Genomic DNA, 57,671 nt, shown 5'->3' with positions numbered 1-57,671 from the left:
GCGGCTGCCTTCGCGCCTGAACCGGTGATCATCCGGCTTTCGGACTTCAAGTCCAACGAGTACGCCAACCTCCTGGGTGGTCCGGCGTTCGAACCGGAGGAAGAGAACCCCATGATTGGGTACCGTGGCGCCTCCCGGTACCTCTCGGCATCCTTCCGGCAGGCCTTTGAACTCGAATGTGAAGCACTGAAGTATGTTCGCAACGAGATGGGACTGAGCAACATCAAGCTTATGGTCCCCTTCGTGCGGACCCTGGACGAGGCCCGCGGCGTCATCGATTTGCTTGCAGAGAACGGGCTGCGCCGGGGCGAGGACGGGCTGGAGATCGTGATGATGTGCGAGCTCCCAGCCAATGCGCTCCTCGCGGATGAGTTCCTCGAGTACTTCGACGGGTTCTCGATCGGCTCCAACGACCTGACCCAGCTGACGCTGGGCCTGGACCGTGACTCCGCCTTGGTTGCTGAAGGCTTTGATGAACGCAACCCGGCCGTTACCAAGCTACTGGAGATGGCGATCGCCGCTTGCCGCGCCAAGGGCCGATACGTCGGCATCTGTGGCCAAGGCCCGAGTGATCACCCGGACTTTGCCGAATGGCTGCTGGCACAGGGCATCAGCTCGATCTCACTGAACCCCGACGCGGTGACCGAGACGTGGCTGCGACTGGCCCGTACCACCAGCGCCGCCGTCTAAATGGCAGAACACCACATCGTGGGGGCGGGCGCTTCGCCCGCCCCCACGGTCTTCTTCCTCTCCGACAGCACCGGGATTACCGCCGAAACCCTTGGCAATACCCTGCTCACACAGTTCCCCGGCCAGCGATTGGAACGGCGCACCATCCCGTTCATCACCACTGTGGAACAAGCCCGCGACGTCGTCGCGCTTATCGACCACGTCGCGGCTGCCGGTCCTCAACCGATCATCTTCTCCACGACCGTCGGACAGGATATCCGTGCTGTCCTGTCCCAAAGCCGCGGGCAGTTCTTCGACCTATTCGGTGCGCACATCGGCCAACTCGAGCAAGCCCTGGGCACGGCCGCCAATGGCAAGCCCGGTCAGGCGCACGGTGTGGGCGATGCGGTGCGCTACCAATCGCGCATGGCCGCCGTCGAATACGCCATCGAGCACGACGACGGCCAATCGCTCCGCGCGCTCGAACGCGCCGAACTGATCCTGATCGCCCCATCCCGCTGCGGGAAAACTCCCACAACTATGTACTTGGCACTGCAGCACGGCATCCTCGCCGCCAACTTCCCCCTGGTCGAAGAAGACTTCGACACGATGACCCTGCCCAAACCTCTGCTTCCCTTCGCGAGCAAATGCTTCGGTCTCACGTCCCAGCCCGTCCGGCTCAGCCAGATCCGCCAGGAACGGCGCCCCGGCAGCAACTACGCATCACTGAACCAATGCAGCTTCGAACTGCGCAACGCTGAAGACATGTACAGGGCAAACAACATCCCCTACGTGAACTCCGCATCCATGTCAGTGGAAGAAATATCCGCCACCGTCCTGCAACGGATGGAGTTGCACCACTAGACGCCCTGAGCGGTCTGATGCCCCCGCCGGTCTATTTCGTGTTCAGGGCCGCGTCGATCAGCACTTCTGCGGCTTGCCGCGCCTGAGTGGCAGCGTTCGGGGTACCTGCGATGGCTGCGGTTGTTTGCGCCCCCTCGGCAAGGATTGCCAGTTGCGGCGCGAGATATCCAGGCGCTCCAGCCCCGGCAGCGAGGGAGGCGACGTATTCCTGGAACGATTCCTTGTGCTTGCGCGCATACTCAGCCACCTCGGGACTGATCGCGCCGAGCTCGGCGAAACTGTTGATGAACCCACACCCCCGGAACGTGGACTGACAGAACCACTGCCCGAGGTAGTCGAAGATGGCGAGCAGTTGCTCACGCGGCGTCGGAGCGCGGCGGACTGTAGCATCCAGGCCTTCGGTCCATGATTGATGGCGTCGCTCGAGGACGGCCATGACGATGCTCCCCTTCGACGGAAACTCCTGGTAGAGCTTCTTGAGGGAAACACCGGCAGCCGTGCGCAGTTCATCCATTCCCACCGCTTGGATTCCCTTCGCGTTGTAGAGCTCATCGGCTGTGGCGACGATCCGGTTCCGGGCATCGGAGATATCCATGCGTACATTCTACTTGCACCGAGAACGATCGTTCTATACGATGTAACAACAACGAGAGAACGACCGTTCTCCTCTTCGAGAAAAGGATCAATCCATGGGCTTCATCAAGGTCGGCACAGAGAACAGCACTGACATCGAGCTCTACTACGAGGACCACGGCGCAGGCCAGCCGGTTGTCTTGATTCACGGATATCCCCTCGATGGAGGATCCTGGGAAAAGCAGACAGCGGCCCTGCTGAAAGCCGGGTACCGGGTCATCACTTACGACCGCCGCGGTTTCGGCAAGTCCAGCAAACCCACCACCGGTTACGACTACGACACCTTCGCCGCTGACCTCAACGCCGTCCTGGAAACCTTGGATCTGCAGGACGCCGTCCTGGTCGGTTTCTCCATGGGCACTGGCGAAGTCGGGCGCTACATCGGTACCTACGGCGAAGCCCGCCTCGCCAAGGCAGTCTTCCTCGCCTCCCTTGAACCCTTCCTCCTCCAAGCCGACGACAACCCTACGGGAGTGCCATCCTCGGTCTTCGACGGTATCCGCTACGCCGCCATGGAGGACCGCTACGCCTGGTTCACCAACTTCTACAACGACTTCTTCAACACCGACAACTTCCTCGGAAACCGCCTCAGCGAGGAAGCCCTGCGCAACGCGTGGAACGTCGCCGCCGGCTCCTCTTGGTACGCATCTTTTGCCGTGGTGGATTCATGGCTCACGGACTTCCGCGCGGACATCGACAGGGTCACCGTTCCCTCCCTGATCGTTCACGGCACCGACGACCGCATCCTGCCGATCGACTCCACGGGCCGCGAGTTCATCAAGCGTCTCCCTTCCGCGGAGTACGTTGAGATCGAGGACGCCCCGCACGGCATGCTCTGGACGCACGGCACCGAAATCAACGAGGTCCTGCTGCGCTTCCTGGCCAAGTAGCCCGCCAAAGCGACTAGAAAGCACGACGGCGGCAGGTCACCCAAGGTTCCACGGAACCGCGGGGACCTGCCGCCGCTCATCAGGGTGGGGTTCATCGCCGGCAGGCTGGATGCGTTGGGCATTAATCGGTTCGGCCACGAACACGCGGAAGCATTGCCAGCGCGGCGGGGCATCCAGCCCGCCTGCCACCTAAGATCCGGTCAGACGAGCCAGCGCCACCATCGCGACTGCTCCGGTGCCGGCGTCGGTTCCGTCTCCGGCTCCTCGCCCAAGGCCAGCGCGGCCTCTGCGATGTCGTCCGCGGTGAGCGTCATGACGGCCTCACGATCGAGCGCGTCGAGACTTTGTTCCTCGTCGCGCGACAGCCGCAGCGCCTGGCGGTTGAGCGCCTGCTCGAACAGTGTGCGGGCGAAGCGTGCGTTGCCGGAGTCCTCGCCCGCGTGGAGCCCAGTGAGGATACGACGCAGCATCTGATCCGCGCCCGGCTCCAGCGTGTACTCGTGCTGGGCCAGCATCTGGTGGAAGATCGTCTGGAGTGCATCGACAGAGTAATCCGGGAAAGTGATCTCCCGGGCGAATCGGGAGCGCAGTCCGGGGTTGGAGAGCAAGAAGGATTCCATCAGCCGCGGGTACCCCGCCACAATCACGACCAAGCGGTGGCGATGGTCCTCCATCCGCTTGAGCAGGACCTCGATCGCCTCCGGGCCGAAGTCCATCCGGCCGTCCTCCGGGGCCAGCGCGTAAGCCTCGTCGATGAACAGGACACCGTCCAACGCACGCCGGATCACCCGGTCCGTCTTGATCGCGGTCGCCCCGACGTACTGCCCCACCAGACCCGAACGGTCGACCTCGACCAAGTGTCCTTTCTGCAGCAGACCGACCGCGCGGTACATCTCCGCCAGAAGCCGCGCCACCGTCGTCTTACCCGTACCAGGGTTTCCCAGGAACACCAGATGCTGAGACGTAGCCACCTCGGGCAGGCCATGCGCCTTACGGCGGGCCTGGACCTGCAGTAGCGCGACCAGAGCCCGCACCTGTTCCTTCACGGTCTCCAGTCCAACCAACGAGTCGAGCTCGGCCTGCACCTCGGACAGCGGTCGTGCCGGACCAGGCTTCGCACCGATGAGATCACCCACGAGGTCGTCGACACGCTCCGAACCGGACAGCTTGAGCTGATTGGCCAGATGGCCAATGGTTTCACGCAGTTCATCGAGCGGATTGCGGCTGGCAGCCATACATCCACTGTAGTACCGGATTCAAGGCCGGGTGGCCTCCGCTGTCTTGACGAGCCTCAAGGAGAGGCTCAAGAATGAGGCAACGGCGCGCCGATGCTGGCGCTTGCCGTTCCGTTGACGGTTCCTCGGGGGCCGAGCCGACGAAGTGGGGTAAGACGTGAAGGCCATAATCGTCGGGGCGGGCATCGCCGGCCTCGTCGCAGCCCGTCAACTGGGTTTGGCTGGCTGGGACGTCGAGGTGCTTGAGAAATCCCCCGCACCGCGTCCTGACGGGTACATGATGGATTTCTTCGGTCCCGGGGTTGAGGCATCAGAACGAATCGGTCTCTACCCGCGTTTGGCCGCCGTCGCTTACCACGTGAAAGCGGTGGAGTACGTCAATGCCGATCTGCGCCCGAACGCCAGCCTCGACTATGACCAGTTCGCCAGGATCGCCGGTGAGAAGGTACTGAGCTTGCTGCGCCCTGATATGGAGCGTGCCGTCCTCGCCTCCCTTGAGGACGTCCCGAGGGACCGGATCCGGGTCCATTACGGCGCGCAGCTTTCCGGCGCTTGGGCGGACGACGACGGCGCGAGGGTGGCCGTCGGTTCTTCCGCGGAGGCGCTGCCCACCGCAGATCTCCTCATCGGTGCGGATGGCGTCCACTCCGGGGTGCGCGCGAACGTGTTCGGTCTCGAGGAGAATTATCTGCATTCCTTAGGTATGCGCGCTGCTGCGTTCATAGTGACTGACCCTGGGCTGAACTCCCGCTTCCGAAACCGCTTCGTGCTCACCGACACCTTGGACCGCATGGCAGGGCTCTACAGCCTGCGCACCGACCAAGTGGCTGCCTTCCTCGTCTACCGTGACACCGATGGAGGCACGAGCGAAAGACAGCCCCAGGGTACCCGGGAGCGGCTCCGTAGTGAGTTCGCCGGTCTGGGCGACGCCGTAGACAGGCTGCTGGAACTGTGCCCTGAACACCCTTACGACGACGTCGTGGCGCAGGTCATCATGCCCGCTTGGCACAGGGGAAGGGCCGTTCTGATCGGGGACGCCTGCGGAGCGGTCTCGCTCCTGGCCGGCCAAGGCGGCTCCCTCGCCATCGCTGGCTCGGCGCTTCTCGGGGATCTCGTCGGGCCTGTGGACTCCGCGGCCGGGATTGGTCCAGCGCTGGCTGAATTCGAGCGGCGCTGGCGGCCGGTAGTCGAGGCAGCGCAGGCCGCGGGACGGCGCGCGGCGTCGTCGTTTCTTCCCGCGAACAGACTCCAGCGTGTCCTGCGCCGCTGGATCATACGCGCGACCCACCTTCCCGGCATCGATAGGCTTGTGGCTCGTCAGATCGTGGGCAGGATCGCGAAGTAGGCGGCTACCGCGCCAAGCTCGGCCTCGGCGTCAGCTATGCGTTTGCACCCGACTACGCCCGGCCCCACCACAGGACAGTACAGGCTCGGCAACGTCCCCCACACCACTGCTTCGTCCAGACTGATCAAAGCTGAACTTGCTTTTCACGCAGCCGCCGCGACCCCGAGTTCCCGGTTGACCGCGGGCATGATCTCGGTGGCGAGGAGCTCGATGGACCGGGCCGTCTCCGCGAACGGCAGCCCGCCCAATCCGACCTGGGCCGCGTACCGTGTGGTCCCCAAGGACTCATGGATGGCGAGCAACTTCTCCACTACCTGCGGCGGGCTCCCAACGAGCAGCCCGCCGCCGGGTCCGGACCAGTCGTCGAAGGTGGAACGCGGGAAGTGGTCCACCGCGCGGGGCATGTTCTGCTCGAAGTAGGCGCGGTAGTACGGGTAGAAGGTATCGCGCGCCTGCTGCGACGTCTGGGCTGCGTAGAAATGCCCACCGGCACCCACCGGCAGCGCCGCGGCGTCGTGCCCGGCTTCGGTAGCGGTATTCCGGTAGAGCTCCACAAGGCGGCGGAATCTCTCGGGCCCGGACAACAAAGCGACGAACAGCGGCAGGCCGAGCCGCCCGGCCCGGGCGAAGCTTGCCGGCGTGCCGCCCACGCCCACCCAGACCGGGAGTTTTTCCTGCAACGGACGCGGGGCGATGTCCATGCCGGGGATGGTTTGGGTCAGGGTTCCCTGCCAGCTGAGGTCGGCGTTGTCCCGCAGCTCAAGCAACAGCCGAAGCTTTTCCTCGAACAGGGCGTCGTAGTCCACGGTGTCGTAGCCGAACAATGGGTAGGACTCGATGAACGCGCCCCGCCCGGCGATGATTTCGGCGCGACCGCCGGACAAAAGGTCCAGGGTAGCGAACTGCTCGAAAAGCCGCACTGGATCTTGCGTTGACAGCACGGTCACGGCGGTGCTCAGGCGGAGGTTGGTGGTTTCCCGGGCGATGGCGGCGAGCACGATCTCGGGCGCCGATAAGGCAAAGTCGTGGCGGTGGTGCTCGCCCAGGCCGAGAAAGCTGATGCCCGCCTGGTCCGCCAGCTTTGCCAGCTCGATGATTTCTGCAAGCCGCTGGTGTGGCGACAACGCCCTGCCGGTTGTTTCATTGCGCGATAGCTCACCGAAGGTAAAGATGCCGAAGTCCATAGTGGTTGAACATTCAAGTTTATTGTTCTATTCCGCCGCACCCTTTACCGAAAGGAAAGGCGGGCGCACGACGGCGGGAGCCACCCGCCGTCGTACGCCCGCCTGACACTGGGGTGCTTAGGCCTCCACGAGGTTTCCCTGTGCCGAAGCACCGGCTGGAACTTCGGCCGGAACGCCCGGCTCGTTGCGGCCGTACAGCCAGTCGTTGTACTGAAAGTTGTTGTCGCCGCGGCTCTTGAACAGCATGTTCCGCAGTAGCCGGGCCACCCCGTCCACGTGCCAGGACTCGCCCCAGATCCGGGCGGTGCGCTGGACCCGGGCGGTCCGGGCTGCGCGGGCTCCATTGAACGCGCTAAACGCTGCCTCCCACGCACCGGGGTTGACGCCTTCCTCCGTAAAGACAAGGCCCTGCGTCGCATCCTGCAGAACGGCCGCATCCTCAAGCGCCTGGCAGGCGCCCTGGGCCAGGTACTGCAGCATGGGGTGCGCGGCATCGCCGATGAGGGCCATCCGGCCGGCAACCCAGTCTTCGATCGGGTCCCGGTCATACATGGGCCAGCGGATGCCGGTGGCCAGGTTCTTCAAGGCTTCCTGTACGGCCGGGATGCAGTCGGCGTAGGCGGCTTCGAGCTCGTCCACCCCGCCGTACTGTTCTTCGCCACGTTCGAAGGAAGCGGACTTGAAGACCGCCACGGTATTCAGCAGTTCACCCTTGCGCAGCGGGTACTGCACCAAGTGGCAGTTGGGGCCGAGGTAGACTATGACGTCCTCAAGGTCCGCGGCCGGGGTCTCGGGGGTGATGGGCACGGTGCCGCGGTAGGCGACGTATGCGGAGGAGACCGGACCGTCGTTCGCGACGCCAGCGCGCAAGGTGGACTTCAGGCCGTCGGCGGCCAGGACGGCGTCGGCCTGGTACACAGCGCCCGAAGCGGTGTATGCGCGCGCCTTGTCCCCCTCGGTTTCCACCTTCTGCACCAGGACGTCATTGACCAGCTCCACCCCGGCTTCCTGGCAGGCCTCGAGCAGGATGCGGTGCAGGTCGCTGCGGTGGATCACCACGTAGGGGGCACCGTAGCGCTCCTCGAATTCGCCACCCAGCGTCTGGCGCGTCAGCTCCTCGCCGGTAACGGCGTCGCGGAACACAAGGTGTTTGGGCTGAACGCCGATTTCCAACGCCTTCTCCAACAGGCCCCAGCGCTTGAGGACACGGGAGGCGTTGGGTGCCATCTGCAGGCCGGCGCCCACTTCACCGAAGGCCGGGGCTACCTCCACCAGGGTCACTTGGGCACCATTTTCCTTCAGGGCCAAGGCGCCGGCCAAGCCGGCCATGCCGCCCCCCACTATCAGGACGTCGGTGGTCGCTGCGTCTTTAGACATGTGATTCTCCTACTGCTTTGGATGTTGAATTCTTGGTGATGATGAAGCCGAGCAGGATGGCTGCTACGGCGGCGGCCCCGGCGAATGCCAGGAAGTTCGAGTTGACGCCCAGGCCTGCGGCGAGCAGCAGTCCCCCAATCTGGGGTGCGGCCACGGCGCCGATGCGGCCTACGCCCAGGGCCCAGCCCAGCGCAGTGCCGCGCAAGTGTGCCGGGTAGTGGCTGGCGACTGCGGCAATGATGAGGCACTGGGTTCCGTGCGTACCCACACCGGCAAGCACCAACATGAGGTAGACGACGGCGACCGGCGGCCCGGTAACCAGCACCAGGAGGCCTGCGGCGGCGACGGCGGCTGCCGCGATCGCCGTCGGAACCGGCCCGAAGCGGGTGCCGGCCCAGGCAGTGATCACCGATCCGGCCACGGCGCCGAGGTTCAGGGCAAGGGCAAAAGTCAGGGCGGAGCCGAGGTTGTACCCAGCAAGCTGCATGAGGTTCGGCAGCCAGGTTCCCAGACCGTACCAGGCGAACAGGGTGGCCAGCGTAGCCAAGGCGTACAGCACGCTGAGGCCAAGGAAGGGCGGGCGGAGCAGTGAGCCGAAGCCCCCCGGCTTTTTGCCGGCAGCCTGGTTTCTGTTCGCAGCCTGATCAGGGGCCTTTCCTGCCTCGGAGGGCAGCGTTTCAGGCAGGTAGCGCAGGCCGAGCGGGATAACCACCACCAGGGCGAGGACGCCCACGAGGAACATGACGGGCCAGCCGAACGCGGGGATAAGCGGGATGCCCGCCAGCGCCGCAATCGATCCGCCGATGGGGACACCGGACATCATCAGCGTGGCAATGGTGGACCGCCACTTGGGTGGCACGAGTTCAGCCACCAAGGCGTTGGCCGACGGCACCAGGCCGCCCAGGCCGATGCCGGCCAGTAGCCGGAGCGCTCCGAAGATGAAGGCGTTAGGGGCGAAGGCACACAGGATGGTGAAAACGGAGAACACCACGGCACAGCCGAGGATAGTCCGGCGCCGCCCCCAGGAGTCGGACATCCTGCCAGCAAAGATGGCGCCGATCATCATTCCGACGAACGCCATGGAGCCGATGGTTCCGGCGGTGGCCTTGGTTAGGCCCCAGCCGGTATCGCTGATCAGCGATCCCTGCACTGTGCCGTAGACAATGAGGTCGTAGCCGTCGAAGACCACCAGCAGCCAGCAAACCAGAACAGCCATTATCGAACGCTTGGGGAACGCGGCGGGGCCGGTGCCTGCGCCGAGGGGGGTGCCTGCGCCGGAGGGAGATCCTGCCCGGGCTCCAGCCGGGGCGGGAGTCGAGGCATGTCGCTGCGGCGCTGCAGCGGAAGGGATGTGATTCATCCCACCACTGTGCTGGCCACCGTGCGGCGACACCTATAACATTCTGTCATGCAGAATCTTCCCGCTCGGAAGTTGCCGACGTACCCCATCGAAGCCGTGGACAATGCCCTGCAGCTCCTGCAGCTGCTACGCGACGTCGGCAGGCTTCGGGTCAAGGACGCAGCGGAGGAGTTGAAGGTGGCGCCGTCCACGGCCCACCGCCTACTAGCCATGCTGGTTTACCGCGGATTTGCCGTCCAGGACGAGTCACGCCGCTACGTTCCCGGACCTGCCATGGGTGCCGGGCCCGCGGGCGTGAGCTGGACCGGGCCACTGCGGGAAATCTCGCGGCCGCACATGGAGCTGCTGTCCTCGCGGACCAGTGAGACCGTAAACCTCATGATCCGGGTGGGCACGAAGGTGCGGTTCCTGGACACCGTAGAGGGCACCAACACCTTGCGCGTGGGAGACCGGCAGGGGACAGTAATGCCCGCAAACAAAGCCTCGGGCGGCAAGGCTATGCTCGCCGAACTGGACCCAGGCATGCTCGAACAGCTGTTTCGCAGCCCCAACGCCGAAATCGGCGGGGACAACATCCCGGACGATGAATACCCCGGATTCCTCCGCGAGCTGGACACCATCCGGACCAACGGCTTCGCCGCCAACTTCGAAGGAACCGAGGAAGGCATCAGCGCCTTCGGCATCGCCCTCCACAATGGCCTGGGCAACGTGGTAGGCGCCATTAGCGTGGCCACCCCCGTGGCCCGGTTCCGGCGACTGTTCGACGCCGGCCTGGTGGCAGTGATGATGGAAACCCGGCGGCAGCTCGAGATCGACATCGCCGCCAACCCGCTAAACACCGCAGACAGGCTCTGACCCGGCCGCGGCGTTTTATTCTGCACAACAGAATATGTTGGGCATCACAACCGCGCACTCCTTAGTGTCGAATCCACGCCGTATTCAGTCCGCACGCAAGGAGAAGGCCACCGTGTCCATCAGCGCCGATAACCCCACGCACGAGTCCGTTGCCCAGGGCATGTCCGTCCCGGAACCCACCCCCGAAGAGGCTGCCCAGCTGGAACAGCTCTACCGCGACTTCGACAGCGAGAACCTGATCCCGCTGTGGACGGAGATCGCGGATCTCATGCCGATGGTCCCGTCCCCTAAGGCGGTGCCGCACGTGTGGAGGTGGAACGACCTCTACCCGCTGGCCGCCCGCGCCGGAGATCTGGTACCCGTGGGCCGCGGCGGCGAACGCCGCGCCATTGCACTGGCCAACCCGGGCCTGGGCAACACCCCGTACGCCACACCCACTCTCTGGGCTGCCATCCAGTACCTCGGAGGTCACGAAACGGCCCCCGAGCACCGCCACTCCCAGAACGCGTTCCGGTTCGTCGTGGAGGGCGAGGGCGTGTGGACCGTGGTGAACGGCGATCCCGTGGCCATGCGCCGCGGTGACTTTCTGCTCACCCCGGGCTGGAACTTCCACGGCCACCACAACGACACCGACCAGCCGATGGCCTGGATCGACGGCCTGGACATCCCGTTCGTGCATTACACCGATGCCGGGTTCTTCGAGTTCGGCACCGAACGCGTCACTGACGAGGCAACCCCGGATATCTCCCGTTCCGAGCGGTTGTGGGCGCACCCCGGCCTGCGTCCGCTTTCCGGACTGGAGAACACCACCAACTCCCCCATCGCCGCGTACCGCTGGGAGCACACCGACGCAGCCCTGCGCGAACAACTGCTCCTCGAGGACGAAGGCCACCCGGCAACGGTGTCACAGGGCCACGCCGCCGTCCGCTACACCAACCCCACCACCGGGGGCGACGTGATGCCCACCATCCGTGCCGAGTTCCACCGCTTCCGCGCCGGAGCCTCCACCGAGCCACTCCGCGAAGTTGGGTCCAGCGTCTGGCAGGTCTTCGATGGCACCGGCACGGTGGTACTCGACGGCGAGCGCCGGACTCTCGCCAAGGGTGACCTGTTCGTTGTCCCTTCCTGGGCACAGTGGTCCCTGGAAGCCTCGGTCGATGGTGAGTTTGACCTGTTCCGCTTCTCCGACGCCCCCATCTTCGAACGCCTGAACTTCAACCGAACCTACATCGAAGGACACACCAAGTAATGAGACTCCTTACCCTCCGCACCTCTGTTGAGGACAAGACAGTAACCACGGCTGTCCGCCAGGACGGCGACACCCTCACCGAGATCCCGGGCTTTTCCGACGTCGGCGCCCTCCTGCAGGATCCCGACTGGGAAACCACGGCGAGGGCAGCCAACGGCGCAACGCACGCGCTGGACGGCGCGGACCTCGCCGCCGTCGTGCCCGCCCCAGGGAAGATCATCTGCGTGGGCCACAACTACCGTAACCACATCAAGGAGATGGGCCGCGAAGTTCCCGAGCACCCCACCCTCTTCGCCAAATACGCCGAATCGTTGATCGGGCCCAACGACGACCTTGCCCTGCCGCAGGAATCGGACACTGTGGACTGGGAAGCTGAGCTCGCCGTCGTGATCGGCAAGACGGGCCGCCGTGTCCCCGAATCGGAAGCAGCGGACCACATCGCTGGCTACTCTGTGCTCAACGATGTCTCCATGCGTGATTACCAGTTCCGCACCATCCAGTGGCTGCAGGGCAAGACGTGGGAGAAATCCACCCCGTTCGGCCCCGCACTTGTCACCAAGGACGAATTCACCACCGGCCCGCTGATGACCTCGGCGGTGGACGGCGAAGTCCAGCAGTCCACTCCCACATCGGATTTGGTGTTCACCCCCGAATTCCTGGTGTCTTACATCTCCACGATCATTACGCTGAACCCGGGCGACGTGATCGCGACCGGCACCCCTGGCGGCGTCGGCCACGCACAGGATCCCAAGCGCTACCTGCAGGAAGGCCAGATCCTGGTCACCACCATCGAGGGTCTGGGCCAGCTAACGAACCGCGTGGTCAAGGAAGCCTGATGGTTGCACGGCGCGATCAGACCACCGACCCGGTGCTCCTCGAGGGACTGCTGCAGGCACGGCGTGGGACGGCGTTCTTTGCCCGCAAGCTGAACGAACTGACGGATGCGGAGCTGGACGGCGCCTCGCTGCTGCCGGGCTGGACCCGGCGGCACGTCGTGGCCCACGTCGGCTACAACGCCCGGGCAATCGCACGGCTGGTGGAGTGGGCGGCCACGGGCGTGGAAACGCCGATGTACCCTTCTGTGGAGGTCCGGAACCATGAGATCGACTTCGGCGCCACGCTGAGTCCCATCGCGTTGCGGAACCTGTTCGACCACTCGGCAGTGCACCTCAACGTCGAATGGCGGGACCTGGCCGCCGATTCCTGGCACCACAAGGTCAAGACCGTGCAGGGCCGGGTGGTTCCCGCGGAGGAAACGGTGTGGATGCGCACCCGGGAGGTGTGGGTGCACGCCGTGGACCTGGACAACGGGGCAAGCTTCGCTGACATTCCGGCCCCTGTCCTGGCGCGTCTGCTCAAGGACATCACCGGAGCTTGGAAGACGCGCGGCACCGACAAGGACCTGGTGGTTGAAGTGACGGACCAACCCGCCGCCTTGATGTTCGGCGATACTGCGGCTGTTTCACCGCTGGAGATTAGGGGCTCCCTGGCGGACATCGCCTGTTGGGCCGCCGGCCGCGGAGCAGCCGGCGTTCTTGCCCGCAGTGGAGGCAAATCCGTCAGCCCGGCGCCTCCGGCTCCTGAGTGGATCTGAGGCGGGCAATCTGAATCATTCCTTGCAGGAGCAGCTCGTCCACTGAGCGGCGTTGATGCAGAAGCCCTGGGGTGGGTGGCTTGCAGGTCAGCTTGATGATCGGAGGGCTTGGACGTATGTCTCGACGCGTTCGAGGGTGGTTTCGTCGTGAGGGCCCCATTCAGGGTGCGGCGTGCCGGGCCCAGCATAGGGTTCGTCCCGGTAGTGGCGCTGATATTCCGCCAGTTTTTGTTCGAGTTCGGTCCGAATGAGCGCGTATGCGGGGTCATCAGCCACATTTCGAACTTCGGTGGGATCGTTATGGAGGTCGTAGAGTTCCCACTCTGCTTCGAATACTCGTTGCGAGGCACCGGGCACGTCGAGCCCGTCATTGTAGTAGTGGATGAGCTTGTAGTCCGCTGTGCGTATGCCGTAGTGTCCGGGGGCTGCGTGGATCGGGTCATCGTGTTCCCAATAACGGTAGTACGCGGCGTCGGGCCAGTCATCGATCTCTTCTCCCCTGAGAAGGGGGCGGAAGCTGCGGCCTTGCGATGTGGGAAGCGCGCCCTCTGCCTTGATGCCAGCAATATCCAAGAAGGTGGCAGCGAAATCGACATTTGTGATGATGGCTTCGCAGCGGCTGCCAGGTGCAATTTCGGCCGGCCATTTCATCAACAACGGCATTTGCAGCGACTGGTCGAACATGAGGCGTTTGTCGAACCAGCCGTGGTCGCCGAGGAAGAACCCTTGGTCCGATGTGTACACGACGAGTGTGTTCTCAGAGAGGCCGCGTTCGTCGAGGTAGTCCAGGAGCCTACCTACGTTGTCGTCGATGGATTGGATGCACTGCAGGTAATCGCGCATGTAGATTTGGTACTTCCACCGCATCCGCGCTTCCCGGTTTTCCGGTCCGCGCAGTTCTTCGGGAACTTCAGTCTTAAGGTCGTCGGCGCCCATATCGTCGGCAATAGTCATGTGGACATTTCGCACGGCCTGGCTGCGCGTGGCGTAGTCGTCGAAAAACGTTTCCGGTTCAGGGATCTGCCCGTCAGCATAGAGATGCTTGTGCTTCTCGTCGGGAATCCACGGGCGGTGGGGTGCCTTGTGGTGCACCAGCATGCAGAACGGTTCCTCGCCCGTCAGCTTGTTCAACCAGTCTATGGACAAGTCCGTAACGATGTCCGTCGCATAGCCGGGCACGGTGGTGCTCCCGCTGGGGTCGATCATCTCGGGGTCGAGGTAGTCACCCTGCCCGGGAAAGATCTTCCACTCGTCGAACCCCCGCGGCAGAGCCTCGCCTTGCTCTCCAAGGTGCCACTTTCCAAAGAGGGCGGTCTTGTAACCCTGCGCATGAAGGACGTCCACGAAAGTAGGCACGCGGTAGTCCATCTCCGTCCAGATGGACGATACGCCGTTGATGTGGCTGTAAGTTCCAGTGAGGATTGAGGCACGCGAGGGGCTGCAGATTGAGTTTGTGCAGTAGACAGCATCAAAGCGCATGCCGCCTTCGGCGATGCGATCCAGATGCGGAGTCGTGTTCACCTGGCTGCCGTACGCAGAAATCGCGTGGGCGGCGTGGTCATCGGACATGATGAAGATGATGTTGGTATTGGACATCTCTCCCTTTCTAAAGTTCTTGGGTGTTCGGTCCACCCTTTAATGTGCGGGCGGTAATTCGCTTAGTCAGTGTTGCCGGAGCAGATCGGGTTCAGTTGAGCTGAACCTTCTTGGTGATGCCGAGGTCGGTCACCGAGGTGCCGAGGCGCAGGGCGTATTCACCGCTTTCGTAGGTCCACCCCTCGTCCCAGTACGCGAGCAGTCGGGTTGGGACCTCGATAGTCGCGGTCACCGTTTCGCCGGGGCCTGCCCAAACGGGCGCTGAAGCGACAAGCCAACGCACGGGACGTTCGACGGCGGAATCCGGCTTTTCGGCGTAGATCTGGACCACGTTCTTGCCGGCTCGGTTTCCGGTGTTGGTCAGGGTTACGGTCAGTGGCAGGACCATACCCGCTGCTGCTTGTGCCGGGGCGTCGAACGTATCGAGGCTCCAGGTGGTGTAGCCGAGGCCGTATCCAAATTCGTAAGCGGGGGTGGCGCCGGTTTTGAGCCAGGCACGGTAGCCGATGTGAATTCCTTCTGCATAACGGAGCTTGCCGTCGGCGTCGGGGGTTGTGTTCAGGACAGGGACCGGCCCTTGAGTCGCCGGCCAGGTGGTGGGCAGGCGCCCGCCCGGTTCCGTGGTTCCGATGAGGATATCGGTAAGGGCATTGCCGAATTCCTGGCCGCCGAAGTAGCCGATCAGGATCGCGGCAACCTCGTGTCGCCAAGGCATGACGACTGGCGAGCCTGCGTTGACAATCACAATTGTGCGCGGGTTCGCTGCGGCGATGGCATGCACCAGGCGGTCCTGTAGCCCGGGAAGATCCAGAGTTGTGCGGTCGTAGCCTTCAGACTCGACTCGCGAGTTGGTCCCGACCACAACGACGGCGACGTCGGCCTCCCGCGCGGCCCTGGCCGCTTCGATGATGAGCACCTCAGAGTCGGTGTCAGCGGGTTCCGTGCCGAGCGTGACGCTGAGGGCGTTCTCCAACGGACCGGTCCGGCCTGCGGTGTCCAGTTCCACGCGGATATCCATGGGAACACCGGCGCTGACGGGGACCTCAACGGTTGAGGAGGGCGGGGCGAGGAAGGACTCGGCGATATCTTTGCCGTCCATCTCAATGACAGATTCATGAAGCAGCGCGTCGTTGACGTAGAGCCGTGTACGTCCGACAGTGGCTGCGCCGAGACGGATGGTGCCTGTTTCGTCCGGGGTATAGACAGTGTGCAGCCGCACGGTTGAAGAGTCCCGTACCGGTGCGTCGCCACCGAACCACACGAGAGCCGTGGAGCGGCGGTCCTCCGTGAACAGCTCACCACCGGCGCCGTCGAGGAAGGAGACCCGCAGTCCTGGTTCACGGGTGACAGGATTGATCAGCTGGGCCAAGGGTAGCTCGGCGACACCTTCCTGCACGATGGCGCCAAAGCTGTAAGTGACGTTCGCCGTCCCGAAGGCGGCTTGGATCCCCTCCAGCGGGGAGACGATCTTCTCCGGCAGGACAGTCGCGGACCCGCCGCCCTGTGTCCTGGCGAATTTGGCGTTGTGCCCGATTACGGCCACTTTTCCCGTCACGGCGCTGTCCAGCGGCAGCACGCCGTCGTTCTTTACCATGACAGTTCCCGCCGAGGAGGCTTCCCGGATGAACGCCACCAGGTCCTCTCTATCCACCGGTTCTGCCTGCACCGGCTCGAAACCTTCCAGGGCCCCCACTCGCGCAGCGAGCTGGAGGATTCGCAGCACCTTCCGATCGACAGTTGCCTCCGAAACGTCTCCGGCCCTGACCGCAGCCACGAGCGCTTCCCCCCAGGGCCCGTCGGGGCCTGGCATGACCAGATCCTGGGATGCTTTCGCGGAGTCGATGCTACGCACGGCCGTCCAGTCGCTAATGACCACACCGTCAAATCCCCATTCGCTGTTCAACGGGGTCTCCAGCAGGTCGTTCTCGGTAGCAGTCGTGCCATTGATCGAGTTGTACGCGCTCATGACCAACCATGCCCGCGACTCCACGATGGCCTTTTCGAACGCCAAAAGGTACAGCTCCCGCAGCGGCCGCTCATCGACCTGCACATCGACGGTAAATCGGTCAGTTTCAGAGTCATTGGCGACGTAATGCTTCGGCGTGGCGGCGACGCCGTTGCGCTGCAGGCCGTTGACGTATGCGGCAGCCAGTTCTCCCGTGAGCACGGGGTCCTCACTGAAGGCTTCAAAGTGCCGGCCGCCCAGCGGGGAGCGGTGCAGGTTAATGGTCGGGCCAAGGACGACGTCCACTCCTTTCCGGCGGGCCTCGACGGCAGAAGCAGCACCGAGCCGGTCCGCAATGCCGGGATCCCACGACGAGCTGATGGCCGTCGCCGACGGGAAATTCATGGATGGCCGGCGTTCGTCCCACATCTCGCCGCGGACCCCACTTGGGCCATCGGACATCACCATGGAGCGCAGCCCGATTTTTTCCACCGGCATGGTCGTCCAGAAGTCACGGCCTGTCAGTAACTGAACTTTTTCCTCCAGGGACAGCTCCTGGACCAAGGAGTCCAAGCGCCGGTCTACGCTGAGGGTTTTCATCGTTCCTTCTTTCATTGGTGCTTGGTGCCTGTCCTGAGACCGGCCGTGGTCGCCTCGGCGGTGCTTTCGTCACTGGGCGCAAAGCCAAGACGCCAGGCCTTGAAGCGCAGGGACATGCCTTCGTTGGGGACCACAGGGGCGGTGTAGAGATTCCATATCCGGCCGTCCTCGGCTGGGCTGCCGGTTACCCGGTCCATGAGCCTCCGGGGAACTTCGGCCTGCTTTGGTAATGAGGTCCACCCGATCGACGCACCCGGGGTAGCGCAGTTCGCCGCCACGCCTTCGGCGGTAACTGACAGGGTGGGAGCCGCGGTTACAGGGGCCTGGCCATGAGGACGCCAGCTGTCCAGCAACTGCTGTTCCGGCATCATCCCCAGGTCGTGAATATCGTTCTGCCAGGCTTGGAGCGCGGCCCTCAGACGGTGCAGAGTTTCGGCCTGCCGGGGTTCGTGTGCGAGGTTGCGGGCTTCGTGGGGGTCATGCTTGAGGTCGTAGAGTTCCTCAGCGGGCTTCGAGGCAGCGACGAGGCTCCGCTGAAGGTCGCTGAGGAGGCTGGGGTGTTCGCCGCATGCCAACTGACGTGCTTCTTCGCCCCGTAGGCGACGGAGTTCTGACCACGTAGCAGTGTGGTCGGGATAGTCGATATGGGGCATGGGTGAGCGGTCAGGATGGAAGTTCCTCACGTAACGGTATTGGCTGTCACGGACGGTCCGGGATGTGTCTTCTGATTCGTCCATGCGATCCCGTCCCCCAAATATGTAGTCGTTGGGACGGTCCTTGAAGCTGCCATCCGGTTCTAGGAGGGGCTTGCCGTGCATGTGGGCGGGAACGTCCAGACCTGCTGCTTGGAGCATTGTCGGTGCCAGGTCCATGGTGTGGACGAGGTCCGTTCGGACGGTGCCGGGGTGGATGACTTCCGGCCAGCGCAGAAGCAGGGGCACGCGTAGGCCGGCTTCTGTCGCCCAGCGTTTCGCCCTCGGCATTCCTTTGCCGTGGTCGCTCCAGAAGACCACGATGGTGTTCCCAGTGAGTCCGTCTTCCTCCAGCTGGCCGAGGATGTTCCCAGCCCACTGGTCCATTTCCGTGATCAGGTCCGCGTAGCGTGCCCAGGCCCGCCGGAACACTTCAGTGTCGGGATAGTAAGGCGGGAGTGGTGCCGTCGCCCTCTGGTGCCGCCTCTGCGCTGCAACGTTGGGAGTGGCCTGTTCAAAGGACTCCTCATCAAGGTAGATCTGCGACTCGTGGGTGGTCATGCCATGGAACATGGCGAAAAAGGGGGTGTCCGCTCCTGGGCGCTTTCGCCAGTGTGCTGTCGGGCTGCACTCATCGAAAACTATGGGCGGAACGTCCACTTGGAAGTCCGTGAAGGAGTTGTTCGTGCAGTAGTAGCCGGCACGTCGGAAGATTTCGGGCAGCAGCCTTACCTCCGGGGGCGGAACGGCCTTCGTGCGCATGTGCATGGTACCGATGGCAGCAGGATGGCAGCCGGTCAGAATTGCCGACCGCGCCGGTGCGCACACAGGTGCGGATGCGAACGCCAGATCGAAACGGGCGCCTTCGGCCGCCAAGCGGTCCAAGTTGGGCGTGAGCGCATATTCGGCGCCGGGCCAGATGCCCGAGTAGCAACCAAGATCCGGGTTGATGTCGTGCGTCGAAATCCACACAACATTGGGCAGGCTCATGGGGTGTGGACTCCGGCGTGTTCGTTTGGTTGTCCGATACCAGACTGAAACTCCCCGAGCATCGGATCTCCCGTGCTCCTCATCCAGCGCGAAAGACTGTTCCTTTTCCGGGCAAGTACCGGCGCGAGGTCAGAGCTATCCACCAGATTCGTCAGGCAGTCCGGATCGGTAGAGAGGTCATACAGTTCTTCACGGGCACGGGTGAGGTAGAAGTCAGCGCGCTGCCGGATGGCCTCGTTGGTCGGGGCAGCCTCCACCATCGCCGGCCAGGTCAGACCCCACATGTTCTCCGCGCGGTATTCGGTGTTGCCATCAGCCCATCCGTTCCAGATATAGCCGTACTGCAGGTCCTGAACGCACCGCATCTCAAAGCGCTGCTTTGCCGAGGTCTCGTGGAACACACTGAAGACTTCATTCCGTCCTTGTTCCGTTGCCCCTGTCAGAAGCGGGGTGATCGATACGCCGTCGATGCCGTCCGGTATGGCGACACCAGCGGCATCACAGAAGGTAGGGAAGAGATCGAGCATGCTGATGAAGTCGTCGTCGTTACTGCTGCCCGGAGCGGTCACGCCAGGCCATCGGACGATGAGCGGGGTCAACGTGCTGCGGAGGTAGCAGTTCGCTTTCGCAAACGGGAAGGCCATGCCGTTGTCCGACATAAAGATCACCAGGGTCTCCTCTGCCGCTCCCGTTCTGTCGAGGGCAGCAAGCACTGCTCCGACGACGTCATCGCACCTGCGGGACGAGCTCAGGTACTCTGCATATTCCTGTCGGACACCCGGTAGGTCGGGAAGGAATCCAGGGACTTCAACGTCATCTGCGACGAAGACCTTTGACGGCTCCGGATATTCGTTCCGTTCCGCTTCGCTCCAGAGTTCCCGCTCAGCCATGCTGCCGTGGAAGGGCCGGTGGGGATCGTGGGCATTGGCCATGAGGAACCAGGGGCGGCCTTCATGCGATGCGTTGGCGATGAAGTCTTCGGCCAGGCTGCCGTAGGCTTCCGGGTTTCGCCCTAGCCCTAACTGGCGCATGTCTGCGGCCATGTCCCAGCCGAAGCGCTCCACCGGCTGGATGTGGCCCACTTTGCCTAGGATCCCCACCTTGTAGGCTGCCTGTTTTAGGTGGTCGTTGATGACGCCGATGCCCTCGCGGATGGGTTCGAATCCTTCGGCCCCGTTACGGTGGGGCCACAGCCCGGTCATGAGGGCGGACCGGCTGGGTTGGCAGACTGCCGCTGGGACATGGGCGCGGTTGAAGACCATTCCCCCGGCGGCCAATCGGTCAAGGTTAGGGGTGGCGTCCTTGGGGCCTCCGAAGGAACCCGGCGTGTTGCCATCCATGTCATCAGCTGTGATCAGCAGGATGTTGGTCATTCTTCTTCCTCTCCTTCGTACGAGAGATGGCAGTTAGTCCGTGCCGGAGTGCGGTGGTCGATAGCGCCTGAGACGTTGTTAGGCATTCTGGGCGGCGAGCAATTGTCGGCGCTCCTCCCGGCGGCGTGCCTGGGCTTTCGGGTCTGCCACGGGTGCCGCGAAGAACAGACGTTGTGTGTACGGGTGCTGTGGGCGGCTGGTGACTTGGTCGCCGTCGCCGAATTCGACGATTTCACCCCGGTACATAACTGCTACGCGGTGGCTGATGTGCCGCACCACCTCGAGGTCGTGCGAGACAAAGAGGTATGCCACCTGGGTTTGCTCCTGAATATCCTTGAAGAGCTCCAGGACCCGCGCCTGGGTGGAGAGGTCCAAAGCCGAGACCGGCTCGTCACACACAATCAGCGCGGGTTGCAGGGCCAAGGCACGGGCGATCGCGATCCGCTGGCGCTGCCCTCCCGAGAATTCCCGGGGAAGCCTGTTGCCTGCGTCAGCCGGCAGGCGGACCATGTCGAAGAGGTCCTTGATGCGCTTGGATGATTCAGAACGGGGAACTTTGCGGACGTCGAGCGGCTCGGAGAGGATTTGTTCCACGGTCAAGGACGGATTCAGTGATGTGTAGGGGTCCTGGAAAACCACCTGAATGTCACTCGCCAGTCGACGGCGGTCCGTACGGCTTGCGTGGGCAATGTCCTCGCCGCGAAAGAGCACCTGCCCGTCGGTGACGGGGGCCAGGCCGAGGACTGCCCTGCCAAGCGTTGTTTTGCCCGATCCTGACTCCCCTACCAGGCCAACGCATTCGCCTCGGTGGACGTCGACGGAGACGCTGTGCAGCGCCCGGAAAGGATTGCCGCGGAAGCCATGGCCGGGGTATTCGACGGTGACGTTTTGGACGTCAAGCAGCAACTCACTCATCGGACTGCTCCCTTCGGGGACGGGCTGGCAGAGTTGCCGGCAGTTACGAGCGGGCCTCGGGGTTCGGCCTCGCTGAGGATGGCACCCAGTAGCTCTTGGGTGTAGGGGTGGCGGGGGCTTTCGAAGATCGGCTCTGTGGGCCCGGTTTCAACGATTCGCCCGAGCCGCATGACGGACACCCGGTCACAGAGGTCGGCGACGACGCCAAAGTTGTGCGTGACAAGGACAACGGCCATACGGAACTCTTTCTGCAGGTCCCGAAGGAGGTCCAGGACTTCGGCTTGGACTGTTACATCCAGGGCAGTTGTGGGTTCGTCGGCAATCAGCAAGTCAGGGTTGCAGGAGATGGCTCCGGCGATCAGGACGCGCTGGGCCATACCACCGGAGACTTCGTGCGGATAGGCGGCAAATGTTCGCTCGGGATGGGGAATCCCCACCCTAGCCAACAGGCTCAGGGCTCGTTCCTTTGCTTCCTTGGCGGATATTCCGAGCTGGATTTGCATCGGCTCGACGAGTTGGCTGCCGATTGTGAAGGAGGGGTCCAGGTTGGACATTGGTTCCTGCGGGATGTAGGCGATGCTTCGACCCCGGATCTTTTGCATATCCCTTTCGGATACCTTCGCAAGGTCCCTGCCCTGGAAGTGGATCGAGCCACCCACGATTTTGCCGCCTTCAGGCAGTAACCGGAGGATAGACCAGGCCGTCTGGGTTTTACCTGATCCGGATTCCCCGACCAGCCCGTGGACTTCTCCCCTGCGGACCGTGAGGGAAACATCGTGGACCACCTTCTTCAACCCGCCGTCGGGGCTGGGATAACCAACGGACAAGTTGGTCACTTCCAGGACCACTTCTCCGTCTGGCGCACCCGATTCTTCGTGCCGGATGATTTCCGACGGCGCCTCAGCCTCCGTCGCGGCCGGCGCCTTCGCCTTGCGGCGTTGCTTGCGGGGTGCGTTGGAGCGCTCCAGCTCGTCCCTGAGGCTGTTGGCCAGCAAAGTGAGCGAGATGAGCGTCAATCCGATGGCGAGGGCCGGCCACAGAATGAGCATGGGAGAGGTGTAGAGGTTGGTGAAACCATCGCTGAGCATCGAACCCCAGGTGGGAACGTTGATGTCCCCCAGGCCTAGGAACTCGAGGCCGGACTGGACGGCCAGGGCGATGCCGCCAACGATGGCCGACTGGATAACAATCGGGGCGCGGACGACGGAGAGGATATGGACTGCAATAATGCGTCCGTCGCCGAGGCCCGAGACGCGTGCGGCGTCGACGTAAAGTTCGTTCCGTACAGCTGTAACAGAGGCGTAGACGAGCCTGAAGAACGCCGGAGAGAGCATGACGCCGAAGATCAGCATTGAGAGCCAAAGTGAGGGCCCCACGACGGCGCGGGCCGCCAGGAGGACAATGATGGTCGGCAACGCCATCATCAGGGAGATCACCCATGTCCAGGCAGTGTCGATCCATTTTCCGAAGTAGCCTGCGAGCAAGCCCCCGCTTACACCGATGATCATGGAGGTAAGCAGCGCCACCAGTGCTCCGGCGAGGCTGAACTGTGCACCGAAGATGAGCCTGGACAGCACGTCCCGGCCTGCGCCGTCCGCTCCCAGCAGGTTCTCGCTGTTGGGAGGAGCCAAGACGTTCTGGATCACGGCCGTGTTCGGATCGTGCGGGGCGAGGAAGTGCGCGAACAGTGCCGTGATGACGGCAATCGCTAGGAAACCCATGGAGGCGACGGCCAGAGGGTTGCGCAGGACGCGGCGGAAAAGGGAGACCTTTGACGCGTCGCGGGGGGCGACAACGATCTCGGGGTCGGTGGTGTGTGCAGGAGAAATCATGACAGACGCACTTTCGGGTTGAGCCAACCCTGGGCCAGGTCGACCAGGAGATTGAAAACGATGACGATGACGCCTGTCGCGACGAGCAGGCCCATGACCAGTGGGATGTCACCTTGGGTGGTGGCCTGGACTGCCACTTGTCCCAGTCCGGGGATCGCAAACACCTGTTCGACGATGACCGCACCGCCGAGCAGACCGACGAAGATGACGGCCAAGACCGCGAGGGCCGGACCAGCGGCGTTCCGCAAAACGTGTTTGAGGATGACACGGCGTTCTGGAATTCCATGGCTCCGCAGGGTGCGGACGTAGTCGTTGCGCAGTGCATCGATGACGGCACCGCGGATCTGCTGGGTGACGTTGGCGATGCCGCCCAGTGCCAGCGCGATCACCGGAAGAGTCACGGTCTTCACCCACCCCGTTGGGTCCTCTGTGAAGGGAACGTAACCCGTGGGATCGAACCAACCCAGGGTTAGTGCAAAGAACAACACGAGGCCGACGGCGAAGAGGAATCCAGGGATCGCGTGGCCGAGGATGGCAAGAAGCTGGGCGACTTTATCTATCCAGCCGCGCTTCGTTGCAGCCAGCACGCCTAGAACAACTGAGACGACTGCGACTACAAGAACGGTCCCGATGACCAAGGACAAAGTAACGGAGAGGCGGGAGAAAATGGCGGCCGAGACCGTCTGGCCAGTGAACCATGACGAGCCAAAGTCTCCCGAAAAGGCGTGGGCCACCCAGTCGCCGTACTGGGCCAAGACGGGTCGGTCGAGGCCCAATTCGTGGGACTTTTGAGCAACAGTCTGCGCGTCGGCCGATTCGCCGAGTATTTTCCTGGCGATGTCGCCGCCACCAAGGTAGAGAAGCGTGAAACCGAAGGTGGTGATGGCCGCCAGCAGTACTAAGCCGGTGAGTAGCCTTCTCACTATGAATGCAATCATGACTGGTTTGTCTTTCGGTAAATGGGGTGCCGGGGGCCCGTGGGAACCCCCGGCATAGGTCCTAGGCTTTGGGCGTAATGTTCCAAAGGTTGGGCCAGGCGTTCCCCTGGTTGAGCTCCACCTTCGTCTTTGCGTTAGTGACGAAGAAGTTCGTCGGCGTGTACCAGGGGGCAAACCACGCCTGGTCCACGACGTACTGGTTCAGTTCCTTCAGTGCAGCGTCCCGGTCGGCGCCTTCGGCCGTGCGGATCTTGCCGATGAGGGCATCGACCTTCGGGTCTTGATACTTGAAGGTGTTCCAGGTCGCCGTGGGTGCAAGGAGGTTGCTGATGAGCTGCCATTCGTTGGCGTCCCGTTGCAGGGTGAAGTAGGAGACGCCGTACTTCTTGCTTTGGAGGTCCGGGATGATGTTCTGTCCGACGTCCACGTAGGAGACCTTGATGCCGACATCGCTGAGCTGCTGCTGCAAGAGGGGCCACATCTGCTTGGGGAATCCCGGTGCGGTGGGGATGGTGAGTTCAAAGCCCTTGGGATAGCCAGCCTTCGCAAGCAGATCCTTGGCCTTGGCCGGGTCGAACTTGTACTTATCGTTCAATGACTTGTCGTAGGCCGGCGAGTCTTCCCGGAAGACTTGGCCGGTCACCTCTCCGAAGCCCAGGCCGACCGCCTTCAGGAAAGCGTCCCGATCCACGGCGTAGTTGATTGCCTGGCGCACTTCGACTTTCCCCAGCGCGGGGTTGCTTTGGCCCGCACGATCGAACAGCATCAGGCCAGCGAAGTTCAAGGAACTGCCGTTGTCAGTGAAGCCGGCGGCCTTAACCTGGGGGATGATGCTCACGTCGTTGATGGCCGACGCATCCAACTGCTTGCCGCGCAGGGCGTTCAGCAGTGACGTGGCGTCGTTGTAGACGTTAATGGTCAGTGAGTCATACTTGACGGCGTCCGCGTTCCAGTACTTGGGGTTCTTGTCGAACTTGTACGACGTACCGACCACCGTTGACCCGGTGTTCAGGGTGTATGGTCCGGAACCAACAGGGTTGGTCTGGACGTCGGACTTACTGAAAGCTGCGGGGCTTTCCTGCATGCCCGCGGCCTGTGCCAGATAGATCAAGAAGGCAGGATTGGCCTGCTTGAGCGTGATCTCCAGCGTGTTCTTGTCCTTCGCAGCGGCGTTGACCATGTCAACGACCTTGCTGCGCTGTGGAGAGGTGCCGTCACGGAACCGCAGGAGATTCTGAGCGGCAACCTCGGCCGTGAAGGGAGTTCCGTCGGTGAAGGTGACATCTTCCCGGAGTTTCATCGTCAGGATAGTCTTGTCTGCGTTGTACTCCCATTGTGTGGCCAGGTTCGCCTCAACGTCTTTGCCGTTCGGTGAAGGCTTCAGCAGGCTGTCATAGACGGCCTGGAAGTAGATCGACTGGTTACCCCAGTTAAGGTTCCGCGCCTCGAACGTCTGCGGCGGAATTATGTTGCCGAGGACAAGGCTGGGCGCGGTTTTTGCCGCGCCACCGGTGTTGCCGCCTCCGCCTCCGCCGCAACCGGCCAGCGCAAGGCCGGCCGCAATCACGGCTGCAACAGCGGCCTTTTGAAAACGCATCATTACGTCCTTTCAGCTTTGGAGGCACCCAGCTGTGTCTCGCCGCAGTACCTGCCGCTCATCACTGAGCAGTAAGTCGAGAATGGCAGATTGTGAAGCACAACACAAGACCCAATCTATATAACTTGTGAAATAGTTTCTGGCGAAACGAAGCTCGTAAATCTCTGGCCAAGGCAATTCCACTAGTGATATAACTAAGCCATCGGCCGGCCATGGCCTCAAATGAACGCCCCGGGATATCCCCGGAGACAGGAATGGATCGATGAAGATCATTTATGTGGACGTTGATTCACTTCGCCCGGACCATACCGGCGCTTACGGGTATGCCAGGAACATCACCCCCAACCTGGATGAGATGGCTCGGAACAGCGTCATTTTTGACCGCTACTACTGTTCGGACTCACCCTGTCTTCCCTCACGGACAGCGCTAACGAGCGGTCAGCACGGAATCACGAACGGCGTTGTAGGCCACTTCGGAGACGACGCGCGGTTCCGTCTGGATGCCGGCCACGCCCCACACCCCCACCGCCCGCTGCTGGGGCAGGCGTTGAACATGGCTGGCTACACATGTGCCGCTGTGTCTTCCTTCGCCGAACGGCATAGGGCCTACTACTTCATGGGCAATTTCAGGGAGAACGTCCAGGTCACCGCCGATATGGGCGACGAGCCAGCCGACATGATCACGGACGCCGCGCTGGAGTGGATCGAAAGGCACCAGGACGTCGAGAACTGGTACCTGCACGTCACGTACTGGGACCCCCACACGGACTATCTCCAGGACGAGTCCTGGACGGCCAAGGCTGCGGCGTCAGGTCCCGCTCCTTCATGGCCCGATCAGGACGCCATTGACTCCCACGCTGAGATCTACGGCGCTCGAAGCGCCCTGGACCTGCACTACTCCGGGGGTCCAAGGAAGTCCAAGGTCCCCCACAACATGCCGGACGAAATCCGCACCCGCGCCGACTTTGAACACCTGATCAACGGCTACGACGGAGCCATCCACTTCTGGGATACCGAGTTCGGCAGGCTCCGCCGCGCGATTGAGGACATGGGGCTGGCAAATGACGTCGCCATCGTGGTTTCCTCGGACCACGGGGAATCGTTTGGCGAGCTCGGTCTGTATGCCGAACACGGCCTTGCCTCCGAACCAGTTCACCGGCTTCCGATGATCGTTCATTGGCCAGGTGTGACTGACCAGCCCGGCGTAGCGGGCAGCCGCAACGATGCCCTTCTCTACAACATCGATTACGCACCCACCATCCTGGATTTGCTCGGGTTGCAGCAACCGGAAAAGTGGCAAGGTAAAACTTACGCACCCGCCGTCCGCGGCGAGTCCATCGAGTCACGCCCCTACCTTGTCTGGGGCCATGGGGCCCACACGTATCAGCGTGCCGTCCGTACGCGCGATCACCTGTACATCCGCACATACCACCCGGGCTGTTTCAGGGCCGAACTCGAATCGCTGTTCAACGTGACTGAGGATCCGTACCTGACCAACAACCTCATTGCCAGCGAACCCTTTCTGGCCGCACACATGAGGTCAAATCTCATGGAGTGGCTTGGCCACTACGCCGGAACACCAGGAGCCCTGCCGGATCCTATGCAGGGATCGCTTCAGGTTGGCCCCACCCTCTATAACCAGCCGAAAGATTACGCCCAGCATCTTCGCAATACTGGCCGTGGTCATCTCGCCAAACATCTCGAGGAGCAATTGAACCCGGGCAATGCAGCGACACACGTCTCATGGCATGCACAGGTGCCCATAAGCGAGGATGATCGAGAGGCGATGAGAAAGCGCTTTGCATTGATCACGGCCCAGGAGTAAAAGTGGCAAGAGTAACCGTCGAAAAGGAAGCGGCCCCCAAGGGGATCCGCGTTGAACCCGGAGCCTCACTCGGCAGGCTCGAAGTAATCCTTCTGAGCCTGCTGAGCACCAGCGCGCGCACCGGCTATGACGTCCGTAAATGGCTTGACCGGCATGGCGCCTACGTGGGTTACAGCGCGCAAACGTCACAGATTTACCGCCAGTTGGGCAAGCTCGTCGACAGGGAATGGGCGTTCCCCGTCCCTGACCCACGCAACTCCGGGCCCGACGCCAAGCTCTACCAGCTAACGGACGAGGGCCGCCGGAAGCTCCAGGAATGGATTGATTCACCCTACGAGCCGCCGTTGCGTCCCCTGGACCCCGATTTTCAGGTCAGGCTTCGTTTCGCCGGAACGGACAGCCCGGAAAAGGCCTTGGAACTCGTTCGTACCGAGCTCCAGTTTCGCCGCGAACACCGCCAGGACCACATGTTCACCACGGAGCTGGCAGAACAAGATTTCGGTCCTGACCTTGATGAGGACGAACGTTACTGGCGTGAGGAGTTACTGCGTCTCCAGAGTGAACGAGGCCTGTACATGGTCAACAGCCTGATGGCCTGGCTTGAGGCTACGGAAATCCGGCTGGAGGCCATCATCCGGCAACGGAACCTGAAGAGGGCAAGATGATCCAACTATCAACTACCAACTCAGTCCCGGATCCCGGCCACAGCTGCTGCACAGCCAGTGTCCACTCTGCTGCTCCCCAGGCGGTCCGCGCTGCACCGGTGTCGACCGGATCGGCAAAACCCGCTCACGAGGAAATCCATATCCCCAGTGGAACGTACATGATGGGCGATGGGTTCGGGGAAGGGTATCCAAACGACGGCGAATCACCCGCTCATGAAGTCCACCTCGACACGTTCGTCATGGACGTCACCGCTGTCACCAATGAAAAGTTCGCGGCCTTCGTTGCTGACACAGGTTTTTCTACAGAAGCCGAAACGTTCGGATCGTCAGCAGTGTTCCACCTCCTCGCGACAGCACGGAAGCAGGACGTTCTGGGTGTCGCTGCCGGGGCACCCTGGTGGTTGAACATCCGCGGAGCAGACTGGGCCCATCCCACCGGCCCGGACTCACGTTGGGAAGACGTTGCCGACCATCCGGTGGTCCATGTCTCTCACAACGACGCTCTCGCCTACTGCCAGTGGGCAGGACGCCGCCTGCCAACGGAGGCCGAATGGGAGTACGCCGCTCGAGGCGGACTCCAAGGAAAAAGATACGCGTGGGGCAACGAACTCACCCCGCAGGGGGAACATCAGTGCAATATTTGGCAGGGCACCTTCCCCACAATCAATACCGCTGATGACGGGTACCTCGGTACTGCCCCGGTCAAGTCCTTCCCAGCCAACGGATACGGCCTCTTTGAGGTGGCCGGGAACGTCTGGGAATGGTGCGCAGACTGGTTCCTCCCCAAGTACTACCGCAACTCCCCCGCAGAGAACCCGAAAGGCCCTACCATCGGAGCGGGTCGAGTTATGCGCGGGGGTTCGTACCTCTGCCATGACTCTTACTGCAATAGGTACCGCGTCGCAGCCCGCACATCGAACACCCCCGAGTCCTCAAGCGGCAACTGTGGGTTCCGCACGGTAGCACTCTAGTCTCCAGCTTCTCCTCATCGAGTGTTCACCCCTCGCTGACCGGCCTCCCCCGCCGTGCGATGGCATCAAGAATTTGCTGTTTGGTCAGCGGGCGCTGTTGTTGTGCGACGTCTATTGCGAGTTGCAGGGCATCACGCCGTTGTCCCTTTCGCACATCGGCTTTCAGCGTTGTCCGACCTAGTTGCTGGGCAGCTGCGAGGCGATGATAGCCGTCTGCCAGCAGCAGGTCGCCGTCAATATCGAACACGACCACTGGCATTGCTTCATCGAGATGCTCGGCGTAGTACCGCACCCGTTCAGGATCAAGGTGCGGTCGGGTGCGCTCGATGGATTCCTGGGAGAGTACGGATATCGGGAGATCGACGATTGGCATGAGGTCAGTCTGCCTCACGGCACCGGGGGCGCGCCTCCTGGCTCCACGAAACGATGCGTCCGCTCGATCTCGGCAACCTTCGGATCGGTTTCATCGGCGCCATAATCTGATGGCCGGGTCTTGTCCTGCCCTTCCGGCACCTTCAGCGCGCGCAGCACCAAGGTTAGGACAGCGGCGACGATGAGGTTGAGTGCGAAGGCCGTAATGGCGATATACACGCTGAAATCCGTTCCCGGGATGGGTGCGACGGATCCACCAAAGTGGGCGTGGGTCACCGGGTTGAGGACGTTGTAGGCCGAGACCGTACCGAAGGCTATGCCAACCGCCCATCCGGCAAGCAGCGCCCAGCGGTCAAACCATCGCGTGTATAGCCCGGCGACGACGGCCGGGAACGTCTGGAGGATCCAGATGCCGCCCAGCAGCTGCAAGTTGATCGCGGTGGTCTGGTCCATGGCGACGACGAAGATGAGCGCGCCTACCTTGACCACCAGCGAGACGATCTTGGAGACGCTCGCCTCCGTCTTTGCGTCAACGTCGGGCCGGATGAAGTCCCGGTAGACGTTGCGCGTGAACAGGTTCGCCGCGGCAATGGACATGATGGCCGCCGGCACCAGGGCGCCGATGGCGATGGCCGCGAGGGCAACCCCGGCGAACCATGCAGGGAAGTGGTCCAGGAACAACTGCGGGACCACGAGTTGGGGATTAACCGATCCGTCGAGGTCCGTCGGCTTGGTGCCGGCTTTGATGGCCACATAACCGAGCAGCGCGAGGAACCCGAGCATGAGCGAATAAAGCGGCAGTATGGCTGCGTTGCGTCGGATCGTGTTGCGGCCCTTCGAGGCGAGCACGCCAGTCACCGAGTGCGGGTACATGAAGAGCGCCAAGGCCGAGCCGAGCGCCAGGCTCCAATAAGCGGAGTAGTTGGCGCCGCCCGGGATGAACACCCCGGCCGGCTTGCCCGTTGCCTGGTTCACTGTGCCCAGCTTGGTTTCCGCAGCACCGAAGATCGTGTCCCAGCCGCCGAACTTGATGGGAAGGTATATGACCGCCACGATGACGGAAAGGTAGATGAGCAGGTCTTTGACGACGGCGATCATGGCCGGAGCCCGCAAACCGGATGTGTAGGTGTAAGCGGCCAGCACGACGAATGCGAGGATGAGCGGCAGGTCCGTCAAGAGCATGTTCTCCGAGCTGCCGAGGCCGAGCACTGTGAGGACGGCCTTGATGCCCACAAGTTGAAGGGCGATGTACGGCATCGTCGCGACGATGCCGGTAACGGCGACGGCGAGTGACAACCACCGGCTCCCGTACCGACCGCCAACGAAGTCCGCGGATGTGACGTACCCGTGTCTGTGGGAAACGGACCACAGCCGGCTCATGATGATGAAGATGATCGGGTAAAGGACGATCGTGTACGGCACGGCGAAGAAGCCCGTCACCGCGCCCGTGGCCCACATCGCTGCAGGCACGGCCACGAAGGTGTAGGCGGTATAGAGGTCGCCGCCCAGCAGGAACCACGTGATCCACGTCCCGAAGCCGCGACCGCCCAGCCCCCATTCATCGAGGCTGTGGAGCCCATCGTCCGCCTTGCGCCACCGAGCGGCCAGGAAGCCCATGACGGCGACAACCACGAACAGCACGATGACGACGATGAGGGCGATCCAATTGATCTCGCGTCCGTTCATGGCCGATTCCCTCCGTTTCCGTTACCCGCGCGGGCCGCTGCCCGCCGTCGTCGATCCTCCGTACTGACTAGCCAGTAGGCGATGCCGCTAAGGCCTGCCGAGATGGGCACCCAGAGCAACTGATACCAGTAGAAGAAGGGCATACCGCCTAGGCGGGGCGCATCGACGGAGTACAGCTGCGGCATGAGTGGGAGCACGATTGCGATGGCCAACAGTACGCCAGCCGCCACGTAGGGCAACGGCCTCGCCGGCCCTCTGGTTGGCGTCTCTCGGGTTGGCTGTCCGCCCGGCGGAACAGCGGGTAAGGGGCCCTGATCCGGACCCGCACCTTTTTGATCGGACACCGACGACCTCCTTGTCAACCACACGTGGAGGGCGAACATGTCCTCCTACCTCTTTTGTACCGCTGTCTGTCCGGCTCGGGAAGACTTCATCGGCCTATCAGAAGGCTGCTGCCTTTCTTCCGATCGGCCTCCGCATTGTGCGACACGATTCCTCGTGTTGTGAGACGGCGGCAAGCCGTGGAATGGGATGTTTCGGCTTAGATGAGCGAGCGGAAGATGTTCCAGCCAGTGCCGATCGGTTCAGCTGTCGGAACGAAACCGGAATACTTGAGCAGATCCCCGTCCGGGTTGATGGCGATGGTGTCGTTTCGGGTCACCGTGTGTCCCCAATGCACTGCCTCGCCCAGGTTGTGAGTGTAGCTACCGGCCCCGATGACCTCGGACATCACTTCCCAGCCAGGGCCCCAAGTACCGGCCCCTTCCCAGCCTCCTTGGCCGTCGGAGCGGTATTCGTGCATGTAGCCGGCGTAGTCACGACCAAGGATGTCCACGTCACCGTCCCCGCTTAAGTCGCCGGAGGCAATGATCTTGTCAAAAACCTGCCAGCCGGTGCCCACCACCTGCGATTGTTTCCAGCCGCCGCCGCCATCACCTGGATACAGGTGGAGTTCACCCTCAGCGTCGCGGGCGAGCACGTCGTTGACGGTGTCCCCATCAAAATCACCAGGGCCAACGATCGAGTCGAAAATGTTCCAGCCCGTGCCGACGACAGACCTGCCCAACCAGCCTCCGTGGCCGTCACCCGGATATAGATAGAGGTCTCCCCGGGCGTCGCGGGCAAGGATGTCGTTCTTGCCATCGCCGTCGAAATCACCCGGCGAGAACACGATATTGAAGACATTCCACCCGGTGCCCACGACCCTTGGTTCGTCCCACCGCGCCGTTTCGTAGCTCGGGCAAAGCCCGACGTCGCACGCTCCCAGGCCATAGGTATAAGTCCGTGGATACAGGACCAGTTCCCCATCGTCCGTGCGGCCGATCAGCTCGAAGTTCCCCCGCCCAGTCCAGCCCATGGCCCGGTTGGAGGCCGCAATAGGCGCCGTCTCCTTGCTGTGTAACAGTGTGTTCTCACCGCCCCGGGCCGAATCACCGCACTGTTGTTTTTCCGGAGTCGTGGCGTAGACATTGAAGGAAAGGCGATTCCCGCGGTCCTCCGGCAGAATGGTGAGAGGTTCAACCTGACGTTCGGCGGGAAGCGGGGTGCCGTTGCTCAGCCATTCAATCGTGTAACCATTAGGCGCTGCCTCGGTCTTATCGCAGCCCGCGAATTCCGCCGGAGCACCCATTCGAAGCTCTGAGCCAACGTACGGCATTCCCACCATGGATACGATTCCGTCCATATCAATATGGTGCAGGGGGCGAGCCTCCGCCGCCGTCGCGGGGGCTGTGCCGACACCCACTACGCCGGCTGCGAGCAGGGCCGCGATTGCCCCGCCCCATGTCAACGACCATCCGCACAAAACGGCAGGAAGCCTCTTACGTAGTGACGAGGAGTTCATTGAGGCTCATTCCTGGCTAGGCCGACGCGGTAGCAACTACGGGCCCAAACCCGGCCCCGCGGTTAACCTAGCAATAGACCTCATGTAACGCCTTCGTCCGCCGACCGTGGCGCCAAATTGGGATTGCCCGATCGCGCTTACGGATTGACTACGACCCCGCGTCGATTTCCTTAGCGATTTCCCCGGGATGGCTCAGGAAGCCCATGTGTCCGCCAGGCACCGTCCGGCGGCTGACTCCGGCATGGGAGGCTATCCACTGGGCAGCTTCCACGAAGAACGGCGCTGTCTGCTCGGCACTGAGGATGGTCAGCGGCGTGCTCATTTTGGCCAAGGACTCCGGCTCGGGCCGCCATGCAGCGAACGCTCCAAACTCCGCTTCCAGCAGTACCCTGGCGTTTTTCCGCAGGTCTTCGAGAAATTCCGGCGGCAGGAGAGCGGCGGCATCGTCGGCGGCGAACTGGACGAACGCCTCGGCGCCCCCCGCAAGTCCACCGGCTTCCACACCGGCCGCAATCACCGGCTGCACCGAGGCCATGGCGTCGTCAGGATGGGTCAGAACACCCAGCAACGCCGGTTCGTGCAGCACGACGCCGGTAAAACGGCCAGGCGCCTTCAGCGCAGCGGCCAATGCAATCAGGGCCCCGGTGCTGTTGCCGAAAACGACGCATGGTGGCGTCCCGAGCATTTCCAACAAGGCAATGACGTCTCCCGCGTGCTGGTCCACCGAGGTCTCCGACCAGTCCGGTTGCTGTGAACTGCGTCCGTTGTTCCTGCGGTCATAGCTGATGACAGTGTGGTTTTGCGCCAATACCTGGGCCAGTTCCCCGTATTGCCTGGCGTCGCCTCCAGCGCCGGGGACCAGGAGAACCGGCGTTCCCTTTCCCGCCACGTCAACGTGGAACGTCGCGCCACTGGCCTCCACCAAGGCGGCGCCGTCAATTGTGCCCATTGTCCTGACCTTTCTGAAGGGATGATCTGTCCTTTCATTGGACGCCGGGACGCACCCTGCCGTCCAAGACCGGTATGGACTCGGACGATCGCAAATTCTTATGATGAGCCATGGAGCTCCGCCAACTTCGGCGATTCCTTGTACTGGCCGAGGAACTGCACTTCGGTAAAGCCGCCGCCCGCCTCCACATCGCCCAGCCCGCACTGAGCCAAGAGCTCAAAGCCTTGGAAAAAGGCTTGGGAATCCGGCTCGTTGACCGGACCCACAATCACGTTGCCCTCACCGACGCTGGCCGGCGTCTCCAGGAGGAAGCCGTCCACATTATTGAGGCCCACGACGCCGCAGCGGCAGCAATGGAAGAACTACGCAACCCTCCGCTGGGCACCCTCAAACTGGGCGTGGCTGTGGGCGTCGGCTACCCGCTGCTGGCGGAGCTTCTCAGCGGACTGGGTTCAGGCGAGAATGCACCGGAAGTGGACGTCAAACCTGCGGCAGCAAGAGAAGGGGTCCAGAAGCTTCTTGAGGGCGAGTTCGACGCCGTCTTCATTCACGCCGTGCCAACCCACGACGAACGGCTCGGGGTGCTGACTCTGGACACCGAGCCCATGGGGGTTGCTCTTCCGTCCGGCAGCCCGCTTTCACAACTGGCAGCAATCAGCCCCAGCGATCTGAATGGCCAGGCCCTGATCTGGTTACAACGCGATGGCGACCCGGACGTTCGTGAACGCGTACTGGGCCAACTAATGGACGGCGGAATGATTCCCGGGCCACACCGCTGGTCCCCCAGCATTGCCACGACGATGAGCTTGGTGGCAGCCGGCCTTGGCGTGTCATTCAAAACGCCGCATCAGGTGGTACCAGGTGATCCACCTGGAGTTGTGTGGCGCCCGTTTGCCGGGGTGTCCCTCCCCATGCCGACGGTACTGGTCTGGCTCCCCAACAACGCCTCGCCACTGACAACCCGACTGGTGGCTCACGCCAAGCAGTACGTCGCCAAGAAATCCTAGGCACCGGTACGTGCTCCCATTGTTCATGCCACCAGCCACACCTGGCCCGACCTCCAGCGCTTCTCGCCAGTCATATCGTTGCGCCTCGCTGCTACCTGGGCGTTCCTTCGTGGTTGGCGGCATCTTCCTCGGGAGTAATGCCGCTCTTCAGAAGTGACATGCAATCACGCCGGGGCTGTGCGTCGAGCCGGCAAGATGATGAAACACGGTAGCGGCAGCGGATTTCTCTCCATAGACGGCAGCGAGTTCCCGTTTCAGTACCTTTCCGCTGGGTCCCAACGGTAGTTCTGTCATGAATTCAATAATTCGGGGGTACTTGTAGGCGGCCAGCCGGGTCTTGGCAAAGGCGGTTAGTTCCTCCGCCGTGAGCGTGCTGCATGGGGTTGGGACAATCGCGGCTGCTACCTCTTGCCCGCGGGTCTCGTGGGGAACGCCGAAAACAGCAACGCTGACCACCTCCGGGTGTTCGTTCAGGACTTCCTCGATTTCACGCGGGTAAACGTTATAGCCGTTCCGGATTATCATGTCCTTCTTGCGGTCGAGGATGCGAAGGTAGCCGTCCGAGTCCTTTGTCCCCAGGTCCCCGGTGCGGAACCAACCGTTGACGACCGCTTCAGCGGTGGCATCGGGGTGGTTGAGATAGCCCTTGAACAGATTGTGTCCACGGATGACCAGTTCTCCGAGCTCGCCATCAGGCAGCAGTTCGATCCTGTCAGTGACCTCGGGGCGTGCAATTTCAATGTCCACGCCCCAGATCGGGGTACCGATGGTGCCGGGTCGCGGCTTGGTGCCCACATGGTTGAAGCTGGCCACCGGCGAAGTTTCGGTAAGTCCGTAGCCCTCGTGGATCTCGGCGCCAAAGACATCACGGAATTTTTCCAGAATCGCCATGGGAAGTGCTGAGCCGCCGGAGATTCCGTAGCGCAACCGCCGGGGACGGACGGGATTGGTCTTGGCAGCCTCGAGCAGGGCTGCGTACATGGTCGGCACCCCGAAGAACACATCGATTCCGTGTTTGTGAATAAATTCCACGGCGGCATCGCCCGTAAATCTGGGGCACATGACAATTGTCGCGCCGGCGCGTAGGCCGGCGTTGAGAACGCAGGTCTGGCCGAAGGTGTGGAACAGTGGCAGACCACCGAACACCGTATCGCCAGCCCGGACATCGAAAGTACCGGTCAATAGCACATTGACCTGTTCCATCAGGGCGAAATGCGTGCCGATGGCTCCTTTGGGTTTTCCTGTAGTCCCCGAAGTGTACAGAATGGTGGCCGTGTCCTCCGGTCTGCGCGGGACATAGCTTTCAAGAGGGACCGCCACAGCGGCTTCAGCCTCCAGCCGCGCGGGAACTCCGGCGCCTTCCGACGCCATGACGCTCACGACGTCGACTTCCGCCCTCCCAGCCCCCGCGGCGCCTTCTCCCAGCAGCGGCGCCGCACAAACCAACAACTTTGCGCCGCTGTCGCGCAGTGCGAACTCAATCTCTGCAGCCTTAAGCAAGGCGTGGACAGGGACCACGATCCCTCCGAGGGCGAGCACTGCGTAGTAGGCGCGGGCGAAATCTGCCACATTGGGAATGAGGACGGCGACCGGGTCGCCCGGTCCGATGCCGCGTTCACGCAGGGCTCCGGCGTAGGCGCGGGTCTGCTCCCATAGCTCCTTATAGGTCGTCTCTTCCCCGCCGACGATGAGGGCCGTTGCTTCAGGCCTGCGGGCTGCGGATTCGGCCAAGATAGCGGCGACGTTAATGGTGCCAAAGGCGTTCTGGGCTGGCGTGTTTGTCATGGTGTCATGTCCTTGCTTATTGATTTCTGTCGGTTCAGGCCCTGAGAATCAGGGCATCGCCCTGCCCACCGCCACCGCACAGGCCTACGACGCCGGTCCCGCCGCCGCGTCGCTGGAGCGCCAACGCCTGGTGCAGGACCAGCCGGGCGCCCGAGGCGCCGACCGGATGCCCGAGGGCGATAGCGCCGCCGTCGATGTTGATGCGGTCCGTGCTGATGCCAAGGTCCCTGGCCGACTGAATCACCACGGATGCGAACGCCTCGTTGATTTCAATCAGGTCCAAGTCTTCGACTGCCAGCCCGTCGTGCTTGAGCGCCAGTTCAATAGCCCGCGAAGGCTGGGAGTGCAGGGCTCCATCCGGACCGGCAGTCTGACCGTGGGCACCGATCTCCGCGATCCACTCCAGTCCTGCCGAAACAGCGGCAGCCTTGCTGGCGATGACCACCGCTGCGGCCCCATCGGAAAGAGGAGAAGAAGAGCCGGCAGTAATTGTTGCCTCGTCCGCGGCTGAAAAGGCGGGCTTGAGCTGGGACAGTACCTCCGCCGTCGTTCCCGGGCGGATGCCCTCATCCGAATCAAGAACAATCGCCGGGCCCTTCCGCTGGGCGATGGTGACGGCAGCAACTTCGTCGGCGAAGATGCCCGCCATGCGTGCCTCTTCCGCGCGCAGATGGGAACGTGCTGCGACCTCATCTTGCTCTTCGCGGGTAATACCGCGGCCAGGGTTGCCTGCATCGGTCGCGGCGCCCATCAGTTCGCCGCTGAACGGATCCTGCAGCCCGTCGTAGTAGAGGGAATCAACCAAAGGCGCATCCCCAATAGCGACTCCCCTGCGCAGGCCTATGGCCAGGTGCGGGGCGTTGGTCATGGATTCCTGGCCTGCGGCCACCACGAAGTCGACTTCGCCGGTCCGGATCATCCGCGCCGCGTCGATCACGGCAGTTAAGCCTGACAAACAGAGCTTGTTGATGGTTACGGTGGGGACGTCCCCGCCGATCCCTGCACCCAGGGCGGCTTGTCGGGCCGGACCCTGACCCGCGCCGGCCTGGACTACCTGGCCAACGATGACTGCACCGATTTGCCCTGCTTGCACGCCGGTCCGCTCTAACGCGGCAGCTATGGCGTGCGAACCCAATTCACTGGCCGAAAGGGAGGAAAGCCCGCCCCGGAAGCGCCCGAATGGGGTACGGGCGCCTCCGAGAATGACGGGGACATTGGTATCTGGGGACATGGGTAGCCTTTCGTAAGTTTCAGTATTCACAGCGGCAAGAGACGGGACGCGGGGGGCCGTTTAAGCAAAAGGGCGCCGTTCAGACAAAAGCAGGGATGGCTGCGGCCGCGTAGTGGACAACAGGTACGGGCGGGCGGGAAATCGGCAGCGCGACATGACCCCTTGCCTTTTCATACAGGGCTCGTGCTTCGACTCCCTCTGCTGCAATCCAGAGGGCATCCGCAGCCACGGTTACGGCTTCCACGTAACCGGTCCGGATGACACGACCGTCCTTGAGAATGTGCACCTCATGGCCGGGCAACTCATCCCAGGCGGCCATACCCCAATCTCCGGACCCGATGCGGGCGACTGGGGCGAGATCCTCCTCTGTTGCCGGCACGCTCCTATCGACCATCGTCGATCGCCTTCGGAAAAGGGCTGTCGAACGCCGTGTGGCGGATGCCGTCCACGATGACCTGCAGGCCGTCCCGGAACAGGGCACGCCCGATCACGATGGGCGGAAGCAAACGAATGACGTTCTCGTGCACGCCGTTCGTCAATGCCAGCACGCCGTTCCCGTGGCAATAGGCCGAAACCGCCTTGGCGCGGCCGGACGCAGGCTCCAGCGTGTCCTCGTCGCCGAACTCGATGCCGATCATTGCCCCGCGCACGCGGACATCGATCACACCGAGCCCCGCTCCAACGAGCGGACGCAGCATCTCGATTGCGATCCTGCCCAGCTCCGTCGCCTTCTCCAGGACGCCCTCGGTGTCCAGTTGCTCGAACACGGCAAGTGCAGCCTCGCAGGACAGCGGGTTCCCGGCATACGTCCCGCCAAGGCCGGCGGGATGCACGGCGTTCATGATGTCCTCAGGGCCCGTCACCGAGCTCAGCGGCATCCCGTTGGCGAGAGCCTTTGCTGCGACCAGGAGATCGGGAACAACGTCCTCGTATTCGATGGCCCAAATCCGACCCGTGCGGCCCATGCCGCTCTGGACCTCGTCCGCAATCACGAGGATGCCATGCTCGTCAGCAATCTTCCGCAAGCCGGCAAGGAAGCCCTCCTGCGGAATCAGGCAGCCTGCCTCGCCGAGGATAGGTTCGATGATCATGGCAGCAAATGACGTCGGATCGTGCTGAGCGAGCGTGGCTCGGACACGGTCCAGCGAATCCTCTACCGTGCCCTCCATGCCACGTGGCGAGGTCGGTACCGGCACGTGGATGACATCGTTCGAGAAAGGCCCGAAGCCCGTCTTGTAGGGATGTGCCTTGGAGGTCAGGGACATCGTCATGTGGGTCCGGCCGTGGTAGGCGCCGTCGAAAGCGAGGAGCTTCTGGCGCCCGGTGAAGTAACGGGCGATCTTCACTGCATTCTCGTTCGCCTCAGCTCCTGTGGAGAAGAGCGCGGTGCGCTTTTCCGTGTCGCCAGGGGCTCTCGCGTTCAGCCAGCGGCAAACCTCCACGTAGCTCTCGTATTCGGTGGTCATGAAGCACGTGTGCGTGAACCGGTCGAGTTGTGCCCGCACGCGCTCCCGGACGCGTTCGTTCGATGCACCGAGCGACGTCGGTCCCAGGCCTGAGGCGAGGTCGATGATGCGGTTCCCGTCGACGTCGAGGAGGATGCCGCCGTCGGCCCTGTCAATGAATACAGGCAGTTGCGCGCCGAATCCGTTCGACACATGGGCGCGCCGTTCGAGCATCAGCTCCTGCGAGCGCGGACCGGGGATCGTCGTGGCCAGATATCGTTCCTGCGGTACTCCGGGAGGCGGGGGAAGTGGTGGTCGCGGGTCCGACCCTGCGACCAGCTGGTCAATGGTGCTCATGACGTCCGTTCCTCCATGTACTCGGCGATGAAGCCTGTGTTGAATGTGCCGCTCCTGAACGTCTTGGTGGCGAGGACTTTCCGGTGGAATCCCGCGGTGGTAACCACGCCTTCGATCCTGAACTCAGTCAGGGCCCTCAGGGTCCTCTCGATCGCTTCATCCCGGTCCTGTCCCCAACAGATGAGCTTGCCGATCATGGAGTCGTAAAAGGGCGGGATGGTGGAGCCGCCCTCTATGTGCGTGTCCAGCCGAACGCCGAACCCGCCGGGTGCCCGGAAGTCGCGGATCGTTCCCGGGCTGGGGGCGAAGCCGAGATCCGCGTCCTCTGCATTAATGCGGCATTCGATGGCATGGCCCCGCACCTGAACATCGTCCTGTGTGAAGCCGAGTTTCCCGCCGCCGGCGATCTGCAGTTGCAGCTTGATCAGGTCGATTCCGGTGACCATTTCAGAGACTGGATGCTCAACCTGGATGCGGGTGTTCATCTCGATGAAGTAGTACTCGCCGGTTGCGTTGTCGAAGACGAACTCGACAGTTCCGGCGTTCGTGTAGCCGACTTCTTCGCAGAGGGAGACTGCTGCCTTTGCGAGGCCTTCCCTTGTCTCATGGTCGAGCACCGGTGACGGCGCTTCCTCCACGAGCTTCTGGTTGCGACGTTGCGCGGTGCAGTCCCGTTCGCCCAGATGCAGGGTTGTCGTGCCGTCCGAGACCACCTGGATCTCGATATGACGGATGTCGGTGAGGTAGCGCTCGATGTAGACGGCTGGATCGCCGAAGGCGACTTCGGCCTCGGCCATGATTTCTGCGAGGTCTGTTGCCAGGGTGGCAGCTACCTGCACGACACGCAGCCCGCGCCCGCCCCCGCCGGCCGCTGCCTTGATCAGCAGTGGAAACCCTACCTGCTCCGCTACGCGGAACGCCTCATCCTGATCGGCGATGGCTCCGTCGGATCCCGGAACAGTCGGCACGCCGGCCTGCCTGGCAATCTTCTTCGCCTCGATCTTGTCACCCATCCGGCGGATGACCTCCGACGACGGTCCGACGAAGCCAACTCCTTCGGCCTCACAAAGCGCCACGAAGTCGGCGTTTTCTGACAGGAACCCGTAGCCGGGATGGATAGCACTGGCTCCACTCCCCTGCGCTGCCGCGATCACGGCATGGGCGTCACGGTAGCTGAGCTTCGCCGAGGCGGGGCCGATGCACAAAGCCTCGTCGGCGAGCCTGACCGGCAGCGAATCGCGGTCGGCTTCCGAATGCGCGATGATGCTGCGGATCCCGAGTTCCTTGCAGGCGCGGATCACGCGCAGCGCAATCTCCCCCCGGTTGGCGATCAGCACGCTTGAAAGCGTCATGAGGCGCCCTTCCTGATGACGATCAGGGGCTGGCCGTACTCGACGAGTGATTCGTTCTCTGCCAGCACGCGGACGACTGTTCCCTCGACTCCGGCCTCGATGTTGTTCATGAGCTTCATGACCTCGACAATGGCGAGAACGCTGCTCGGCTGAACACGGTCGCCGACCGAAACGAAGGCTGGAGCGCCCGGCTGGGGTGAGGCGTAGAAGGTACCGAGCATGGGCGCGGTAATCAGTACCTCATCCTGGGTGAGTTGATCGGCGTCGTGCGCTGCTTCCTGCTCCCCTACGGCAGGTGCGGGCACCACGATCGGTGCTGCGGGCGTGGGCTTTGGCTCCTTCATTGGGACCGACGGCTCGGCAGCCAGGGGGGCTCCCTGGGCGACGCCGCCGGCGCGGTTCCGCGATACGAACAGTTCGACGTCGCCTAACTTGAGCGACAGTTCGCGGACGTCCTCTGCAAGATTCACCCAATCGACGATCGCCTTGAGTTCCTTCATGTCGGGCAGGCTATTGGCCATCTTCTGTGTTTCCTTTTTCCAGGGCGATCCGCAGATCGCCGCTCGTGAGTGCCTGTCGGCCGGTTGGGGTGCTGTTGTACAGCGAGGTGATGAGGTCCAGCGTCGGCATCGGATTCCCTCCGGTGACGCCGCCCTCCGACACGACCTTCTTCATGTCGTCCACTTGTGTCCCTGCGAACTGTGCACGCAAAAGCCACAGGTCCATGTCTTCGTCCGGATACCGCTGCCGAAGTGACGGAAGCATCGGCGCTAGCGGCTCGGGCAGCTCTGCGATGTTCGAGGATCCGTTGGCCAGGATCTTCTCGCGCGCCGCCGGGTCCAAGGGTGCCAACGGTTTGCCGTAGTAGCCGAGTGCGTACTTCTTCACCTCATTCGGGACCACGCCGTAGCGCTCCCCGCTCATAACGTTCATGACCGCCTGGGTTCCCACATGTTGGGCGAAAGGAGTGATCATGATGGGGTACGCCAGTTCGGCACGCACGCGGGCAACTTCCTGCATCAGCTCATCGAAGCGATCGGCGAGGCCAGCCGCCTCCAGCTGGGACTGAAAGTTGGACAACATCCCACCGGGGGTTTGGTGCATGTAATGCATCCCTGTGTACTCGTGCGGAACGCCAACAGGCTTGTCCTCTTCCTCCGCGATGCCGGAAAGCTTCCGGCTGATCGCAGCAACGCGCTCGTCGTCGACGTTCACCGTGTAGCCAAGCGCTCGCAGATCACGAACAGTGCCCTGTGTGGAGGGCTGCCCGTTGCCGGAGGCGAGCGGCGCGATGGAAGTGTGCACAGAGTCGGCACCAAGTTCCACAGCTTCCAGGCACACCAGCGGCGCCAGACCTGTAAGGCTGTGCGTGTGTACCTCAAGGGGACGGTTGCCGATCACTGCTTTCAATGCCGGCACAAGAGTGCGGACCCGATCCGGAGTCAGCAGTCCTCCGGCGTCCTTAAGCATGATCCGGTCGACGTTGGCCTTTTCGATCAGTTCCTGGGCCTTGGCGACAAACAGCTCGTCGGTGTGCACCGGAGACTCGCAGAACGACACCGCGCCGAATGTCTCAGCGCCAAGGTCTTTCGCCCGAAGAAGGGCCGCAGCGATATTGTCCACATCGTTGAGGCCGTCGAATGCGCCAATCTCACGGAATCCGTTGGCCACGAGGCGGTCAACCCACGCCGCGATGATGTCATCGGGCAGGAAGTCGAAGGACGCCAGGTTCTTTGAGCGGATCAATGCCCGGAAGGTGGTGTTGGGCGCGTGCCGGTGCATCAGCCGAATCCGCTCCCAGGGGTCCTCCTTCAGGTAGCGGACTGCCACATCAAACTGGATGGGCGCCACAAGATCCACGTGTTCAAACCCGGCGTCATCAAACTCTTCGATCATTTCAAGCATGTGGGAGGTGCGCATCCGCGTCGCCCAAAGGCTCTGATGGCCGTCGCGCAGGGTGGTGTCGATAATTTTCACTTCGCGGCGGCTGTGTGGGGGCCGTCCGCCGCGGCTCATGACTTCCGCGATGTTCACGGTGGCTTTTTCAAGCATGTGCCTCAGCTCCTTTGCTGGTATTGGTGATGAATGTGAGTCCGCGTCAGCGGGTGACCAGCTTCGACATGTCGCCCTTGGCCGAGAATCTCTTCGGCGGGAGATCCGCCATGGTCAGGAGGCCGGGCGCAGCGCCTGAAAGCGACGGGATGACATTCGCTGCGACTGCAACGGTCGACGCATAGCTGTCGATTCGGCCGCTCGAGAAGTGGAGCGCTTGGAAGTCGCTCTCGATCCTCCAGCTGTCGCCCTCAGGGAACCCGTCCGCGGTCTCGAAGATCCCAAAATCGATGGCAGCGTCAATCACTACTCGTCCATCGACAAGTCCCCGTGCCGAATGCCTGAGCACCGCGATCGTCCCGGTCTTGAGGGTGAGGTGCAACGTATGGCGCGGATGCCCGGTGAAGAGGATGGGCTCCGGCTCGTCGACGACGATCCCGTCAAGGTTCCATCCGAGGCCGTCGCCAAGTGCAGCGACGGACTCGCGGAAGCCGACGTGGCCGATCACGCCGCCCGCATGGCGCTGGGCGGCGAACTGTGCGGCCGTGAGCCCGAAACCGAACTTCGACAAGATGCCCCCATAGCCGGACATCTCCGCAGTCCTACGGATCGTCACTCGGTTCACATTCGTAGTGAGGCTGCTCAGCAGCAGCGGGAGTGTGTCCAGGAGGATCCCTGGGTTGCAGCCGGTGCCGAGAACTGTGCGGCCCGCGGTTCGTGCCCGCGCGTCGAGGCGGCTGGCGATGGGGTCGTGGTCGTAGAAGCCGAAGCCTAACTGTTCGCAGATCGTGACCACGTTCATCCCGCGGTCCAGGAGTTCGTTGATGATTGGCTCGACCTCAGCGACGAACGACGTGGTCGCCACAAACGCAACGTCGGCATCCGGCGCACCGGCGAGATCCGGGGTGATGCGGGCTGTCGCATTTACGCCGGGGACCACCGAGGCGAGTTCCGCATCGGCGAGGCCTGCTGCTGGGTCGACGGCACCAACGACCTCGCACTGTGACGTGGCGACGAGCAGCGCTCCCACGGCGCGGCCTACGGCTCCGAGCCCGACGAGAAGCACGCTCGGTTGGTCATCAGTGTTCATGATTGCTCCTTTGGGGTGAGCCGGGCTTCCGGATCGCTTCTTCGCATCAACGGTCAGCCGACGCCGTCGAGCATGTCGGTCTCGGTCTTGCCGATCCTCTGAACGACGTCGGGACGCACCCTGCGCACATAGGCGAACCAGGCGATCTCCACCACCATGCTGGCCACGAAGAAATATGGGATGAGGTTCAGGGGGAACGCAGGGACGGGCCACACATTGGCGAAGAAGATGAAACCCATGGACAGAACGGCCACCGTGCCGCAGATGGTCACCAAAGTGCGTGGCAGCCCCTCGCGGCGCACGTAGAGGATGCACGCGAGCGAGACGAGGGCGTAGGCCACCATGTATCCGTAGACGCCGTAAGTATCGAGCCACACGACAATCTCCATCGGGTGCGCCCCGGCAAGGAGCAGGACCACATCGACCACGATCACGCTGATGCCCGCGGCGGTGAGCACGCGGTGCGGCGTCAGGTGTTTCTCGTGGGTGCGTCCAAACCGCTCCGGCACGACGCCTTCCTTGCCCATGACGTAGACGATGCGGCCCAGCACGTTCAGCGGAGCGACCACGACTGCAAAGAATGAAGCCGCGACGCCGAACACCAGAAGCGGGGCATACCAGTCAGGCATGCCGATTTTCTCGGCGATGGCCGGCAGTGGATTCCCCACTGTGCCGAGTTCCTTTCCCAGCACCGCGATCTGCGTATACGCACCGAACATATAAAGGGCACCGACTGCGACCGCGCTCCACATGATGGCCCGGGGAATCGCCGTGTACGGATTCCTTGCCTCGCGTCCCAGGGCGTCGGCCGAACTGAAACCGGCGAATCCCAGCACACCGATCACCATGCCTGCAGCGATGCCCTGGGGCGGCGCACCGTCCAGGCCGAACTGGGCCGGATCCCACGCGGACGGCCCCAGGGCGATAAGAGAGGTGACAAGCAACACCATGATGATCGCTACCGAGAGCAGTTCAAGGACGAGTGAAACCCTGGCTGAGAGGCGGATTCCCTGGATGGTGAAGAAGGTGCCAGCCCCGCCGATCAAAACGGTGAGGGCAATCACTCCAACGATGCCTTCGACCGGCATGCCGAGGAGCCCCAGCAAGTCGACGGTGTTGGAGACGGCCCCGCCAAGGGATCCTGCCGTCACGCCCCAGCAGCCGATGATCAGGGCTGATCCGGCAATGTAGGCGCCGGTGGGTCCCAGACCTTTTGCAACGTAGGTGTAAAGGGAACCGGCCGAGGCATTTCTCTTAGCGAAGGTGGCTACGCACCAGCCGACGCAAAGCACGACAATCATGGCGAGGAACAGCGAAGCCATTGTGCCGTTACCGGCGCTGACGAAGATCACCGCCGCAGTAAATGCAAGGACCGCGCTCGGCGCGATGTTGGCGATGGCCTGGGCGGCGAGTTCGCTGCCGGACATGACGCCGTGGCGCAAACCGGCGTCCCGGGATGGCGCCTGCTTGATGGTGGACATGGATGCTCTCCTTTGAGCGGGTGATTTTTGTTGGGGATTTCCCGGAGTCGATCCGGGTCAGGGGATCAGCAGCGTACGCAGCACACTGCCCGCTTCGAGGTCATCGAGCGCTTCTGCCGCTTCGGTCAAGGGACGGCGACCGGAAATGAGCGGATCCAGCTTGATCCGGCCGTCCATGTATTGGTCCACCAGCGCGGGAATGTCGATTGACGGGCGGACCGATCCATAGTTCGAGCCGAGGATCCGCTGGTCTGCCTCGGCGAGCACCAGCGGCTCAAAGGAAGCCTTGGAACCGGTTGGCGGCAGTCCAACGATCACAGCCGCACCACCGAGGCCCAGCATTCCAATGGCTTGCTCAGTGGTGACTGTGCGGCCGATGGCATCGAAGGCGTAGTCGACGCCGTCAGGAATCAACGCGAAGAGCTGCTCCACGGCGTCGCCTTTGGAGGCATCAATGCGGTCGGTCGCACCGAACATGAGCGCCATCTCTGTCTTTTCAGGCACGACGTCGATCGCGACAATGCGTTCGGCTCCGGCGAGCTTGGCGCCTTGGACCACGTTGAGGCCGACCCCGCCGCAGCCGATGACGGCGACAGTCGAGCCGGGCTCGACGGCAGCGGTGTTCGTGACGGCGCCAATGCCCGTAGCGACTGCGCAGCCAACGATGGAAATCACGTCCAGCGGCGCGTCGTCGCGCACCTTGATTGCACCGGATGCCGGCACCACCACCTCCTCCGCGAAGGAGGAAACGCCCAGATAGTGGTAGAGCGCCTCGTCGTCGCCCTCCTCCGTAAACTGGCTCATGCGCGACGTGCCGTCGAACAGCACGCCTTTCGGCGCAAGGAGTGTTGCAACCTTCTGGCAGCGCGCTTCACGCCCCTGCTGGCAGTAGCGGCACTCGCCGCACGGCGGCACCCAGCTGAGGACGACGTGGTCGCCCACCGCGAGGGATGTGACACCTTCGCCAAGTTCGACGACGACGCCGGAGCCCTCGTGGCCCATCACCATCGGAACGGCTGCGTCCCAGTCGCCCTGCCGTACGTGCAGGTCTGAGTGGCACACGCCTGCTGCGGCAATCTTGACACGGACTTCGCCCGCCTTGGGGGCCGCGAGCTCGACGTCGGTGACGGCTACGCGGGTCCCGGAATCGCGGAACACGACTGCTTTCATGGGTCCTTCTCCTTCAAATGGGCATGCGAAACAGCACTTCGCATGCAAAAGGGGGTTGGGGGTCTGAGACAGCGCGGCAGCACTGCCCCAAGTTCCGGATTGCCGGATGATTTCTGTGGTCTATTCAGCGACGAAATAGAGACGTTTGTTCGCAAACTCCCCGATGCCGACGGGGCCCATCTCGCGCCCGAAACCGGATCGCTTCACGCCGCCGAACGGGATGTCCGCTCCCTCCGCGGCAATGATGTTCACGTGTGCCATGCCCACTTCAAGCTTTGACGCGACTCGTGCGGCGCGTGCCGTATCAGTCGAGAACACCGAACCGCCAAGGCCGAGTGCGCAGTCATTGGCGAGCCCCAGCGCCTCTCCGTCGCTGTGCACCCGGTACACGGTGGCAACGGGGCCGAAGATCTCCTCGCGGTAGGACGCGGAGTCGCGAGGCACGTCCACGAGCACGGCCGGTGAGTAGTAGGCACCGGGCCCCTCGGACAGGACGCCGCCTGCCAGCAGTCGGGCCCCTTCGGAGACTGCCTTGCGGACCTGGGCGTCAACCGTTTCCGCCGCGGCCCGGGTGGAAAGGGGGGTGTACTCCCCCGCGCCAAGATTCAGTTGGTCGCCGGGCTTGAGCCCGTCGGCCAGTCGGACCAGTTCAGCGACGAACTCGTCGTAAATGTCGTCCATCACTATCAAGCGCTTGTTGGAGTTGCAGACCTGCCCGCCGTTGTAGATGCGGTTCTCCCACGCGGCTTGGGCAATCCCGGCCACGTCGCCGGCGTCGAGCACCACCATCGCATCGATGCCGCCGAGTTCGAGCACACATTTCTTCAGGGCTGCACCGGCCTGGGCGCCGATGATCGAGCCCGCACCTTCGGAACCCGTCAGTGAGATGCCTTGAACCCGGGGATCAGCGATGATGGCGGCGATCTGCACGTGCGAGGTGAACACTGCCTGATATCCCCCGGCCGGTACGCCTGCCTGCTCCAGGATTTCCTGGATCGCAAGGTTCGAGCGCGGACAGATATCGGCGTGCTTAAGCAGGATCGTGTTGCCGAGCACCAGGTTTGGAGCGGCGAAGCGGGCCACCTGGTAATAGGGGAAGTTCCAGGGCATGACGCCGAGCAGGACACCCAGCGGCAGTTGCTCGATCACGGCCCTGCCCGGAACGGAGCTCGGGATCTCGTAGTCGCCGATGAATCCCGGTCCGTGGACGCCGTAGTAGTCGAATATGGCGGCGGCGAAATCCACCTCCTCGAGCGCCGAATCGATCGACTTGCCCATCTCGGTGGAGATGGTCCTGGCAAGCTCGACGCGGCGCTCCGTGAAGAGTTCGGCGATGCGCCGCACCACGCCGGCGCGATGCTGGACGCTCTGCTCTTTCCACTCCCGGTAGGCAGCGTCGGCAGCTTTGAGGTGCTGCTCCACTTGGTCGTCGGTTGCGGATTCAAAAGTCTCGATGATTTCACCGGTTGCCGGGTTCTGGACTCTGTACTTGGCCATGGAGGTCTGTTCCTGTCTTTCTTCTGGTTTGGTACCGGCGTGCGCGACGGCGGTTATGACACCGCGGCGCGGGCACGGCGCCGGCTGCCGTTGAACTTGTCGCAGAGACGGTCGACGAGCCAGACAGCGCGCAGTCCGAAGGGGTTCAAGACCATGGACGGCGGATATGTGGACTTCTCGTCCCAGACGGATTCGAGGTCCGCGGACCGCTTCCCGTCCACGATGCTGTCGGCGATGAGCGAACCCAGGTAAGGGGCTTGCGCGAGCCCGTGGCCGTTGCAGGCAATCGAATAGAAGACGTCGTTCCCAACGCATCCGGCGATGGTGGTCCAGGAAGCGGAGAACGCGATCCACCCTCCCCAGGATCTGGCAATACCCACGTCCGACAACGAAGGGAAGCGGGCAGCGAAGGCCTCGGCCAGCTCCCGGACCATTCCGGGGTCGGGACTTCTTGGTTGGAGCGGATAGTTCGCTCCCGACTCCAACCGTCGGACGCCGAACACAATGGTGTTGCGGACGGTTAGCCTGTAATTCTCCATGATTTGGTGCTGCGTCGTGACTCCGGAGCGGCTGGTCCACCCCAGGGCGGCCAGGCGCTCCGGCGCGATCGGCTCGGTCTCGACCTCGATGATCCACGCCGGGGTGGAGAGGTTCTTGGGCGTGATGTCCCATTCTCCGGAGTGGCCGTTGGTGGACAGGACTACCTTGTTCGCCCGGAGCTCGCCCTCGGCCGTGGTGATGACCACCTTGCCGTTTTCGTGCTGGATGTCGATTACCCGGGATTGCTCAAATACCCGCGCGGACGAATCGAGCAGGGCCTCCCGCACTCCCCGGCTTAGCTTGCCCGGGTTGAGCATCCCACCGCGGGTTTCGCGCATCCCACCCATGAATCCGCCGGGAATGCCGAGTTCCTTGTTGGTGCCAACTGTGCCGTGACCGCCTGCCTGCCTGAGGATCGCGGCGAGCGTGCGGACCCGCAACATCTGGATGGGCGACACCGCAGCCCAGACCATGCCGTTGTCCTCGTAGTCGCAGTCGATCTTGTAGGTCTTCATGAGGTCCTCCACGAAGTTCGCTGCATTTTCGGCAAAGCGGACCATGGGTGGCAGCCTCTTCGGGGAGAGGACGCGCAGCATACGCAGGTCACCTCCTGGAGCTCCGGCGATCTGCCCTGCATTGCGGGAGCTGGCCCCATAGCCGCAGAACTCGGCGTCCAGCAGCGCCACGTCCTTTCCGCGTTCGGCAAGACGCAGGGCGGTCGCCATGCCGCCCATGCCGCCGCCGATGACGGCTACGTCGCATTCGTGCTTCCCCTGGAGCGCGGGGGCGATGTCCGTCGGCGGATCGATCCAGCCGGAGAAGGTGGTGTACTGAACGTTTTTGAGCCTCATGACATGGCTCCCATCTTTTCGGTGGCGATCGCATCCACCTTCGCGTTGTGGTTGTGAAGGGCCTTATAGCCGAGGAAGTAGACGAACGCCTGTGTGCCCCACGTCCCCAGCGCAGCGGTGTAGAAGTACGTGCGGCTGGCGTCATCAAACGGGAAGGGCAGGAAGTCGTAGGTGACCGCGATGACCATGGCCGCGAGGGTGATAAAGGTGGTCCAGACGGCCAAACCTCGGGAGCCTGCGCGCCAGAGCCGCATGGCGAAGTAGAAGACGAAACAGGAAGCGATCACGTTGGTGACGATGAAAAATGTCGCCGGCCCGGGATACAGCACGCCGTCCTGGTGGAATTGCCGCAGGTAGAGTCCTCCGGCAGTGGCAAGGGCAAAGGCACCGACCTCCACCCAAATGGAGGGCTTATAGCGGTGCGTGACCATGAGCAAGCCGAGGATGAGGACAAGCGTGATTCCGAACGAGCGCGAGAACGCGTCGAAGAAGTAAGCCAGGCCGTACATGATGCTGTTCGGGTCGCCGCTGAACAAGGACCAGAGCAGGAAGTTGGTACCAGACGTGGCAACGACCATGCATTCGATGCCAAAAAAGTAGTTGTGGTATTTACGAATGAACTTCCAGCCAAAGTAGTAGCCGGCAAAGATCATCCAGAGGTCTGCAGCGACGAAGAGTATCTCGATCATTTTGAAGACTCCCCGCGGAGCCGCGCGATGACCCGTTCGGCGGCTCGTTGGCCGGTGAGAACTGCGCCATTCATGCAGCCCGCCCATTCGCCGGCAGTTTCGGTTCCTGCCCAGTCGACCCGGCCATGGGGCTCAGTAAGAGCGTTGGCGTAGGTCACTGAGGCGTACGGCGGTGCCGCTGGATTCGGGCCGCCCGGGGCGAACGTGTCAGTGCCCCAACAGTGATCGACGTAGTCAATGGCGTCGTTTGCCTGCGCACCGTACAGATCTGCCAACTGCTGGACCACCCGGCTGCGACGAAGTTCCGGGCTGAATCCGTCAAACACGCGAGGGTCGCAGAAGGCCATCAAGACGCCCGGACCGTTTTCAGCCGGTGAAACATCGAAGGTGATAAACACCGTTCCGGTGTCGGTGACCGCCTCGCCTGAAAGCCCGTCGGCCCGCCAGAAGGGCGTCTTATACGCCACCAGCGCCTTGCTCAGTGCACCCATCCGCCAGGTTTTGGTGAGGCCTTCGGCTGTCTCGGACAAGGCAGGTTCGAACTCGATGGCAGCACGGTGCGCGGGGGTGGTAGTGATGATGGCATGCTTGGCGTGGATTGTTGCCGACCCAGTGTGGGCAATCACGCCCTGACCGTTCTGGGTGATCCGGCGAACCGGCGCATTCAGGACCACCCGGTCACCGAGTTGCTGTGCAAGCCGTACGGCAATTTCCTGTGTCGTTTGCGTAATGCGGTCCTGTTGCTGACCGCCGTCGACATCGAGCATGTGGTCGATACCGCCGGCTGCTCGGATATAGCGCAGTGCATGGAGCAAGGACACGTCTCCGGGGCTGGCACCCCACTGGACTTTGCTGACCACGGTCATCAAGGCGCGCGTGCTGGGTAATGCGCGCTTCTTGTCGAGCCACTCCCCAAAGGAAATGGAATCGAGCCATGCCGCGTCCGGGGACTCCCAGGCGGCATCGACGTCGATGGTGCCTACGAGTTTCTCCAGGGCCATCTGGATGCGGGCCATGTCCACCACCCCCGCCGCTGAGACGGGCGGGATCGTGCCGCCGTAGGTGCGCCGCTTCCCTGCCAACCACTGGACGTTGCGCCCTTGGGCAAACTGGGGGGTGGTGGTGCAGCCAACCTTGGCGGCGAGATCACGGATGGCGGTATGACGCGGTGATACCCAGGTGGCGCCAAGGTCCACCTTCACTCCAGCCACCTCGCCAGTGAATGAACGGCCACCCACGCGATCGCGGCCTTCCAATACCAGGACTGATGCACCCGTGTTCACGAGTCTGTCAGCGGCACTCAGGCCTGCGAAGCCCGCACCGACGATCACCACATCAACGGTGGCGACGGGAGTGCGTGAATCAAGGGATTTGGACATGACTTCCTCCTGTACCAACACGTTCCGCGTGCTGGGCGATGTAACGGGTGATGGGATCGACCAAGGCCTCCGGCATGTGGTGCCCCATTCCGGGGATGATCACGTGCTGTGCCTTGGGTATGGCTGTGACCGTTGCGGCACCGCCGGTCCCGGCAACCATCAGGTCCCGGTCACCGTTGATGACCAGGGTTGGCGCAGTAATCCTGGCCAGTTGGGCGGTCCGGTCTCCGGAGAGTTGGATCGCCTGGATCTGACGTGCCGAGCCGGCTGCCAGGCAACCAGCGCTGCGGTCCCAGCCCTGCGCCGCGATGGCCGCTTCGGCAGCGTCGTCGATGGGATAATCCTTTCCGGCGATGTGTCGCGTCATCCGTAAATGGGCGCGCACTGCGTCCGTCCGGTTGCGGGCGTCTGGGCCCATCAGGAGCCGGATGGTGGTGCTCGCCGGTTGGCCAACCTTTCGCGAGCCGGTAGTTGAGTAAATGGACGTCAGGGACAGCACCCGCCCAGGTTCGACGGCGGCAATCGTCTGGGCGATCATCCCGCCCATCGAACGGCCCACCAGATGAACCTGCTCGATGCCGAGGTGGTCGAGTACCCCGACTGCGTCCTGGGCCATGTCGGCCAGCGTGTACCCGTCGCGGCGTGGTCGTGCGAGTACCTGACGCCAGACCGCAGGCGGCGGGGTGTCCGCGAAGGTGGACCGGCCGACGTCGCGGTTATCGATCGAGACGACCCGGAAGCCGAAGGCGACCAACGCGTCGATCACTGATGGGGTCCAAAAGGTGAGGTCCTCCCCCAGCCCCGCGATAAGCAGGATCACTGGGTCAGCCTTATGACCCGCGTCGCGGAAGCAAATAGTCACCCCGGAACGAAGTGTGGCGAACTGGTCGGTGTCCGCTGCCGGGAAGTCAGACATGAGCGGCCTGTTCCTTGCCTGCGGGGCGTACGGCGGCCCGGGTTCCGAACTGGAGGTTGCCGTCCGCGACGGGACCGCGCAGCGCCTTGGCGTCCTCCGGGTAGGACATCATGGTCCGCCAGGGCTTCTCTGATCCTTGCCTTGGAAGCACTCCCTCGCCGCGCTTGGCGTATCCGGACTGGAGATCCATGACCGGCTTGGTGGGCATGTCCGGCACCGCCACCGGCACGACCGTGTTATATCCCTGCGCATCCATGTGCTTCACAAGGTCGATGACGTAGCGGCACAGCAGACTGACTTTGAGGGTCCAAGACGAGGTCGTGTACCCGATTGCCATGGCCCAGTTCGGGATCCCGGTCAGCAAGGTCCCGCGGTAGGCGACGGTGTCGACGACGTTGATCCGGCGCCCGTCGACCACGATCGGCATGCCGTCAAAGAGCTGCAGGTTCAGTCCTGTCGCGGTCACGACGATGTCCGCTTCCAGCTCCTCACCCGAGCCCAGAATGACGCCCCGCTTGCTGAAGCGGATGATGCTGTCGGTAACGACGGACGCGCCACCGGACTTGATCGCGTCGAAGAAGTCTCCGTCCGGCGCCGCGCAAAGTCGCTGGTCCCACGGGTCGTAGGGCGGGTTGAAATGCTTGTCGACGTCGAAGCTCTTGCCCAGGCGCTTGATGTTCTCGCGTCGCACCAGGGCTCGTCCGGCCTTGGGGAATCGACGGAGGCCTTCAACGATCAGGTGCTCGGTCCAGATATTCTTGAACCTCGTCACCGCGTAGCCGCGGCGCTCACCGAGGATCTTGGTCAGGGCGAGTGCAACTCGATCCACCCGGGGCAACGGCATGATGTAGGTCGGCGTGCGCTGGAGCATCGTGACGTGCCCGGCAGCGCCAAGGCCCTTGGCCATCGCCGGCACCATGGTCACCGCGGTTGCACCACTGCCGACAATCACAACCTTCTTACCGCTGTAGTCAAGACCCTCCGGCCAGTGCTGCGGGTGTACCAACGTGCCCTCATAGTCCTCCCGCCCGGCGAATTCCGGAGAGTACCCCTCGTCATAGTTGTAGTAGCCGCTGGCGGCAAACACCCACCCCGCCCTGAGAGTCTTCGTGACAGGCGCTCCCGTGGCGTGATCCTTCGTGGCAACCGTGAGGGTCCATCCGGACTCCTCGGAGGACCATTCCGCCCTCCGCACCCGATGGCCCGTCCTGATAAGGCCATCAAGCGCGTTCTCATCGATGGTCTCGTGAAGGTACTCCCGGATCAGATGCGCATCGGCGATCGCGTTCTCGTGGCGCCACGGCTTGAATTCGTAACCGAAGGTGTGCAGGTCCGAGTCCGAACGAATACCCGGATAACGGAAAAGATCCCATGTGCCGCCGATGTTTTCCCGACCTTCCAGCACCACCAGGGACCTCCCCGGAAGCTCACGGCTGAAGTAAGTTGCCGCACCGATCCCCGAGATACCTGCCCCGATCACGACGATGTCGAATTCTTCGACGGCGTCTGATGCTCCACTCGTCATCATTGGCTCCTTGCTGTCTAAAAGCTGTTTGATCAAGTGTCGCCAGTCACATAGCTCGGTCACCACGACAATGCGCACCCGCTTTAGCCGACCCGGGTGCAGCGTGCACACGCGGCGCCTGAGGAAGCGGATTCCGCCGTGACTCAGCCGTCGCCTCAAGGCAAACTGTCGATATGGAAGAACTTTGGGCCCCGCCCAGCCCTGCAGCCGCGGACATGATTCGCTCGCTGTGCGAACGGCTTTTGACCGAGACAGACACGTTTGCGGACGCCATCTCGGAGCCGGCAGTCATTGCCCTCAACGCTCCTGCCCTCCTGGCAGACGCATCGCTGTTGACCGAGGACCGCGAACTCAACCGCTCCGATCTTGTTCAATGGCTGACCTCGAACATTCAGCACCCGGGGATTCGGGTTGATCCGTACGTCGGGCCCAGAACTGCCGCCTACATCGGTGACCTTGTCTCCCGCGGTATCGCTCCGGACTTCGCTGCCGGCTGGCGGGCTGCGCTCGCGGTCGGTTGGCGGGGATGGCTCACAGAATGTGTGTCCCGCAGCGTCGAGCCGGATGTTCTCGTCGAAGTCCTGGACAAGTCGGCCCACTCCCTGGTGCAGTACGCCCTGGACTCCGTCTCTGTTCTTCGTGAGGCCAGCCTGGCTGCCGCGATGGGCAACGCCGGCACCGAAGCCGTTGCGCTCATCCAACTGATCGCCGGCGGAGCACCTATGACCCAGGACTTTGCCGAGGAGCGCCTGAGTTACCGCTTGGCCCGCCAGCACGTTGCACTCGTGCTCTGGACAGATGACCCCCATCGGGGAATGTCCTTGGACAAGGCGGTTGCGGCCCTGCGATCCACCGTCCCGGGGCGGGCGCTTCTTGTAGCCAGGGCAAGTGTCGGAGCCCGATGGATCTGGCTTTCCGGACCCGAGCAGCCTGACCTCCACCATCTGGAAAAGACCCTCGTAAAGGAGACGCAGATTCGCGTCGCGGTGGGCCGGCCCGGTCACGGGCTCGAAGGTTTCAGGTCCAGCCACCAGGACGCCCTGGCGGCCCAAGCGATGTTGACCCGGCTGGGATCGGACCGGCAGTTCACCGTCTATGCCGACGTCGAACTTGTCGACAGCCTCACGAAGGACCGGCCCGGGGCGCAGCGCTTTGTGGTCAGGACGCTCGGACCCCTTGCGGAAGCGGACGCCACGTTGCAGCAGGCCCTGCTGACATACGTGCAATGCGGTTTCAACACCACCCGGGCTGCGTCCAGGCTCTATCTCCACAGGAATACCGTGGAGCGTCGAGTGTCGCGGGCCAACGAACTTTCCGTGGTGAAGGTCGAGGACAACCCCGCCTACGTCGCGGCGGCGCTCCTTGTGCTGGAAATGATCCCCGGCATCGCGGCGACGACGGCGGGCTAGCGCGGGAAGTGGTTAGGCTGGGTGGATGGCGACACTACTTCTCGTGCGGCACGGCCGCACCACAGCCAATGCCAGTGGATTGTTGGCCGGTCGGGCCGTCGGCATCGGCTTGGACCAGATCGGGTGCGACCAAGCGGCTCTGACCGCTGACCGGCTGGCGGCCGTGCCTGTCGTCGGGGTGGTATCGAGCCCTCTTGAGCGTTGCCGGCAAACCGCCCAGTTCATCCTCGATCACCAAGCCGGCACACCGTACGCGCCGATTGATCCCGATATCACCGAATGCGATTACGGCCAGTGGCAGGGCCGCAAGCTCAGTGATCTCGCCACCGAGGACTTGTGGCCCCTAGTGCAGTCGCAACCGTCCGCCGTCGTTTTTCCGGGCGGTGAATCTATGGCTGCGATGCAGGCCCGGTCCGTTGCGGCGATCCGGCGTCACGATGCTGCCTTCGAGGCCGAGTTCGGGCCAGGGGCCGTGTGGGTGGCCGTGAGCCACGGTGACGTCATCAAGTCAATCCTTGCTGACGCGCTGGGCATGCACCTTGACCTGTTCCAACGCATTAACGTGAGCCCCGCTTCCGTATCAATCGTCAACTACAGCGCTAGCAGGCCTAGCGTCTATGCGACGAACACCGAAGCGGGTGACCTGTCGTGGCTGTCCAACGGCATCCGTTCGGGCGATGCGCCGGTGGGCGGCGGTGCAGGACAGAAGACGCCTTGAACCTCATGTGCCTAAACTACTGGCATGCCTACACGCGTTCACGAGTTTTCCTGGCCTGATCGGGTTGTCATTGGCACCATTGGCCTCCCAGGAGCGCGCACGTTCTACTTGCAAGTGCGCGCAGGGGCACAGATTGTGAGTATTGCCCTTGAGAAGCAGCAGTCGGCTGTGCTCGCGGAGAAGATCGACGAAATGCTCGACGAGCTCATCACCGTCGACGGAAACCCGTTCAGCGTTCCTACGGGTACACCCATTGAACTCGTCGACAATGACCCGATTGAACCCCCTCTGGAGCAGTTTCGCACCGGCGCCATGACCCTGGATTGGGACCCAACCACTGCCCAGATCGTCGTCGAGGCATACCCCCTCACTGATGACGCTACCGAGGACGACGAACCACTTGATGGGATCGGCACTAAAGAAACCGAGATGATGCTGGTGCGCATGCCGGTGGGCACCGCCCGCGCGTTCGCCAAGCGCACCCGCGAAATCGTGGGGGCCGGGCGGCCGATATGCCCGCGTTGCGGTTACCCGATGGACGCCGACGGGCACGAGTGCACCTTGCCCGAGGTCTAATGCCGGCGCTGGACCTGGTGACCGCCGAGCTGACGCTTTCAGGCCGCATCACGACGGCCTCAAACGCCACATTCCTAGGCAGGATCGGCGACGTTCCGGTGGTCTACAAGCCAATAGCGGGCGAGAGTCCCCTATGGGATTTTCCGGACGGCACCCTCGCCCACCGGGAGGTGGCTGCGTACTTGGTCTCGCAGGTCATCGGTTGGGACGTCGTGCCGCACACTTGGCTGCGTGATGGCCCCCTCGGCGAAGGGATGGTGCAGCTCTGGCAGGAGCAAGAGCCGGCCCAAAGCCCGGTGGACCTTATTGCAGCGGACCACGTGCCCGGGACGGGCTGGAAATACGTTCTCGAAGGACAAGATGAGAACGGGCGGATGGTCGCCCTCGTTCACGAAGACTCGCCGGCGCTGCGACGCATGGCGGTGTTTGACCTGGTGGTCAACAACGCTGACCGCAAAGGAAACCACATACTCGCCATGAAGGACGGACACCGGCACGGTGTGGACCACGGGCTGACCTTTCACAGCGAACATAAGCTGCGCACGGTGCTGTGGGGA

The 57,671-nt window shown here is 63.0% G+C and carries 51 protein-coding genes (2 of these 51 running past the window's edge); 16 read left to right on the top strand and 35 right to left on the bottom strand.

Annotated elements, in window-relative coordinates; all coding sequences use genetic code 11:
• Together ppsA and LDN90_RS11795 are read left to right on the top strand one after the other, a co-directional pair.
• Positions 1-690: the end of a phosphoenolpyruvate synthase gene (gene ppsA / locus LDN90_RS11800; protein WP_223945811.1), read on the top strand. It extends 1,710 nt beyond the left edge of the window; 690 of the gene's 2,400 nt are visible here — the last part of the coding sequence; the start codon falls outside the window, past its left edge; the stop codon is at positions 688-690.
• Positions 691-1,533, top strand: coding sequence for a pyruvate, water dikinase regulatory protein (locus LDN90_RS11795; RefSeq protein WP_216923715.1), 843 nt, complete (start codon positions 691-693; stop codon positions 1,531-1,533). It begins immediately after the preceding gene.
• A gap of 31 nt (positions 1,534-1,564) precedes the next feature.
• On the opposite strand, the gene LDN90_RS11790 is transcribed toward LDN90_RS11795, so the two are convergent.
• Positions 1,565-2,128, bottom strand: a complete 564-nt coding sequence (locus LDN90_RS11790) for a TetR/AcrR family transcriptional regulator (protein WP_216923714.1) — start codon at positions 2,126-2,128, stop codon at positions 1,565-1,567.
• 94 nt (positions 2,129-2,222) lie between these two features.
• Between LDN90_RS11790 and LDN90_RS11785 the strand changes: the two genes are divergently transcribed.
• Positions 2,223-3,056 carry an alpha/beta hydrolase gene (locus LDN90_RS11785; RefSeq protein WP_223949207.1) on the top strand — a complete coding sequence of 278 codons (834 nt, stop codon included), beginning with the start codon at positions 2,223-2,225 and terminating at the stop codon, positions 3,054-3,056.
• 200 nt (positions 3,057-3,256) lie between these two features.
• On the opposite strand, the gene LDN90_RS11780 is transcribed toward LDN90_RS11785, so the two are convergent.
• Positions 3,257-4,291, bottom strand: a complete 1,035-nt coding sequence (locus LDN90_RS11780; RefSeq protein ID WP_223949206.1) for an AAA family ATPase — start codon at positions 4,289-4,291, stop codon at positions 3,257-3,259.
• 157 nt (positions 4,292-4,448) lie between these two features.
• Between LDN90_RS11780 and LDN90_RS11775 the strand changes: the two genes are divergently transcribed.
• Positions 4,449-5,636 carry an FAD-dependent monooxygenase gene (locus LDN90_RS11775; RefSeq protein ID WP_223949205.1) on the top strand — a complete coding sequence of 396 codons (1,188 nt, stop codon included), beginning with the start codon at positions 4,449-4,451 and terminating at the stop codon, positions 5,634-5,636.
• On the opposite strand, the gene LDN90_RS11770 is transcribed toward LDN90_RS11775, so the two are convergent.
• The 4 genes from LDN90_RS11770 to LDN90_RS11755 form a co-directional block, all read right to left on the bottom strand.
• A complete protein-coding gene (locus LDN90_RS11770; protein WP_223949204.1) occupies positions 5,609-5,764 on the bottom strand; it encodes a hypothetical protein in 156 nt (51 codons plus the stop codon). The genes LDN90_RS11775 and LDN90_RS11770 overlap by 28 nt on opposite strands.
• A gap of 15 nt (positions 5,765-5,779) precedes the next feature.
• Complete coding sequence (locus tag LDN90_RS11765; protein WP_223949203.1) at positions 5,780-6,820, bottom strand: LLM class flavin-dependent oxidoreductase; 1,041 nt, start codon at positions 6,818-6,820, stop codon at positions 5,780-5,782.
• A 117-nt stretch (positions 6,821-6,937) separates the two neighbouring features.
• Positions 6,938-8,197 (bottom strand): FAD-dependent oxidoreductase, encoded by a 1,260-nt coding sequence (locus LDN90_RS11760; protein WP_223949202.1) that lies wholly within the window; start codon positions 8,195-8,197, stop codon positions 6,938-6,940.
• Complete coding sequence (locus LDN90_RS11755) at positions 8,190-9,557, bottom strand: aromatic acid/H+ symport family MFS transporter (RefSeq protein WP_223949201.1); 1,368 nt, start codon at positions 9,555-9,557, stop codon at positions 8,190-8,192. The genes LDN90_RS11760 and LDN90_RS11755 overlap by 8 nt, the downstream gene beginning before the upstream one ends.
• Positions 9,558-9,605: 48 nt before the next feature.
• Here LDN90_RS11755 and LDN90_RS11750 point away from each other — a divergent pair, with 48 nt between their 5' ends.
• The 4 genes from LDN90_RS11750 to LDN90_RS11735 all read left to right on the top strand — a co-directional run bounded on the left by LDN90_RS11750 (position 9,606) and on the right by LDN90_RS11735 (position 13,255).
• Positions 9,606-10,412: an IclR family transcriptional regulator gene (locus LDN90_RS11750; RefSeq protein WP_223949200.1), complete on the top strand. Its 807-nt coding sequence runs from the start codon at positions 9,606-9,608 to the stop codon at positions 10,410-10,412.
• 112 nt (positions 10,413-10,524) lie between these two features.
• Positions 10,525-11,661 carry a cupin domain-containing protein gene (locus tag LDN90_RS11745; protein ID WP_223949199.1) on the top strand — a complete coding sequence of 379 codons (1,137 nt, stop codon included), beginning with the start codon at positions 10,525-10,527 and terminating at the stop codon, positions 11,659-11,661.
• On the top strand, positions 11,661-12,497 hold the full coding sequence (locus LDN90_RS11740; protein ID WP_223949198.1) for a fumarylacetoacetate hydrolase family protein: 837 nt from the start codon (positions 11,661-11,663) through the stop codon (positions 12,495-12,497). The genes LDN90_RS11745 and LDN90_RS11740 overlap by 1 nt, the downstream gene beginning before the upstream one ends.
• On the top strand, positions 12,497-13,255 hold the full coding sequence (locus LDN90_RS11735) for a maleylpyruvate isomerase family mycothiol-dependent enzyme (protein ID WP_216923703.1): 759 nt from the start codon (positions 12,497-12,499) through the stop codon (positions 13,253-13,255). The genes LDN90_RS11740 and LDN90_RS11735 overlap by 1 nt, the downstream gene beginning before the upstream one ends.
• 87 nt (positions 13,256-13,342) lie before the next feature.
• On the opposite strand, the gene LDN90_RS11730 is transcribed toward LDN90_RS11735, so the two are convergent.
• The 8 genes from LDN90_RS11730 to LDN90_RS11695 all read right to left on the bottom strand — a co-directional run bounded on the left by LDN90_RS11730 (position 13,343) and on the right by LDN90_RS11695 (position 25,736).
• Positions 13,343-14,851: a sulfatase gene (locus tag LDN90_RS11730; RefSeq protein ID WP_223949197.1), complete on the bottom strand. Its 1,509-nt coding sequence runs from the start codon at positions 14,849-14,851 to the stop codon at positions 13,343-13,345.
• A 91-nt stretch (positions 14,852-14,942) separates the two neighbouring features.
• On the bottom strand, positions 14,943-17,396 hold the full coding sequence (locus tag LDN90_RS11725; protein ID WP_223949196.1) for a glycoside hydrolase family 3 C-terminal domain-containing protein: 2,454 nt from the start codon (positions 17,394-17,396) through the stop codon (positions 14,943-14,945).
• 11 nt (positions 17,397-17,407) lie between these two features.
• A complete protein-coding gene (locus LDN90_RS11720) occupies positions 17,408-19,078 on the bottom strand; it encodes a sulfatase (RefSeq protein WP_223949195.1) in 1,671 nt (556 codons plus the stop codon).
• Positions 19,075-20,451, bottom strand: a complete 1,377-nt coding sequence (locus LDN90_RS11715; RefSeq protein ID WP_223949194.1) for a sulfatase — start codon at positions 20,449-20,451, stop codon at positions 19,075-19,077. The genes LDN90_RS11720 and LDN90_RS11715 overlap by 4 nt, the downstream gene beginning before the upstream one ends.
• A gap of 78 nt (positions 20,452-20,529) precedes the next feature.
• Positions 20,530-21,366, bottom strand: a complete 837-nt coding sequence (locus LDN90_RS11710; protein WP_223949193.1) for an ATP-binding cassette domain-containing protein — start codon at positions 21,364-21,366, stop codon at positions 20,530-20,532.
• On the bottom strand, positions 21,363-23,198 hold the full coding sequence (locus LDN90_RS11705) for a dipeptide/oligopeptide/nickel ABC transporter permease/ATP-binding protein (RefSeq protein WP_223949192.1): 1,836 nt from the start codon (positions 23,196-23,198) through the stop codon (positions 21,363-21,365). Before LDN90_RS11705 ends, LDN90_RS11710 begins: the two co-directional genes overlap by 4 nt.
• Positions 23,195-24,136 carry an ABC transporter permease gene (locus LDN90_RS11700; protein WP_223949191.1) on the bottom strand — a complete coding sequence of 314 codons (942 nt, stop codon included), beginning with the start codon at positions 24,134-24,136 and terminating at the stop codon, positions 23,195-23,197. Before LDN90_RS11700 ends, LDN90_RS11705 begins: the two co-directional genes overlap by 4 nt.
• 61 nt (positions 24,137-24,197) lie before the next feature.
• On the bottom strand, positions 24,198-25,736 hold the full coding sequence (locus LDN90_RS11695) for an ABC transporter substrate-binding protein (protein ID WP_223949190.1): 1,539 nt from the start codon (positions 25,734-25,736) through the stop codon (positions 24,198-24,200).
• A 259-nt stretch (positions 25,737-25,995) separates the two neighbouring features.
• On the opposite strand from LDN90_RS11695, the gene LDN90_RS11690 reads away from it, so the two are divergent.
• From LDN90_RS11690 to LDN90_RS11680, 3 genes are read left to right on the top strand one after another with little or no spacing between them, the layout of a single operon-like run.
• Positions 25,996-27,558 (top strand): sulfatase, encoded by a 1,563-nt coding sequence (locus LDN90_RS11690; protein WP_223949189.1) that lies wholly within the window; start codon positions 25,996-25,998, stop codon positions 27,556-27,558.
• 2 nt (positions 27,559-27,560) lie between these two features.
• A complete protein-coding gene (locus LDN90_RS11685) occupies positions 27,561-28,223 on the top strand; it encodes a PadR family transcriptional regulator (protein WP_223949188.1) in 663 nt (220 codons plus the stop codon).
• Positions 28,220-29,194, top strand: coding sequence for a formylglycine-generating enzyme family protein (locus LDN90_RS11680; protein WP_223949187.1), 975 nt, complete (start codon positions 28,220-28,222; stop codon positions 29,192-29,194). The genes LDN90_RS11685 and LDN90_RS11680 overlap by 4 nt, the downstream gene beginning before the upstream one ends.
• A gap of 25 nt (positions 29,195-29,219) precedes the next feature.
• On the opposite strand, the gene LDN90_RS11675 is transcribed toward LDN90_RS11680, so the two are convergent.
• The 5 genes from LDN90_RS11675 to LDN90_RS11655 form a co-directional block, all read right to left on the bottom strand.
• Entirely contained in the window at positions 29,220-29,567 is a 348-nt protein-coding gene (locus LDN90_RS11675; protein WP_216923684.1) for a ParB N-terminal domain-containing protein, read from the bottom strand.
• A 14-nt stretch (positions 29,568-29,581) separates the two neighbouring features.
• A complete protein-coding gene (locus LDN90_RS11670; RefSeq protein WP_223949186.1) occupies positions 29,582-31,252 on the bottom strand; it encodes a sodium:solute symporter in 1,671 nt (556 codons plus the stop codon).
• Positions 31,249-31,596, bottom strand: coding sequence for a DUF3311 domain-containing protein (locus LDN90_RS11665; protein ID WP_223949185.1), 348 nt, complete (start codon positions 31,594-31,596; stop codon positions 31,249-31,251). The genes LDN90_RS11670 and LDN90_RS11665 overlap by 4 nt, the downstream gene beginning before the upstream one ends.
• Positions 31,597-31,793: 197 nt before the next feature.
• Positions 31,794-33,095, bottom strand: a complete 1,302-nt coding sequence (locus LDN90_RS11660) for a VCBS repeat-containing protein (RefSeq protein WP_223949184.1) — start codon at positions 33,093-33,095, stop codon at positions 31,794-31,796.
• Positions 33,096-33,243: 148 nt separating this feature from the next.
• On the bottom strand, positions 33,244-34,044 hold the full coding sequence (locus tag LDN90_RS11655; RefSeq protein ID WP_223949183.1) for an alpha/beta hydrolase: 801 nt from the start codon (positions 34,042-34,044) through the stop codon (positions 33,244-33,246).
• A gap of 110 nt (positions 34,045-34,154) precedes the next feature.
• Here LDN90_RS11655 and LDN90_RS11650 point away from each other — a divergent pair, with 110 nt between their 5' ends.
• Complete coding sequence (locus LDN90_RS11650; RefSeq protein ID WP_223949182.1) at positions 34,155-35,051, top strand: LysR family transcriptional regulator; 897 nt, start codon at positions 34,155-34,157, stop codon at positions 35,049-35,051.
• Positions 35,052-35,198: 147 nt separating this feature from the next.
• Here the strand turns inward: LDN90_RS11650 and LDN90_RS11645 are convergent, their stop codons facing one another.
• The 16 genes from LDN90_RS11645 to LDN90_RS11570 form a co-directional block, all read right to left on the bottom strand.
• Complete coding sequence (locus LDN90_RS11645) at positions 35,199-36,836, bottom strand: long-chain fatty acid--CoA ligase (RefSeq protein WP_223949181.1); 1,638 nt, start codon at positions 36,834-36,836, stop codon at positions 35,199-35,201.
• Between the two features lie 34 nt (positions 36,837-36,870).
• On the bottom strand, positions 36,871-38,067 hold the full coding sequence (locus tag LDN90_RS11640; protein ID WP_223949180.1) for an acetyl-CoA C-acyltransferase: 1,197 nt from the start codon (positions 38,065-38,067) through the stop codon (positions 36,871-36,873).
• Positions 38,068-38,146: 79 nt separating this feature from the next.
• Positions 38,147-38,461, bottom strand: coding sequence for a hypothetical protein (locus LDN90_RS11635; protein ID WP_223949179.1), 315 nt, complete (start codon positions 38,459-38,461; stop codon positions 38,147-38,149).
• A complete protein-coding gene (locus LDN90_RS11630) occupies positions 38,451-39,869 on the bottom strand; it encodes an aminotransferase class III-fold pyridoxal phosphate-dependent enzyme (protein WP_223949178.1) in 1,419 nt (472 codons plus the stop codon). The genes LDN90_RS11635 and LDN90_RS11630 overlap by 11 nt, the downstream gene beginning before the upstream one ends.
• Complete coding sequence (gene accC / locus LDN90_RS11625) at positions 39,866-41,221, bottom strand: acetyl-CoA carboxylase biotin carboxylase subunit (protein WP_223949177.1); 1,356 nt, start codon at positions 41,219-41,221, stop codon at positions 39,866-39,868. The genes LDN90_RS11630 and accC overlap by 4 nt, the downstream gene beginning before the upstream one ends.
• Positions 41,218-41,721, bottom strand: coding sequence for an acetyl-CoA carboxylase biotin carboxyl carrier protein (accB, locus tag LDN90_RS11620; protein WP_223949176.1), 504 nt, complete (start codon positions 41,719-41,721; stop codon positions 41,218-41,220). Before accB ends, accC begins: the two co-directional genes overlap by 4 nt.
• 10 nt (positions 41,722-41,731) lie before the next feature.
• On the bottom strand, positions 41,732-43,273 hold the full coding sequence (locus LDN90_RS11615; protein ID WP_223949175.1) for a pyruvate carboxylase subunit B: 1,542 nt from the start codon (positions 43,271-43,273) through the stop codon (positions 41,732-41,734).
• A gap of 46 nt (positions 43,274-43,319) precedes the next feature.
• Positions 43,320-44,363 (bottom strand): hypothetical protein, encoded by a 1,044-nt coding sequence (locus LDN90_RS11610; RefSeq protein WP_223949174.1) that lies wholly within the window; start codon positions 44,361-44,363, stop codon positions 43,320-43,322.
• A 53-nt stretch (positions 44,364-44,416) separates the two neighbouring features.
• Positions 44,417-45,844: an APC family permease gene (locus LDN90_RS11605; protein WP_223949173.1), complete on the bottom strand. Its 1,428-nt coding sequence runs from the start codon at positions 45,842-45,844 to the stop codon at positions 44,417-44,419.
• 57 nt (positions 45,845-45,901) lie between these two features.
• Positions 45,902-47,014, bottom strand: a complete 1,113-nt coding sequence (locus tag LDN90_RS11600; RefSeq protein WP_223949172.1) for a Zn-dependent alcohol dehydrogenase — start codon at positions 47,012-47,014, stop codon at positions 45,902-45,904.
• Positions 47,015-47,134: 120 nt separating this feature from the next.
• Positions 47,135-48,511, bottom strand: coding sequence for an aldehyde dehydrogenase family protein (locus LDN90_RS11595; protein WP_223949171.1), 1,377 nt, complete (start codon positions 48,509-48,511; stop codon positions 47,135-47,137).
• A 53-nt stretch (positions 48,512-48,564) separates the two neighbouring features.
• Complete coding sequence (locus LDN90_RS11590; protein WP_223949170.1) at positions 48,565-49,902, bottom strand: FAD-binding oxidoreductase; 1,338 nt, start codon at positions 49,900-49,902, stop codon at positions 48,565-48,567.
• Complete coding sequence (locus LDN90_RS11585; protein ID WP_223949169.1) at positions 49,899-50,591, bottom strand: hypothetical protein; 693 nt, start codon at positions 50,589-50,591, stop codon at positions 49,899-49,901. The genes LDN90_RS11590 and LDN90_RS11585 overlap by 4 nt, the downstream gene beginning before the upstream one ends.
• Entirely contained in the window at positions 50,588-51,970 is a 1,383-nt protein-coding gene (locus LDN90_RS11580; protein ID WP_223949168.1) for a flavin monoamine oxidase family protein, read from the bottom strand. Before LDN90_RS11580 ends, LDN90_RS11585 begins: the two co-directional genes overlap by 4 nt.
• A complete protein-coding gene (locus LDN90_RS11575; RefSeq protein ID WP_223949167.1) occupies positions 51,954-52,886 on the bottom strand; it encodes an alpha/beta fold hydrolase in 933 nt (310 codons plus the stop codon). The genes LDN90_RS11580 and LDN90_RS11575 overlap by 17 nt, the downstream gene beginning before the upstream one ends.
• Positions 52,879-54,414, bottom strand: coding sequence for an NAD(P)/FAD-dependent oxidoreductase (locus LDN90_RS11570; RefSeq protein ID WP_223949166.1), 1,536 nt, complete (start codon positions 54,412-54,414; stop codon positions 52,879-52,881). The genes LDN90_RS11575 and LDN90_RS11570 overlap by 8 nt, the downstream gene beginning before the upstream one ends.
• 170 nt (positions 54,415-54,584) lie before the next feature.
• Here LDN90_RS11570 and LDN90_RS11565 point away from each other — a divergent pair, with 170 nt between their 5' ends.
• The 4 genes in view from LDN90_RS11565 to LDN90_RS11550 are tightly spaced (at most 25 nt apart) and all read left to right on the top strand, a layout consistent with a single transcriptional unit that may run on beyond the window.
• Complete coding sequence (locus LDN90_RS11565) at positions 54,585-55,820, top strand: helix-turn-helix domain-containing protein (protein ID WP_223949165.1); 1,236 nt, start codon at positions 54,585-54,587, stop codon at positions 55,818-55,820.
• A gap of 25 nt (positions 55,821-55,845) precedes the next feature.
• Positions 55,846-56,538 carry a histidine phosphatase family protein gene (locus LDN90_RS11560; protein ID WP_223949164.1) on the top strand — a complete coding sequence of 231 codons (693 nt, stop codon included), beginning with the start codon at positions 55,846-55,848 and terminating at the stop codon, positions 56,536-56,538.
• 24 nt (positions 56,539-56,562) lie between these two features.
• Entirely contained in the window at positions 56,563-57,114 is a 552-nt protein-coding gene (locus LDN90_RS11555; RefSeq protein WP_223949163.1) for a DUF3090 domain-containing protein, read from the top strand.
• A protein-coding gene (locus tag LDN90_RS11550) for an SCO1664 family protein (protein ID WP_223949162.1) crosses the window boundary here: on the top strand, positions 57,114-57,671 show its 5' portion. The gene runs 210 nt beyond the window's last position; 558 of the gene's 768 nt are visible here — the first part of the coding sequence; its start codon is at positions 57,114-57,116; its stop codon lies off the right edge, out of view. Before LDN90_RS11555 ends, LDN90_RS11550 begins: the two co-directional genes overlap by 1 nt.

Origin of the sequence: Arthrobacter sp. NtRootA1 (genome assembly GCF_019976975.1) — a bacterium.
Lineage (GTDB): Bacteria > Actinomycetota > Actinomycetes > Actinomycetales > Micrococcaceae > Arthrobacter > Arthrobacter aromaticivorans.
Note: the sequence above shows the minus strand (reverse complement) of the source record. Positions and strands in the feature narration are given on the sequence as shown.

Coding starts and splice junctions, on each gene's coding strand:
- LDN90_RS11795 (WP_216923715.1), top strand. CDS start 691: ATGGCAGAACACCACATCGTGGGGGCGGGCGCTTCGCCCGCCCCCACG.
- LDN90_RS11790 (WP_216923714.1), bottom strand. CDS start 2,128: ATGGATATCTCCGATGCCCGGAACCGGATCGTCGCCACAGCCGATGAG.
- LDN90_RS11785 (WP_223949207.1), top strand. CDS start 2,223: ATGGGCTTCATCAAGGTCGGCACAGAGAACAGCACTGACATCGAGCTC.
- LDN90_RS11780 (WP_223949206.1), bottom strand. CDS start 4,291: ATGGCTGCCAGCCGCAATCCGCTCGATGAACTGCGTGAAACCATTGGC.
- LDN90_RS11765 (WP_223949203.1), bottom strand. CDS start 6,820: ATGGACTTCGGCATCTTTACCTTCGGTGAGCTATCGCGCAATGAAACA.
- LDN90_RS11760 (WP_223949202.1), bottom strand. CDS start 8,197: ATGTCTAAAGACGCAGCGACCACCGACGTCCTGATAGTGGGGGGCGGC.
- LDN90_RS11755 (WP_223949201.1), bottom strand. CDS start 9,557: ATGAATCACATCCCTTCCGCTGCAGCGCCGCAGCGACATGCCTCGACT.
- LDN90_RS11750 (WP_223949200.1), top strand. CDS start 9,606: ATGCAGAATCTTCCCGCTCGGAAGTTGCCGACGTACCCCATCGAAGCC.
- LDN90_RS11740 (WP_223949198.1), top strand. CDS start 11,661: ATGAGACTCCTTACCCTCCGCACCTCTGTTGAGGACAAGACAGTAACC.
- LDN90_RS11735 (WP_216923703.1), top strand. CDS start 12,497: ATGGTTGCACGGCGCGATCAGACCACCGACCCGGTGCTCCTCGAGGGA.
- LDN90_RS11730 (WP_223949197.1), bottom strand. CDS start 14,851: ATGTCCAATACCAACATCATCTTCATCATGTCCGATGACCACGCCGCC.
- LDN90_RS11725 (WP_223949196.1), bottom strand. CDS start 17,396: ATGAAAACCCTCAGCGTAGACCGGCGCTTGGACTCCTTGGTCCAGGAG.
- LDN90_RS11720 (WP_223949195.1), bottom strand. CDS start 19,078: ATGAGCCTGCCCAATGTTGTGTGGATTTCGACGCACGACATCAACCCG.
- LDN90_RS11715 (WP_223949194.1), bottom strand. CDS start 20,451: ATGACCAACATCCTGCTGATCACAGCTGATGACATGGATGGCAACACG.
- LDN90_RS11710 (WP_223949193.1), bottom strand. CDS start 21,366: ATGAGTGAGTTGCTGCTTGACGTCCAAAACGTCACCGTCGAATACCCC.
- LDN90_RS11705 (WP_223949192.1), bottom strand. CDS start 23,198: ATGATTTCTCCTGCACACACCACCGACCCCGAGATCGTTGTCGCCCCC.
- LDN90_RS11700 (WP_223949191.1), bottom strand. CDS start 24,136: ATGATTGCATTCATAGTGAGAAGGCTACTCACCGGCTTAGTACTGCTG.
- LDN90_RS11695 (WP_223949190.1), bottom strand. CDS start 25,736: ATGATGCGTTTTCAAAAGGCCGCTGTTGCAGCCGTGATTGCGGCCGGC.
- LDN90_RS11690 (WP_223949189.1), top strand. CDS start 25,996: ATGAAGATCATTTATGTGGACGTTGATTCACTTCGCCCGGACCATACC.
- LDN90_RS11680 (WP_223949187.1), top strand. CDS start 28,220: ATGATCCAACTATCAACTACCAACTCAGTCCCGGATCCCGGCCACAGC.
- LDN90_RS11675 (WP_216923684.1), bottom strand. CDS start 29,567: ATGCCAATCGTCGATCTCCCGATATCCGTACTCTCCCAGGAATCCATC.
- LDN90_RS11670 (WP_223949186.1), bottom strand. CDS start 31,252: ATGAACGGACGCGAGATCAATTGGATCGCCCTCATCGTCGTCATCGTG.
- LDN90_RS11660 (WP_223949184.1), bottom strand. CDS start 33,095: ATGAACTCCTCGTCACTACGTAAGAGGCTTCCTGCCGTTTTGTGCGGA.
- LDN90_RS11655 (WP_223949183.1), bottom strand. CDS start 34,044: ATGGGCACAATTGACGGCGCCGCCTTGGTGGAGGCCAGTGGCGCGACG.
- LDN90_RS11650 (WP_223949182.1), top strand. CDS start 34,155: ATGGAGCTCCGCCAACTTCGGCGATTCCTTGTACTGGCCGAGGAACTG.
- LDN90_RS11645 (WP_223949181.1), bottom strand. CDS start 36,836: ATGACAAACACGCCAGCCCAGAACGCCTTTGGCACCATTAACGTCGCC.
- LDN90_RS11640 (WP_223949180.1), bottom strand. CDS start 38,067: ATGTCCCCAGATACCAATGTCCCCGTCATTCTCGGAGGCGCCCGTACC.
- LDN90_RS11635 (WP_223949179.1), bottom strand. CDS start 38,461: ATGGTCGATAGGAGCGTGCCGGCAACAGAGGAGGATCTCGCCCCAGTC.
- LDN90_RS11630 (WP_223949178.1), bottom strand. CDS start 39,869: ATGAGCACCATTGACCAGCTGGTCGCAGGGTCGGACCCGCGACCACCA.
- accC (WP_223949177.1), bottom strand. CDS start 41,221: ATGACGCTTTCAAGCGTGCTGATCGCCAACCGGGGGGAGATTGCGCTG.
- accB (WP_223949176.1), bottom strand. CDS start 41,721: ATGAAGGAACTCAAGGCGATCGTCGATTGGGTGAATCTTGCAGAGGAC.
- LDN90_RS11615 (WP_223949175.1), bottom strand. CDS start 43,273: ATGCTTGAAAAAGCCACCGTGAACATCGCGGAAGTCATGAGCCGCGGC.
- LDN90_RS11610 (WP_223949174.1), bottom strand. CDS start 44,363: ATGAACACTGATGACCAACCGAGCGTGCTTCTCGTCGGGCTCGGAGCC.
- LDN90_RS11605 (WP_223949173.1), bottom strand. CDS start 45,844: ATGTCCACCATCAAGCAGGCGCCATCCCGGGACGCCGGTTTGCGCCAC.
- LDN90_RS11600 (WP_223949172.1), bottom strand. CDS start 47,014: ATGAAAGCAGTCGTGTTCCGCGATTCCGGGACCCGCGTAGCCGTCACC.
- LDN90_RS11595 (WP_223949171.1), bottom strand. CDS start 48,511: ATGGCCAAGTACAGAGTCCAGAACCCGGCAACCGGTGAAATCATCGAG.
- LDN90_RS11590 (WP_223949170.1), bottom strand. CDS start 49,902: ATGAGGCTCAAAAACGTTCAGTACACCACCTTCTCCGGCTGGATCGAT.
- LDN90_RS11585 (WP_223949169.1), bottom strand. CDS start 50,591: ATGATCGAGATACTCTTCGTCGCTGCAGACCTCTGGATGATCTTTGCC.
- LDN90_RS11580 (WP_223949168.1), bottom strand. CDS start 51,970: ATGTCCAAATCCCTTGATTCACGCACTCCCGTCGCCACCGTTGATGTG.
- LDN90_RS11575 (WP_223949167.1), bottom strand. CDS start 52,886: ATGTCTGACTTCCCGGCAGCGGACACCGACCAGTTCGCCACACTTCGT.
- LDN90_RS11570 (WP_223949166.1), bottom strand. CDS start 54,414: ATGATGACGAGTGGAGCATCAGACGCCGTCGAAGAATTCGACATCGTC.
- LDN90_RS11565 (WP_223949165.1), top strand. CDS start 54,585: ATGGAAGAACTTTGGGCCCCGCCCAGCCCTGCAGCCGCGGACATGATT.
- LDN90_RS11560 (WP_223949164.1), top strand. CDS start 55,846: ATGGCGACACTACTTCTCGTGCGGCACGGCCGCACCACAGCCAATGCC.
- LDN90_RS11555 (WP_223949163.1), top strand. CDS start 56,563: ATGCCTACACGCGTTCACGAGTTTTCCTGGCCTGATCGGGTTGTCATT.